This is a genomic window from Streptomyces tirandamycinicus (assembly GCF_003097515.1).
Taxonomy (GTDB): domain Bacteria; phylum Actinomycetota; class Actinomycetes; order Streptomycetales; family Streptomycetaceae; genus Streptomyces; species Streptomyces tirandamycinicus.
This window is the reverse complement of sequence record NZ_CP029188.1, coordinates 2943874-2999638: the sequence shown is the minus strand read 5'-3', so window position 1 is coordinate 2999638 and position 55765 is coordinate 2943874. Positions and strand designations below refer to the sequence as shown.

Genomic DNA, 55765 nt, shown 5'->3' with positions numbered 1-55765 from the left:
AACGGTGGCGGTGGCGGTGGCGGTGGCGGCGGTCACCCGCCCGTCCCGTGGACGCCGGGGCGTTCCCGATGAGGCGCCTAGACTGGCGCGAGCGCGGTGGTGACGATCGGACGGAACGGGAGGTGGCTGTGGCAGCGGACCGCGAGAGCTTCGATGACCCGTCCGCCGAGGTGCTGGCCGAGGCTGCCGCGGCCTTCGGGCTGCTGGCGTCGTCGGCCCGGCTGCACATCGTGTGGGCGCTGTCCCAGGGCGAGAGCGACGTGACCCGGCTCGCGGAACGCGTCGGCGGGGCGCTGCCCGCCGTCAGCCAGCACCTCACCAAGCTCAAGCTGGCCGGTCTGGTGCGGGCCCGCCGCGAAGGCCGCCGCCAGGTGTACGTCGTCGACGACCCCGACATCGTCACCGTCGTCCGGCTGATGGTGGGGCAACTCGCCGCCCGCGCCGGTGAGACCTCCGCGCCGGTGGCCCGGCTGCGCCGGACCGGCGCCTGAGCGGCGTGCGGCCCGTGCCCGAGAAGGCCGCGGCATCCCGGCACGCCCCGTCCTCCGGCGCCGGGAGCGCGGAGCCGGGCACGCCGACCGTCCTGCAGGTGCTGCGGCGGCTCGACTGCGGTACGCGCGGCCTGACCGAGCCGGAGGCCGAGGAACGCCTGGCCCGCTGGGGGCCGAACACGGTTCCCGCCCACCGCGGACCGTCCTGGCCGCGGCTCTTCGCCCGCGGCCTGCGCGACCCCTTCACCGCCGTGCTGCTGTGCGTCGGCCTGGTCTCGGCGGTCGTGGCCTCCTGGGGCACCGCCTGTGTGGTCCTCGCGCTGGTCGCCGTCAGCGGTGCGCTGCGCGCGCACGGGGAGTGCCGGGCCGACCGGTCGCTGGCGGCGCTGCGCGCCCTCGTCGTCACCACGGCCACCGTGCTGCGCCGCGCCGACGGGGAATCCGCGCCGGTGGAGCGGGAGATCCCGGTGGACGAACTGGTGCCCGGCGATGTGATCCGTCTGGGCCCCGGCGACCCGGTGCCGGCCGATGTGCGCCTGCTGAGATCGCACGGCCTCTCCGTACACCAGGCGGAGCTCACCGGCGAGTCCTCCCCGGTCCCGAAGGACGCCGCCGACTCGGCCACCCCGGAGGGCGGCGGACCGTTCGACCGTCCGCAGCTGTGCTTCCAGGGCAGCGGTGTCGCGTCCGGCAGCGGCACCGCCGTGGTGGTCGAGACCGGCGAGCGGACCCGGTTCGCCGCCGCGCGCGCTCTGGCCGCCGCCCGGCGCGGGCCGAGCGCCTTCGACACCTGTGTGCACGGCGTCTCCTGGGCTCTGGTCCGCTTCATGCTGCTCGTGCCGCCGCTGGTGCTGCTCGCCGACGCGGCGCTGCGCGGACCCGGCCTGGCGACGGTGCCGTTCGCCGTCGCGGTGGCCGTGGCCGTGGTCCCGGAGATGCTCCCGGTCGTCGTCACCACCTGCCTGGCGCGAGGTGCCTCGGCGCTGGCCCGTACCCGCGGGGTGCTGGTACGGCGGCTGCCGGCGCTGCACGACCTCGGCGCCGTCGACGTGCTGTGCCTGGACAAGACCGGCACCCTCACGCAGGACCGGCCCACCGTCGACGGCGCCCTGGACGCGGAGGGCCGCCACGACCCGGAGGTGCTGCACTGGGCCGCGGTGAACGCCTGGTGGACCCTCCAGCTCGCCGACCTGCCCGCCCCGGACGCCCTCGACGAGGCGGTCCTGGACGCGGCGGACGCGGGCGGTGTGTACGAGGGCGACTCCGCGCCGGGCGTGGGCGGGGCGGTCCTGGGCGCGGCGTACGAGTGCGACCTTGAGGCGTACGAGGGCCTGGCCCCCGAGGCTTACGAGTGCGACCTCGCGGCGTACGAGGGCCGGGCGGCGTACGAGCGCGACCCCGAGGCGGTCGAGGGCCTGGCCCCCGAGGCGTACGAGGGCGTGGCGGCGCAGCCGTTCGACCCGGTGCGGCGCCTGGCCGTCGCCGTCGTCCGCACCCCGGGGCGGATCGGCACGCACACCGTGGTCGTCAAGGGCGCCCCCGAGGCGGTCCTCGAGCGCTGCGCGACCACCGGGCCGGAGCGCCGACGGCTGCTCGCGCTCGGCGCACGCCAGGCGGAGCGGGGCCTGCGCGTCCTGGCGGTGGCCACCGCCGAACGACCCGCCCGCCTGTCCCGGGCGCTCGCGCCCGGCGACCCGCGCGGCCTGACCTTCCGCGGCTTCGTCACCCTGCGGGACGCCGTGGCCCCCACCGCCGCAGGTGCCCTGGCGGCACTCGCCGACCGGGGCGTCGCCGTCAAGATCCTCACCGGCGACCATCCGGGCACCGCGCTGCGCGCCTGCCGCGACCTGGGGATGCCGGTGGACGCCGACCGCGTGCTCACGGCCGACCACGTGGACGGGCTCGGCGACCGCGAACTCGCCGAGGCGGCCGGCCGCACCACCGTCTTCGCCAGGTGCGCCCCCGAGCACAAGGCGCGGATCGCCGCCGCCCTGCGCACCGGCGGGCACACCGTCGGATTCCTCGGCGACGGCGTCAACGACCTGCCGGCGCTGCGCGTCGCCGACGTCGGGATCTCCCCGCGCGACGCCGTGCCCGCGGTCCGGGAGACGGCGGACGTGGTGCTCGCCGACAGGGACCTCGGCAACCTCGGCCACGCCGTCGACGCGGGGCGGCGTTCCAGCGCCAACGTCACCACGTATCTGCGCGTCAGCCTGTCCGCGAACCTCGGCAACGCGGTCGCGGTGCTCGTGGTCGGCCTGCTCACCTCCTTCCCGCCCATGCTTCCGGCCCTGGTGCTGGTGCAGAACCTGTGCTTCGACGCGGCTCAGGTGTCCTTCGCGAGCGACCGTCCGCACCCGGCGGTACTGCGCCGCCCCGCCGCACCGGACGCGCGCGCACTGCTGCGGTTCGTCACGGGCTTCGGCGCCCTCAACGCGGCTGCCGACCTCGCCACCCTCGCCGTTCTCGCCCTCGCCCCGCACGGCCCGGGCGGCACCGCCGCGTTCCACTCCGGCTGGTTCACCGAGAACCTGCTGACCCAGGCGCTGGTGATGGTGCTGCTGCGCACCGGCCGCCGCACCGCCCGGGGCCGCACGCCCGGCCCGGTCGGCTGGGCGGCGCTCGCCCTGGCCGCGACCGGGGTGGTGCTGCCGCTCACGCCGCTCGGACCGCCGCTCGCCCTGACGGCCCTGCCGGTCCACTGCTATCTGCTGCTCGGCGCGGTGCTCGCCGGGTACGCGGCGGTGCTGACCGTCCTGCGGGGACGCGGCGCGGCGGGGGCGGGGACGCCGCCCGACGGCGCGGGTGGCGGAGGCCGTGCGGGGCGCCGGCGGGGTGCGGCCGTGTGAGGCCGGCGCCTGCCCCCGCAGGGCCGGCCCTTCTCCCCCGCAGGGCAGGCACCGGTCACCCGTAGGAGAGGCCCGAGCACAGGTCGTCGTCGGCGGAGCGGGAGCCGTCCGCCGCACCCTTCGGGAGCGCAGGCTTCGACGCTCCGGCGTCCGGTCGGGCCTTCTCGGCGGAGGGCGACGGGCCGCCGTCGCGGACGGCACCGCCATCGAGGGCCCGGTCGTCCTTGACGGCGCGCCACAGGGCGTCGGCGTCCGGCTGGACGAGGGCGACGCGCTGCCCCTCGTACCGCCAGGGGACGGTGACGAAGCGGATGTCGGACAGGTCCACGTCCTTCAGCGACATCGCGAACCCGACCAGCTTGTCGGGGGACCCGAGTCCCGGGTCGACGGTCATCGACTTCGACGCCGCCTCCGCGAGCGGCAGCAGCTTCGACGGGGTCAGCCCCTCGCTCTTCACCTGCCGGACCAGGCTTGCCGCGAAAGCCTGCTGCCGCCTGATGCGGCCGATGTCCGAGCCGTCGCCGATGCCGTGCCGGACGCGCACGTAGTCGAGTGCCGTGCGCCCGGAGACGGTCTGCTTTCCCTTGTGCAGCAGCAGCTTGCCGCGGGTGGCGCGCGTCGGGTCGAGGTCCTTCTCGTAGACGTCGCCGGGCAGGCACACCGGCACCCCTCCCACGACGTCGGTGAGGGTCGCGAAGCCCTTGAAGTCGACGACGACGGTGTGGTCGACGCGCAGCCCGGTCAGCTTCTCCACCGTGTTCTGCGTGCAGGCGGGGTTGCCCTCGGGTGTCTGCCCGACCGAGTAGGCCTCGTTGAACATCACGTTCCTGCGCGTTCCCGTCCAGCTTCCGTCCGGGAGCCGGCAGGGCGGGATGTCGACCAGGGTGTCGCGGGGGATCGACACGGCCAGGGCGTGCCGGTGGTCGGCGTAGACGTGGAGCAGGAACGCGGTGTCCGAGCGCCCCGCGTCGTCCTTGGCGCCCCCGCCCAGCGCGGCGTTGCCCGAGACGCGTGCGTCGGAGCCGATGACGAGGACGTTCATCGCCCCGGACGAGCCCTGCTCGGGACGGTCGTGGGCGACGCCGTCCGCGCCGAAGGTGGCGATGCTGCCGTCCAGCCTGAGGTACGCCCAGCCGACGCCGGCGACGACCAGTGCGAGCACGGCCGCCGGGACGGCCAGCAGCACCGCGGTGCGCCGGCGGCCCTGCCCTCGGGTCCGGCCGCGCCGCCTCGGTGCCGTCCTCCGGTGGCGCGGGCTCCTCCTGTGGCCGGTCGTCGTCGGGCGGGTTCGCGTCTTGCTGCGACTCATGTCTGAGAGGACGACCGATCGCGGCAATTGGTTGTACGGTTGCGCAATATGGCAATAATCGTGGCGGGTCCGGTCCCGGATGCCCGCCGCCCCGCACGGAGAGGAAGTGGGCCATGTTCCGCAACGCGTTGGAGCCCTGGCACCTGGTGATCCTGGTGGCCGTCGCCTTCGCGCTGTTCGGCGCCAAGCGGCTGCCGGACACCGCACGCGCCCTGGGCAAGTCCCTGCGGATCCTCAAGAGCGAGGCCAGGGCGATGAAGGACGACGGCGCCGAGACGGCCCGGCCGCCGGCGTCCGGAACCGCACCCCGGCTCTCCGCTTCGGACGGCGTCGGCGTCCGCGCCGCGCCCGGCGATCCGCCCCCCGCGGGTCCGGCCGCCGCGCGCCCGGCCACCGGGGAGGAGGGCGCCCACTGAGCCGTGCGCGGTGCGTACGCCGAGCTCCGCAGGGCGGGCGCGGGTGGCGGCCCGGTCCGGCGGCGGTCCGGGCCCGCGCGTCCGGGCCCGCGTCGTCCGGGCCCGCGGCGTCCGGTCCGGCGCGTCCGGGTCGGCCGGCGCCGAAGGTCAGGTGGCTTCGGGGTCGAACGGCGATGGCTGTGGCGGTGACGCGGGCGCCCCGGCTGCCCGGTCCCTCACCGGGGGCCCGGCCGGGCGGTCCCTCGCCAAGGACCCCGCCGGGCGGTCCCTCCCCAGCGGGTGGTCGTGTGCCGCAGGCCGGGCCGCGGCGCCGCCCGCCGCCTCGCGTGTCGCGGCTGCGGCATGTGCCATGTCCGTCCTCGGGTCGAGAGCGGTACGGATCTCGTCGAGCCCGAGGGGGTCGCCGGACTGCAGGTGCCGGCGCAGCAGCGTCCTCGGGTCCATGTCCCGGAACTCGAAGTCCGCGAACTCCGGTCCCCACTCGGACCGGATCCGCTCCTGCGTGCTGCCGGAGAACTCCCGTACCGCGCGGAGGAGGGCCAGCCCGTTCCGGACGGCTCCCGGCAGCTTCTCGGGGCCGAACAGGAGGAAGCCGAGGGCGGCCAGAACGATCAGCTTCAGCGGACTCACATCGGCGAACATCCGTCACCCCTCACGTCCGGACGGTGCCCTCGGCATCCTCGACGCCGACAGGCTCAATACGTGCAGTATTGCGCAATCGATGAAATCACACACGATGTCATCGGGCATCGCCGGGCATCGCCGGGCGCCGCAGGGGGCCGCCGGGCGCCGTCGGGGGCTGTCGGGGCGCCGTCGGGTGTCAGCGAGCGGCGCGCCAGGCCGGTTCGAGGCAGTCGAGGAGATCGTGGTAGGCCGCCGTGGCGTCGTCCCAGCGGCCGTTGGTGAGCGGAGCCAGCAGCAGGCCGAAGATGGCGCCGACCAGCAGGGTGGCGTGGCTCCGCGCGCGGTCTTCCGGTACGCCGGTGCCCAGGAGGGCGGAAGTGAGCAGGTCCGTCCACTGGGCGACGATGTCCTTCAGGACCGGCCCGTACCGTTCGGGGTGGAGCAGGCTGTCGGACATCACCTCGAGGTGCAGCGGGAAGGACGCCCGGAGGTCGGGGTCGGTGAAGAGCTGCCACACCTCCTCCATCAGGCGCCGCATGCCGGCGGCGTCCTCCGGTGGCCCCGCGGTCTTCAGCCGGTCGCGGACGCGCGGCATGGGGCGCCGGTCGTCCATCGCGAGGACTTCCGCGATCAGCCGCTCCTTGGTGCCGAAGTAGTAGAGCAGCATGCGGTCGCTCGTCCCCAGCTCCTCGGCGAGGGGGCGGAGGGATAGCCCGGAGAGACCGTTGCGGACGACGTAGTCGTAGATCCGCTCGAGCAGTTCACGGCGTTTGGCCAGATCGGGCGGGCGCGGCATCGGGGCTCCTCGGCTCGCGGGCGCGCGGTCACCGAGGGGGCCGCATGTCCGGAATTCCTATTTTGCCCCCACTTTAATGTAGTGCGCACTACAGTTGTCTGAGCAGCGCGGCCGCGTAGCGCGCTCCCCCGCTCGATTTCCCCGTCCCCACGCTTTTCCCGTATCCCGTATCCCGTATCCCGTATCCCGCTTCCCCGCCGCATCGAGTGCGGTCGGCCGTCAGGAAAGGACTGGTCCCCATGGTTGCTCGCGCCATCGGCTGCCTCGTGTCATCCCCTACGGGGCTCCGCGCCCGGCTGTGCCGTCGTCGAAGCGCGTGGTGGTCGAGGCGGGTTGCGGCCTGCGACGGCGAACCACCGGATCTCTCCCTGTCCTTCCGTGCCCGTCAGGCGGTGCTCTGGTCCCGTATGACGCAGCCCCTGCGGCCACTGGACTTCCCTCGCGCCCGGGCCACCGACCGGGAGGCCTCCTGGCCCCTGCGGCGCGAGCCGGCCTCGGTCCGCCGGGCACGGCACCTGGCGGTCGCGCAGCTCGACGCCTGGGGGCTGCGGGGGTTGCCCGATCTGGAGGAGACCGTCGAACTCCTGGTCAGCGAGCTGGTCACCAACTCCGTGCGCCACACCCGCGGCCCCCTGCGGCTCAACCTGCGGGTTCGCGACGGCCGCCTGTGCTGCGAGGTGGAGGACACCACCAGCAACGGCCCGGCGGGCGGTTCGGCCGACTGCTGGGCCGAGGGGGGCCGGGGCGTCGGACTCCTCGACGCGCTCGCCGACGCCTGGGGCAGCTGCCGCACCGCCACCGGCAAGACGACATGGTTCGAACTCAACGCGAGCGTGCCGGCGATCGCCTGACACCCCGGCAGGCGCGCCCGGCCGCCTGCCCGGCTCGGCTGCACGCACCGGCGCGCCCGGCCGCCTGCCCGGCTCGGCTGCACGCACCGGCGTGCGGGGTTGCCTGCCCGGCGCGGCTGCGAGGGTCGGCTGCGGGCGCCCTCCCGGCGCAGTCGCGCCGGTGTCACTTCGACAGTGCTTTGGCTATCTTCCGTGCGTCCAGGGCGATTTCGCGGAGCATCCCGCTGATCGGGTTCGTGAAGCCGGTGAAGTACAGGCCCGGGGTCTCGCGCGGGGTCCGTCCGCCGTGCACGACCGGCCGGCCGCGTTCGTCCAGCACGCCGAGATGCCCCACGAGCGGCTCCAACGCCCGGTGGTAGCCGGTGGCCGCGATGACCGTGTCCGGGGATATGCGGGAGCCGTCCGCCAGGACCACCTTGGCGTCGTCGAACGACTCGACGGCGGCGACCGGCTCCACCCTCCCCGTGCGGACCGCGTCGATCAGGCCCACGTCCTGGACGGGGATGGCGCCCTGCCGGACCCGTGTGTAGAGGCCCGCGTCGGGGCGCGGCAGCCCCCGGGCCGACAGATCGGGCACGGCGATCCGGGCCAGCAGCCGGCCGGCGGCGTCCACCAGCCGCACGGGCAGCCGCCGGACGAGTATCCCCGTGCGCTGCGCGGGCCAGCCCGCGGTCGAGCGGCGGACGATGTGCGGGGCGGTCCGCACGGCCAGGCGCACCCGCGCGGCTCCCGCCCCGGCCAGGTCCGCCGCTATCTCCGCGCCGGTGTTGCCGACCCCGACCACCAGCACGTCCCTGCCCTCGTACGGCGCGGGGTTGCGGTACGCGGAGGCGTGCAGCAGCTCGCCCGCGAACGCGTCGCGCCCGGGCCAGTCCGGCATACGGGGGGTGTGGTTGAAGCCGGTGGCCACGACGACGGCCCGCCCGGTCAGCCGGCGGCCGCCGGTCGCGTGGAGCACCCAGTCGGAGCCGTCGGGCTCGATCCTGGACACCTCCACGCCCGTCACCAGCTCCAGCTCGTGGAACTCGGCGTACTTCTCCAGGTACCTGACCACGTCGTCGCGGGCGACCCACCTGCCGAACCTGCGCGGTATGGGCAGCCCCGGGAGTCCGGACAGCCGGCGGGTGGTGTGCAGGTGCAGCCGGTCGTAGTGCCCGCGCCAGGAGGCGCCGACGGAATCGGACTTCTCCAGGACCACCGCCCGTACGCCCCGTTCCCGGAGGGCGGCGGCGACGGCGAGGCCGCCTGGTCCGGCGCCGATGACGTACACCGGGCGGTCGTTCGTGCGGTCGAGGTCTCTGAGGTCGGGCATGAATGCTGACTGTAGTGGCACGCGGTTGCGAAACGGTCACGGCCGGCAACCTCTTGCGCGCGCGGGCCCGCTTCCGGTGAACTGACGTACCGTCAGAATTGGTTGGGAGGGGTACCGGGCATGCAGACCTTCTGGCTCACCGGCGCCGAGTGGCTCGCCGTCCTCCGTATCGGACTCGGACTGTGGTGGCTGGAGAGCTGGCGCCACAAGGACAGGAAGGGCTGGTTCGAACGCGGCACCGGCATCGCCTGGGCCGCCGACGTCGCCGCGAAGCACCGCTGGACGGCGGTCAGGTCCGGCTTCGACCGGGTCGTGGCCCCGCGCCCCAGGGTGATGGCGTATGTCGTCGTCTACGCGGAACTCGCCCTCGGGCTGGGCCTGGTCACCGGATTCCTCACGCCGGTCGCGCTCGTCGGCGGCCTCGTCCTCAACCTGCTCTACCTGGTCCTGATGATCCACGACTGGGCCGAGCAGGGCCAGAACGCGATGATGGCCCTGATCTCGCTGGTCGCCCTGTTCGCCGTGTCCTGGCAGACCTGGTCCCTGGACAGCGCGCTGGGGCTCTTCCGGTGAGCGGGCGGGGGGACGGCGGCGGGAGCACCGGCCGGACGGGCGCCGCATCCGGCCGGATGGGCGTCGCATCCGGCGGGACGGGCGCCACCCCCGGCCGGGCCGCGTCCCCCGCGGGCCGGACCGCCGCGACCCCCGACATCGACGACTTCACCCGCCCCTGGTGGGACGCCGCCGCCGAGGGCCGTCTGCTGATCCGCCGCTGCGCCGCGTGCCGACGGGCCCACCACTACCCGCGCGAGTTCTGCCCGCACTGCTGGAGCGAGGAGGTCCGCTGGGAGCGGGCGAGCGGCCGGGCGACCCTCTACACCTGGTCCGTCGTCCACCGCAACGACCTCCCGCCCTTCGGCGCCCGCACCCCCTACGCCGCCGCCGTGGTCGATCTCGCTGAGGGCCCGCGGATGATGACCGAGATCGTCGAGTGCGCGGAGGAGGACCTGCGGATCGGGATGGAACTGGAGGTGGCCTTCCGGGAGGAGGGCGGGGGAGTGGTGGTCCCGGTGTTCCGGCCGGTGCCGGAGGCAGACCGTCCGGCCCGGCCGCCCGGCGCATGACGAGGGCGGGGAGCGCGATCCCCGCTCACCCCCTCGTCATGCGCCGTGATCCCCCGGCTCAGCCGTCCGGCGGCAGGCACAACTGGGCGGTGACCACCGCGAACAGCAGAGCCGGGTCCACGAACTCGCCGACGCCCGGCGGCCCCGCACGCCACGACAGCGGGTAGGTGTTGCCGTCGGCGGCCGGGATGCCGACGTACTGGTCCCGGGCGCACGGGCCGAAGCAGGCGGCACCGGGCGGCCAGGGGTGCTCCTTGCTGCTGCCGGGCGGGACGAGGAAGTACGTCCACCGCCCGCGCCACAACTCCCCTACGACGGGGCCGGGATGCCCACCGGTGGCCCGGACGAGGTGGTGCAGCACCGCCTCGCCGCGGACCCCGCGGACGCGTACGGCGTCGAAGTGGACCCCCGCGAGGCGCAGTCGCACCCCGGACGCCGGAACCCAATCGGGGAGTTTCTCGCTGGTCATGCCCCCGAGGATCGCCCCGGTTGCGTAGCGTGACCAGAGGGACACGGTCCACATCGGGCCGATGTGGGAAGGGCGGTGGGGCGGTGGGAGCTGTGGGATCGGGCAGGGAGCCTTCGCCCGCGCGTAGGCACGTGGGCGAACTGGTCAAGCTGTTCCGGGGTCTGGCGGACCTGACGCAGCGGGACCTGGCGGAACGGCTGCTGATGTCGGAGTCGCTGGTGGGCGCGTACGAGCGGGCCGAGCGGATCCCGACGACGGCGTTCCTGGTGGAGGCGGACGCGGCACTCGGCGCGAAGGGGGTGCTGGCGTCGTGCGTGGCGATGATGGAGGAGGAGAAGTACTCGCCGAAGTTCCTCAACTGGAAGCGCACCGAGGCCGAAGCGGCCAGCATCAGCGCCTACGAGACCATGCTGGTCCCCGGGTTGCTCCAGACACCGGCCTATGTGCGGGCGCTGTACGAGGTGCGGGTGCCGATGTACGAGCCGGAGGAGATCGACCGGCATGTCGAGGCGCGGCTGGAACGGCGGGACGTGCTCGACCGCAGGCCGAGACCGATCGTCTCCTATGTCATCGAGGAGTCGGTGCTGCACCGGCCGATCGGCGGCACGGCGGTGCTCAAGGAGCAGTTGGCCCATGTGCTGGAGTCGGTGCGGACCAGGAACCATCTGACGGTGCAGGTGATGCCGACGGAGCGGGCGGTGCACGCCGGGCTCAGTGGGCCACTGAAACTACTGAGCACCCGGGAAGGGCGGAATCTGGGGTATGCCGAGGGTCAGGGCGGGGCTACCTTGTTCTCCAGGCCCGAGGAGGCGAACCGGCTGATCGACCGCTTCGGTGCCTTGCGGGCCCAGGCCCTCACCCCCTGGGAGTCCGTGGCACTGATCGAGAGGATGGCGGCGAGACCGTGAACCCCGACCTGGTCTGGTTCAAGAGCAGCTACAGCGACAACGAGGGCGGCGAGTGCGTCGAAGTCGCCTACGACTGGCGTACCTCCAGCTACAGCGGCAACGAGGGCGGCGAGTGCGTCGAGGTCGCCGCCTGCCCCCACACCGTTCATGTCCGCGACTCCAAGGTGCCCGGCGGCCCCGTGCTCGACGTCGCCCCGGGCGCCTGGGCCGCGTTCGTCGCCACGACCGCCGCCCCGCGCGGCGCAGGGTAGTCCTCCTGGGCTGGCGGCGGCACGCGCCCCCGCGGTGAGCGCGGGGAGCGTGGGGGACATCGGGCGCGTCGCGGACGCGTCCGGGCCTCTCGTACCGCAAGGCCCGGACGTGCCCGTGGGGCCTCCCGTGCCGGAAGGCCCCACGTCACCCGCCCAGGAGTTCGGTGCCGGTGCAGGCGCAGGTGCCGGTGGAGATGCCGGTACCGGAGCCGTGCGTCAGAACCGGTCGTGCGCCCCGGTCATCCCCGGGATTCCGGGAGGCGTCGGCAGCGGAAGCCGCAGCCGGTCGTTGCGCTGTGCTGACGTGTTGCGGCAGGTCAGGTCCTTCGCGGGGAGCTTGCCCGTCGTCAGATAGGCGGTCGCCGTCTTGTCGGCGCAGGACTTGGAGCCGTAGATGCCGTGGCCCTCGCCGCCGAGGACGGTGACCATCCGGGAGCCCTTCATCGCCCGGCGCAGTCCCTGACCGCTGGCCAGCGGAGTCTGGGAGTCCCACTCGTTCTGCAGGACGAGCGCGCCGACCTTGTTGTCGATCCTGGTGGCCTGCTCGGGCCCCTGCTTCCAGAACGCGCACGGCTTGATGTTGGACGCGAAGTCGCCGTACAGCGGGTACCTGGCCTTGTCGCGGATCGCGTCGCGGCGGTACTGCTCGGGGTCGCGCGGCCAGGAGCGGGTGTCGGCGCACACGACGGCCCAGAAGCTCGCGTCGCCGTTGTCCGAGGGCACGGCGCGGGCGAACGACGGCGGGACGGGGCTCGGCGACGCGCTGCGCCCGCCGGACGGCGCCGGCTTCCTGCCCGCCGCGGCCTTCTTCAGCTCGGCCACCGCCTCCGCGGCGTTGACCGGGTCGAAGAACATCGCCCGCCCGGAGCGGATGTCGTCGCCGGTCACCGGTGTGCCGTCGAGGTCGATGGGCTTGCGGTCGGCACGGGCGACCAGGTCCCAGAAGGTCGTGCGCACCTTGGCGGGGGTGTCACCCAGCTTGTACGTGGTGTGGCGCTTGGCGGTCCACTCGGTCCAGCGGGTGAACGCGGGCTCGGCGCCCTCGGCCCACACCTGGATCATGCCCCGCCAGATCCGCTGCGGGTCGACGGCGCTGTCCAGCACGAACCGGTCGGTCCGCTTGGGGTACATCTGCGTGTAGACGGCGCCGAGGTAGGTGCCGTAGGAGTACCCCAGGTAGGAGATCTTCTTCTCGCCCAGCACCGCGCGGACGACGTCCATGTCGCGGGCGGTGTTGCGGGTGGTGAACTGCACGAGCGCGTCACCGCCCTTGGCCCGGCACTTCTCGGCGACCGTGCGGGCCCACTTCACGTCCTTGTCGAACGTCGCCGCCTTGTACGGCCGTTCCCAGTTCCGCTCGCTGTTCTTCAGTCCGCAGCTGACGGGGGAGCTCCGGCCGACGCCCCGCGGGTCGAACCCGATCAGGTCGTACCGCTTCTTCACCGACGCGGGCAGTTCGCTCGCCAGGAACAGCGGCATGTCCAGGCCCTCACCGCCGGGGCCACCGGGGTTGAGGAGCAGCACTCCGCGCCGCTCCTTGGTGCCGGTCGCCTTCATCCGCGACACCGCGATGTCGATCTTCTTGCCGCCGGGCCGCGCGTAGTCGAGTGGCACCTTGACCGTCGCGCACTGGAAGCCCGCCGGAGTCCTGGCGCCGCAGCGCTTCCAGCGCGGCTTCTGCTGCGTGTACTGCTTCAGGGGGTCCACTGCGGTGGTCGCCTTGGGTGCAGCGGCGGCCGAGGCGGTGGCGGGGGTGAGCGCGGGGACGAGGGCCGCGACGGCGCTGACGGCCAGAACAGGGGCTATGCGTCTGCTTCGCACAATGATGCAGGTCCTTGTGAAGGGGGTGGTCGATTCCCATCCACCCTTCCGCAGAACGCAGTTCGGCGAATCCGCCGCCGGGCGCGACGCCGGTCCGACCGCAGGAGGAGTGTGCGTCGCGACGAATGGTCCCCCGGGCTGAGAACGGAGCCCGCCCATTTGCCGTCCGGGATGTGCCGTCCGGGCCTTGCGGCGGCCGTCGGCCCTGAGCGGAGCACCGCTCAGGGCCGACGACCGTGCGACCGGCTGTGCGACCGTCCGTGCGACGCCCGCTTCCCCGGCCGGAACCCCGGCCGGAACCCCGGCCGGGATGCCGGCCCATGAGTCCGGTCGGGGAGCCGGTCTGGGCAGGGAGCCGCCGGTGCTGGCTCCGGCGCTCCGGCACTCAGGCGGCGGGGACGGTGAAGGAGTACGACTTCTTGGCGGGGGCGCTCACGGCGTTGGGCGTGGTCGTGACCTCGACGTCGAAGTTCGCCCCGTAGGTGGCGGTGTAGGTGCCCTCGCCCTTGAAGCTGAGGGTCTTCTTCGTGGTGTTCAGGCTGAAGCCGTCGGGGAGCGCGGGGGTGGACTTTCCGTCCCAGTTCGTACCGCTCTTCTGGACCTGACTGATCGTGTCGTACAGCGGCTCGTAGCCGGAGACGCACGCGCCGCCGCTGCACTGCCATCCGTCGAACTTGCCGCCGAGTTCGGTGGACAGTTGGACCTTGCCCGTGGCGGTCGCCTGCTGGAGGCGGACGGTGACCGTGGCGGTGGAGTGGGCCGGGACGGTGATGTCCTGCGAGGGGGCCGTGTAGCTGACGCTCTGGGACTGCGAGGTGCTGTTCTCCTCGCTGAAGGTCCAGGTCGTGGTCAGGGTGGTGCCCATCTTGACCGCCTTGCCCAGGTCAATGTCGGCCGAGACCTCGTTGGCGACGTCCACGCCCTTGGTGACGGTCTTCGACACGGTGTCGTCGAAGGTCTTGGTGAAGCTCTCGCTGGTCAGGGTGAGGGAGTCGTCGGTGTTGTTCTTCAGGGTCGACGTTCCCACGAACCAGAGTTCACCCAGGCTGACTTCGGGATCACCCACCGTGGTCACGGATGTACTGCTGTTCGTGACCTTGTCCGTATCCACGCGTGTGAAGGCGCCCACCTGGTCCTTGATCACGCTTGACAGGCTGGTGATACCGAGGGTGTCCGCCTGCGCGGGTGTCGCCACTATGAGGCCCATGGCGACCGCCGATGCCGTCAGAGGGTATATGAGGGTGCGTGCGCGGCGCTTCATTGTGTCGGTTCCTATCGTTCGATCGATTCATTCGGCTTGCCCCGCGCACGCTTCACCGGAGGGTTGACCGGAACCGGCGACGGCACGCTGTTCGCTGCTCGTCTGGGGAATCACGGGAGCACGCGGGACTCTCAGTGCGACGTCCGAATGCTCATCCCACCCGAGAATTGAAGGAATCCTAGCCAGGGGGGTCAGATGGAAGGTAAAACCGCGGCATCCGCCCGGTCATGTTTGATCCGCGGTTTCCCAGGCGCGTGTGAATTCACCCAAGGAGAGGTCAAGGTCGAGGCGGTCGTGCCGCCCGTAGCTCGCCGATGGGACGCTGCCGTCCGTGACGTGCCGTCGCTTATCCCGTGGATGTCCGTGGGTGCCGGCCGGTGGGCCGGCAGAACCACCGGGCAATCGTCATGGGGAAGTCGGCGCGGCTCGCTCTGGCAATTCGGAGGCTATTCCCTGTGAGTTTCCTGTGAATGTCTTTCCGGGGCGGGAGAAAGGCGCTCGTCGCCCTGGCGTCCGGGCTTCAGCGGGCCGGAAGATCGCCGGGCGTCAGGGCCACAGCAACTCCCGGACCCATGAGTCCGCCCCGTCCGCCCGCCGGTAGCGCAGCCGGATGTGCCGGCGGCGGGCGTCCCCCTGGAAGAACTCGACCTCGGATGGCACGAGTACGTACACCGTCCAGGTCTCCGCCATCGCCTCCGGACGGGCTTCCGCGCGATCCCACGCGGCCGCGCTCGCCCGCAGCAACTCCTCCTGCGAGCCCAGGACCTCGCTCTGCCGGCCGACGAGCGCCGCCGCCAGCGCCCCGGTGGACCGGACGTGCAGATCCGTGTACGCCTCCTCCGGGGTGCCCGGTACGACCCGGCCGCGGACGCGTACCTGCCGGCCGTGCACGGGCCAGTAGAAGCCGAGCGCGGCCTCCGGACGGGCCGCGAGCTGGCGGCCCTTGGCGCTGGTCGCGTGCGAGGCGAAGTGCCAGCCGCGGGCGTCCGCGTCGTGCAGGATCAGCGTCCGCAGGTCGGGACGGGAGTCCCCGTCCACGGTCGCGAGGGTCATGGTGTGCGGTTCGGGCTGCCCGGCGGACGCCGCCTCCACGAACCAGCGGTGGAACAGCGGCAGCGGACCGGCCGGGGCGGCGTCCGGGTCGAAGGACGGCAGGTCCGTGTCCCACACCTTGAGCGATCTGAGCAGGTCGCGGAAGTGCTGTGCGGTGGCGTCGCCGCCGGGCTCGTGCGTCATGGGCCGATCATCACACCCGGCCCAGGTCGGACGACAGCCACCGCTGCGGCCGCATCCGCAGCACGACCGTCTCACCGTGGTCCTTCAGGGCGAACTCGACGTAGCCGTCCACCTTGTCCGGCGGAAGGTAGCGCCCGGCGAGTTCCCGCAGCGCCGCTTCGGTGCCGGGCTCCGTCGACGTGACGGGCCCCTCGACCTGGACGTAGCGGACCGTGGGCTCCAGCCGGTCGACCATCAGCGAGAACCGCCCCGCCGCGTCGATCAGCCGGTGCTTGCGCGAGTCGCGCCCGGTCAGGATCCAGAGGTCCCCGCCGGGCTCGTACTGGTACCAGATCGGCACGCTCAGCGGCGCACGGTTCTCCTCACCGGAGTCGATCGCGATCGCCGCCACATGGGGCTCTGCCAGGAACTGCTCACGCTCTTCGCGACTGAGGGCCACCGGGTCTCCTTGTGAGCTAGTGAACGGTCTGCGGGAGTGGGCGCCCTGCCACTGTGCCGCACCGGCCGCCGCACCCCGCCCCGGACGCGCGGGAACCGGACACGGTCCGCGGCCGGACCGCCGATTCCGGGGTGAGCGAGGTGTGCGGGAGGCCGGTACTCCGGTCCGACGGGACGGCCGCGCCGTGGAGCGCGCCCGAGTCCGGGATCTGGACCGCCGCGCGGGCCCCTGCCGGTCGACGTGCCGGTCAACGGCCCAGCACCACCGTGCCCGAGGAGCAGAACCAGCCGCCGGTGCCCGAGGCCACCGCCAGTTCCGGGACGCTGCCGTCAGGTCGCCGCACCTGGTGTCCCCCCGCCTCGCCGCGCAGCTGGCGCACCGCCTCGACCAGCAGGAACAGACCCCGCATGCCCGGATGGCAGGCGGAGAGCCCGCCGCCGTCGGTGTTCACGGGCAGGGCCCCGTCCAGGCGCAGCCGGCCCTTCTCCACGAACGCCCCGCCCTCTCCCTTCGGGCAGAACCCCAGGTCCTCCAGGGTCACCAGCGTCATATAGGTGAAGGCGTCGTAGACCTCGGCGATGTCGATGTCCCCGGGCCCCACACCCGCCCGCTCGAACGCCAGCCGCCCGCTCACCGCGGCCGGGGAGACCGTGAAGTCGTCCCACTCCGACATCGTCGTGTGGGACACGTGCTCTCCGGTGCCGAGGACCCACACCGGCGCCTTGGCGGTGTCCGGTACGTACTCCTCCGCCACGAGCAGCACCGCGCAGCCGCCGTCGCTGCGGACGCAGCAGTGCAGCCTGGTGAACGGGTCGGCGATGACCGGCCCGGACAGCACGTCGTCCACGGTGATCGGGTCGCGGAACATCGCGTCCGGGTTGCGGGAGGCGTTCGCCCGCGCCTGCACGGCGACTTCGGCCAACTGCTCCGCCGTCGTCCCGTACTCGTGCATATGGCGCCGGGCGGCCATCGCGTACTTGGCGATCAGCGTGTGCCCGTACGGCACCTCGAACTGCAACGGCCCGCGGCTGCCGAAGGAGAGGTCGGAGGTGCGGCGGCCCGCGCGGATGTCGGCGCGTGCCGTCGAACCGTAGACGAGGAGCACCGCGTTCGCGTGCCCGGCCGTGATGGCGTCCGCGGCGTGCGCGGCCATGACCTCCCAGGTGGCACCGCCGACGGCGGTGGAGTCCACCCAGCGCGGCCGCAGCCCGAGGTACTCGGCGACCTCGGCGGGGGCGAGGGTGCCCAGTCCGGCGGACGCCACGCCGTCCACCACGTCCCGGCCGAGACCGGAATCGGCGAGCGCGCGGCGGGCCGCCTGGGCGTGCAGGGCGTACGGAGTGGGGCCGTCGACGCGACCGCAGTCCGAGAGGGATATGCCGACGACGGCGACCTTGCGCGGGTGGCGCTGACTCAGTGGCATACATCTGACGGTACATCAGATGTGGCTCGCCCCGGTTCTCCGGGGCGGCCGCGCTCTGGGCTTCTGCCGTCCCCTCCCCTAATATGACGCCCCGTCAGAGGTCGAGGGGAGCCCCGATGGACGCCGCCTTCACCACGGAGCAGTCCGAGATCCGCCGCACCCTGCGCGGCCTGCTCTCCAAGGGCGTGCCGGCAGGACCGCCGGGGCGCGGCGGCAGCGACTCCACCACGGACGCCGGGCCCGGATACGACCCCGCCCTGTGGGCACGGCTGGCGGGCGGTCCGGGATTGCCCGGACTGGCCCTCGACGAGAAGTACGGCGGCGCCGGCTGCGGCACCACGGAACTCGCCCTCGCCTTCGAGGAGATCGGCCGCGCACTCGTACCGCTTCCGCTGTTCGCGACATCCGGACTGGCCGCACCCCTGATCACCGCGCTCGGCACCGAACGGCAGCGCTCCGCACTCCTGCCCGGCATCGCCGACGGCTCCCTCACCGCCGCCCTCTGCCTACCCGGCGCGGCACTCGCCACCGCCCTCGACCTCACCCGCAGCGACCCGGACGGCACCTGGGCGGGCGGCGGCCGCGCCGGTGGCATCCAGGCCGCACCCGACGGCACCGGCTGCTGGCGGCTCTACGGGGAGGCCGCGCAGGTCCTGGACGGACACAGCGCCAAGCTCCTCCTCGTCGCCGCGCACACCGGCGGATTCACCCGGAGCCGCACCCTCCTCTTCCTCGTCCGCGGCCGGGACTCCCGCAGCCGGGACTCCCGAGGCCCGGACTCCCGAGGTCAGGAGTCCCGAGGTCAGGAGTCGCGAGGTCAGGAGTCGCGAGGTCAGGGCGCCCGAGGCCGGGACTCCCGAGGCCAGGGCGCCGGCGGTCTGCGCCGCACCCGGTGGACCGCGCTCGACGACACCCGGCCGCAGGCCCGCGTCCAGCTCCGCGACACCCCGGCCGAGCTGCTCGGCGACGACCCCGGCGCGGACGTGCCCGGCGCGCTCGCCGCCACCGGCCGCACCGCCGCGGCACTGCTCGCGGCCGAGGCCGTCGGGGCGGCCTCGGCCGCGCTGGACCGCACCGTGGAGCATGTGAAGGGCCGCGAGCAGTTCGGCCGGCCGATCGGCTCCTTCCAGGCGGTCAAGCACCGTCTCGCCGACCTGTATGTGCGGGTGCAGGCGGCCCGGTCCGCCGCGTACTACGCCGCCTGGGACCCGCGCGAGGGCGTCCTCGCACTCGCCCAGTGCCTGGAGGCGCTGCGGACCGTCACCGGCGAGGCGATCCAGCTGCACGGCGGCATCGGCTTCACCTGGGAGCACGACGCCCACCTGTACTTCAAACGCGCCGCCTCCGACGAACTGCTCTTCGGGCCCGTCCACCGGCTGCGCGCACACGCGGCGGAGGCGGCCGGCCTGCTCGCCCCCGCCGGCCGTGCCGGTTCCGTCGCCCCCGCCGGCGGCTCCCGGAGTGGCCCAGGGCCGGCGCCCGGCTCGCGAGACGCGGCGGAGGTCTGATGCGCACCGGGGTCCGCACGGTCCGGAAGATCTCCTCCACCCGCGTCTTCGCACGCATCGCCCCACATGTCGTCCCCGCCGTGGACCGGGCCGTCCACCGGCTCACCCGGGGCAGAGTGCTGCTCAGTGCGCAGCTGCTGCCGGGGCTGGTGCTGACCGCGCGCGGTGCGAGGACGGGGCTCGCGCGCCGTACGCCGCTCGCGTGCATACCGGAGGAGGCCACCGGCACCTGGGTCCTCGTCGGTTCCAACTTCGGCCGGCCCGGTCATCCGGCCTGGACGGGCAATCTGCTCGCCCACCCGGAGGCGGAGATCAGCTGGCGGGGCGCGGACGTGCCGGTGCGGGCCGAACTGCTCACCGGCGAGGAACGTGCGGCGGCCTGGGAGGCCGCGCTCGCGTTCTGGCCGCCGTACGCGACGTACCAGGCGAGGGTGGAACGCGAGATCCGGCTGTTCCGGCTGGCGCGGCGGACCACCGCCCCGGACTGATCCGATACGGCGGGACGGACGGGCCGCGCGGCCGGCCGGCGCGCGGAAGCCGCGACGGTGTCCGGACGTGCGTGGGGCGCGCGGGCGGCGGATGTGCCGGTGCCGCGTGTGACCGGGGACGGTGTGCCGGTGGTGCGGCGCGCGACGGAGCGCGGGCGCGCCGGAGGCGGGCGGGGCCGGCGGCGAACGTGCCGGTGGGGGTGCGGCGGCGAGTGGACGTGCCGGAGTCGGGCGGGACCGGCGGCGGGTGGACGTGCCGGAGGCGGGGCGCGCGAGGACGGCCGATGCGACGGCGCCGGGGGTACCGGTGCGTACGTGCCGGTGCGGTGCGTTATCGGGGACGAACGGGCGGGTCTGTGACAGGACTTGGCGCGAGCGCACCCGTCATCGTCGGCCCGTCCGCTACTTCGTCGGCTTCCTGCCCGTGATGCCCAGGTGCACCAACAGCGCCAGGTTCGGCCTCAGCTCCGCCTGTTTGACGCCCCAGGTCTGGAAGCCCCTCTGGTGCGAGGCGACCGACGCCAGCATGGCGACCAGCGAACCCGACACCGCCATGGGGCTGACGTCCTTGTCGACCTTGCCCCTCGACTGGAGCTCCTTCACCGCGTCCGCGAGGGAGTTGGTGACCGAGTTGAGGATCTTCATGCGGATCTTGTAGAACCGCTTGTCGCCCTCGGCGGCACCCAGGTCCACCACGCGGAGGATCGCGTCGTGTTTGCGCCAGAAGTCGAGGAATCCCTCGACGAGTTGCTCCGAGGTCTGCCAGGCGGCCTTGCCGACCCAGGAGCGTCCCGCGACGAGCTCCGTCAACGCCGCACCCTCCGTGGCCATTTCCTCCGCGAGCTCGAGGACCGCGCCCTCGACGTCCGGGAAGTACTGGTAGAAGGTCGCGGGCGAGGTCCCCGCTCTCCGGGCCACATCGATGACCTTGACGTCCCGGTACGGCGAGGAGCTGAGCATCTCGCTGAGACAGTCGAGCAGCTTCTGCCGCGTCGCCTGTCCGCGACGGCCGGCGACGCGGCCGTCGACAGTGCGTACTTGTCCTGTCATGCCGTCAGCTTACCGAGGGGTGATCGGCGCGCGATTCGGCCGACTGCAAATGGGGTGCTCCCGCACCGTCCCCCGGGTAGGCCAATAGTGTTATCAACAGCCTGTGGATAATTTCGGTGGACAACTCAACGAACGGTCCGCCTCTGCGTGCGGCGCACGTCACAGTCCGATTGACTGTGAGTGACGTCACATCGTGTGCCGAGGGGTCCGCGCCGGGCACTCCGGATCCGGCACTCCGGATCCGGCACTCCGGATCCGGGACTCCGCACCGGGAACCCGTCCCGCGGGCCCCGCGCCGAGGAAGGGGCCGCACCATGGCCGCATTCACCGAGGGCACCCCGTGCTGGGTGGACGCCCAGCTGCCCGACCTGGAAGCGGGCAAGCGCTTCTACGGCGAACTGTTCGGTTGGACCTACAGCGGGAAAAGCGCAGATCACGGCCCATATCCGCACTACACCGACGCCCTGCGCGACGGAAAGCCCGTCGCCGCCCTCGCCGCCAAGAGCGACGGCCGGATGCCCACCACCTGGGGCGTGTACTTCGCCACCGGCGACGCCACCGACACCGCCCGGAGGATCAGGGACGCCGGTGGCCAGGTGATCACCACCCCCACGCCCGTCGACGGCCTCGGCACCACCGTCCTCGCCGCCGACCCCGCGGGAGCCGTGTTCGGCCTCTGGCAGAAGGGCGAACGCGACGGCTTCGCGCTCCGCGGCGCGCCCGGCTCGTTCTGCTGGACCGAGGTCTACACCCGGGACAAGGACGCCGTCGACGCCTTCTACCAGCGAGTATTCGGATTCCAGGGCACCCCGCTGCCCGATGACGCCGTCGACTACCTGATGTGGTCGCCCGCGGGGACCGAACCCGGCGAGGACACCGCGATCGCCGGCCGCAGCGTCATCACCGAGGCGTTCCCCGTCGAGATGCCCGGCCACTTCCTCGTGTACTTCGCCGTCGACGACACCGACGCCAGCGTCGAACGCGCCACCCGGCTCGGCGGCCGCGTCACCGCACCGCCGTTCGACATCCCCTACGGACGCATGGCCGTCCTCACCGACGACCAGGGAGCCGCCTTCGCCGTCCTGGCCGAACCCGCGCCCGGCCGGACACCCGGACACGCCCCCGAGCAGCAGCCCGAACACCCGGAGGAACCCTCCGGCGCCGACCCGGCCGCTCCTTAGGCGTCGCCCCGGCCGAACCCTCCGGCCTACGGCATCGACCCGGCCGAACGCTAGGCGCCCGACCCGGCCGGACCGGGGCCCGCCCGCACGAACCGGCCCCTGCAGGCCGCACCGCCGAACATCCGGCCGACCCACCCCGCGGGCCCGCCGGCCGACCCCGCGGCGCTGCCTCGCCGAAATCGCCCGCGGCCCCCTGCAGGCGGGCAAAATAGCCCGAGACACCCCGATACCGCCCCGGGTTCGCAACCGTGCCCTCCGGCAGGAACAATCAGGTGGCGACGGGGCCGTACCTACACGGCCCCTACGGGGAGGTGGCAGGCGAAGTGGAGCAGCTGACGCAGCACGACCCGAGGCGGATCGGCCCCTTCGAGGTGCTGGGACGGCTCGGAGCCGGCGGCATGGGGCTGGTCTATCTCGCACGGTCGGCGTCCGGCCGGCGCGTGGCGATCAAGACGGTGCGTACCGAGCTCGCCGAAGACCAGCTGTTCCGCGTCCGCTTCACCCGCGAGGTGGAAGCGGCACGGGCGGTCTCCGGCTTCTACACCGCGGCCGTCGTGGACGCCGATCCACGCGCCGCCGTGCCCTGGCTCGCCACCGCCTACGTGCCCGCCCCCTCCCTCGAGGAAATAGTGAACGAGTGCGGGCCCCTGCCGGCCCAGGCGGTCCGCTGGCTGGCGGCCGGCATCGCCGAAGCCCTCCAGTCCATCCACGGCGCGGGCCTGGTCCACCGCGACCTCAAGCCGTCCAACGTCCTCGTCGTCGAGGACGGCCCCCGTGTGATCGACTTCGGCATCGCCTCGGGTGTCTCCAACACCCGCCTCACCATGACCAACGTCGCCGTCGGCACCCCCGCGTACATGTCGCCGGAACAAGCCCGCGACTCCCGCAGCGTCACCGGTGCCAGCGACGTCTTCTCCCTCGGCTCCACCCTCGTCTTCGCCGCCACCGGACACGCCCCCTTCCACGGCGCCAACCCGGTGGAGACCGTCTTCATGCTCCTGCGCGAAGGCCCCGACCTGGCCGGCCTCCCCGACGAACTGCGCCCCCTCATCGAATCCTGTATGCAGCCGGACGCCGCACGCCGGCCCAGCCCCGAGGACCTCCAGGCGCAGCTCGCCCCCCACCTGTTCGCCTCCGGCGGGGACGACAGCGGAACCGCGTCCGCCTGGCTGCCCGGCCGTGCCGTCTCCCTCATCGAGGAACGCCGCGGCGGACGGCTCCCCGGCACCGGCGCACCCCTCGGCCGGCCCCGCCCCCACACACCCCCCGCGCCCCCCAGACCCGCCCACGCGCCCGCCGCGGCCCGGCACCCCGGCGGACCCGACCCCCGCGACACCGGCCCCCTCCGCCCCCGGCACGCCCCACCGGGTGACCTCGCACCCGTGCGACTGCCCGGCGCGAGAATCCCCATCGGGCCGGGCCCCCGCGCCGCGGCCGACGCCCGCCCCGTCGCCGTCGACGCCGGCCCGGCCACCGGCTGGGTCCGCCCGCCCGGGGGCGAGACCGCCCCCCACGCCGCCACCGCGGCCCCGCCGGTACCCGCTCCCACCACACCCCCGGACAGCGGCCCCACCCGCTGGCGCCCCTGGCGCTTCCGCATGTCCAACGACGTCTGGGGCACCCCCGTCGTCGACGGCGGCCTCGTCTACGTCACCTCCTTCGAGATCCACGCCCTCGACGTCGCCAGCGGCCGCCGCCAGTTCAAGACCCGCGACGTCGCCTGGGCCATGAGCGTCGCCGACGGACGCATCCACGCCTCCGACGGCCCCACCCTCTACACCCTCGACGCCGGCAACGGCGGCGAACGGTGGCGCACCATGACCGACGCCTGGGTCTACTCCGTCGAAGCAGCCCGCGGCACCGTCGTCACCGCCACCCGCGGCGGCGGCGTACAGGGCTGGGAAGCCGCCGGCGGCGAGAAGCTCTGGGAGATCACCGGAGCCCAGACCGACTTCGAAACCCCCGGGGCCGGTCCCGCGCTGCACGACGACACCGTCTACGTGTGCCGGGGCGGCCGCCTCCAGGCCCTCGACGCCCGCACCGGCACCGAACGCTGGTCCTACCCCGTCGGCGACGCCGCCTCCTGCGGCGGCGCACCGGCGCGCGTCACCCAGGCCGCCGACGGCTGCACCTACCTCGCCGCCGGCACCCGGGTCCTGTGCATCGACACCGTCACCGGCCATGTGCGCTGGCACTTCGAAGCCCCGGCCGTCTTCCTCTCCCCGCCCGTACTCGCCCCCGGCCCCGCCGTCACCGGCGGCGGGATCTACCTCGCCGACTACCTCGGCACCGTCTACGCCCTCGACGCCGCCACCGGAAAGGACCGCTGGCGCATCGCCACCGAGGCCCGCCAGTCCGTCGAACCGGTCCTCGTCGCCGACGGCAGCATCCACGTCGGCAGCGGCAGCGCGCTCTACACCCTGGACGCCGTCACCGGCACCCCCAAGTGGCGCTTCGCCGCGGGAGGCGAGGTCACCGGCAGCCCCGTCGTCGCCGACGGCCGGATCCACTTCGGCTCCGCCGACCACGTGCTCTACACCCTCGACGCCGCCGGCGGACAGCTCCGCTGGAAACTCGCCACCGGCGGCGAGATCACCGGCTCGCCCGTCGCCCGCGACGGCGTCGTCTACGCCTGCTCCAAGGACCGCTGCGTGTACGCCCTCGACGCCGCCAAGGGAACCGCCACCGGACGCAGCACCGCACCCCGCTGAACCGGTCCGCCGGACGGCGGCGCGATCCCGCCGGGGGCCCGGCCGCCTGGGCGTTCGCACCGGGACGGTCCGCCGGGAGGGACGCTTCGGAGCGGTCGCGCCGGGACGGTCCGCCGGGGCGGTCCGCTGGGAGGGTCCCGCTGGGAGGGGCGCGCCGGGGCGGACGCGCCGGGAGGGTCCCGCTGGGAGGGGCGCGCCGGGACGGACGCGCCGGGAGGGGCGCGGGCCCTACGGCCCGTGCCAGTCGTCACGGAAAGGATCCCGCCCCGGGCCTGCACCGTACGGGTCGGGCCTCGGCTGACGCGGCCCCGAACCGTACGCCGGAGGCGGCGGGGCGGTCGGCAGCCGCTGCGTGTCGTCCGGCTCCGGCGCCCATGCGTACGGCCCCTCCGCCGGCGGGTACCCGGCCGGACGCTCCGGCGGATACCAGTCCGGGCCGTCCGGCGGGCCGTCGTAGCCCGGCTCCTCGAACCCCACGACCCTCGGCGCCCGCCCCCGCATCACCACCGCGGCCAGCAGCAGCAGGACACCGCCGCCCAGCGCCGCAGCGACGCCCTCACCCAGCCCGGGAATGCCGCCCCCCACCGCCAGATATCCCGTCGCCTGCCCCTGGCGCACCATCCACAGGACGGTGAAGCCCAGAACCACCAGACCCGCCGACGCCACCAGCAACCGCGACCGCAGCATCACCCCGAACAGCGTGACCAGCGCGGCGAACGCGTACGGCAGCACGATCGACGACACGACCTCCGTCTGTGCGTCGGTGATACCGCCGAACAGGTCCTGGATCCGGTAGTCGCGGCCCTGACGGCCGTCGTACCAGGCGCGGAAGGGGCTGCATACGGCGGCCGCCGCTCCGGCGAGAGCCAGGACCGACCCGATGACATTGCGGACCATGGCCGGACTCCTCTCCGCAGCACGACGCTACGCCCGTGGTATCCCGGCCGCGACCCCTGAACCGGCCCCGCCCCGTGCGTCTCCCGGAGAAGACGCGCGGACCACGGTGCACGGCCGCCGCGCGGCCCGTCGCCCTTCATACGGCCGGCCGGCGGCCACCTACTCAGCACCGGCCGCCGGGCGTACCCCCACCCGTGGGCCGGCCACCCCCGAACCGCCCCGGCGCACCCCGAACGCCCGAACGCCCGAAGGCCCGAACGCCCGACGCCCCGACGACCCCTTGAACCCAAGCAGGACCCGGGGGACCCCATGACGCCCCGTGCCCCGCGCGCCTCAGCGCAGCCGGAACCCCGGCCGGCGCGCGGCGAACAGTTCCGCCTGCCGTTCCGGCGGGAGATTCCCCAGCGTCACCAGATGCGGGGCTTGCGCCAGCGCCACCGCACGGACGGCCTCCTTCGCCGACCACACCGCACGGACCGTCCCCTGCACCGCCTCCGTCGGGTGGGAGGCGATCACCTCGGCGCAGCGCACCGCGGCCGGTACCTCCTCGCCGGGCGGGGTCACCTCGCTGACCAGCCCGGTCTCGTACGCCCGGCGGGCCGAGAGCCGCTCAGCCGAGCCCATCAGCGCCGTCCTGGCCACCTCCCCGAACGGCATCCGCATCGCCATGTGCACCGACTCGTACGCGCTGACCATGCCGTAGGTGGTGTGCGGGTCGAAGAAGACGGCGTCCTCGGCCGCGATCAGGAACTCCGCCTCGCCGAGCAGATAGAACGCGCCGCCGCACGCCAGCCCGCGCACGGCCGCGATCACCGGCTTCCACAGGTCGTTCGCCTTCGGCCCGATCCGCAGCAGCGGATCGTCCATCGAGTAGGGCGACGTGGGCTGGGGCACGACGGCGGACCGGTCGACACCGGTGCAGAACGCCTTCCCGCCGGCGCCGGCGATCACCACCGCGCGAACGCCGTCGTCGAACCGGAACCGCCGCCAGACGGCTGCCAGTTCCTCCGCCATGGCGAGGTCGATCGCGTTGTGCCGGGCGGGCCGGTCGAGGGTCACGACGGCGACCCCGGTCCGCCCGTCCCGCTCGGCGCGCACTCCGGACCCGGGCATCAGCGCTCCAGCAGCCAGCGCGGCACGGTCACTCCGCCGCTCGCCGCGGTGAACGCCACCCGTACCGGCGCCCCGACGCTCAGCAGTTCCGGGTCGACCGAGTTCAGCGGGGCGTCCGCGGCGGCCACGACGTTGCCGACCAGCCGGATGCGGGGGGCGTCCGCGAGCTCGACGACGACCGCGTTGTAGGGGGCCTGCTCGGCGTAGCCGGGGAGCAGCGGAGGATGCGGCAGCACATACGACCAGATCCGTCCGCGCCCGCTCATGCGCCGCCAGGTGCTGTCGAACGACCGGCAGTGAGGGCAGCAGGGGCGGGGCGGGAAGCGCAGCTCGTCGCAGGAGGCGCAGGCCTGGATGCGAAGCTGCCCGCGGGCGGCGTACTGCCAGAAGGGCGCCCCGTCTTCGTCGATGACAGGCGTCAGATAGCCGATGTCAGAATCTGTCATCTGTCAGCTCAACTCCTCAGAAGCAACGCCGAAGTCGGGACGCCCTCGCCCGCCGTCACCAGGCAGGTCGATGCTCCCGGTACCTGCGCCGTCGAAACACCGCGCAGCTGCTTCACACCCTCGTTGATCAGGTTGAAACCATGGACGTACGCCTCGCTGAGCCCGCCGCCGGTGTTGAGCGGCAGCCGGCCGCCGATCTCCAGGGCGCCCCCCTCGGTGAACGGCCCGCCCTCCCCGCGCCCGCAGAAGCCGTAGCCCTCCAGTGACAGCGGCACCAGCGGGGTGAACGCGTCGTAGATCTGGGCGACGTCGACGTCCTGCGGCCCGAGGTCGGCGGTCTTCCACAGCCGGCGGGCCGCGGTCCAGGCGGGCCCGGCGAGCGGATCGTCGTTCCAGTAGTTGACCATGCCGTGGTGCTGGGCGGGCAGGCCCTGGGCGACGGAGTGCACGTACACGGGCCGGTGGCGGCAGTCGCGGGCGCGCCCGGCGCCGACGACGACGCAGGCCAGTGCCCCGTCCGTCTCCAGGCAGTTGTCGAAGAGGCACAGGGGTTCGCTGATCCAGCGTGACGTCATGTACGTCTCGCGGGTCAGCGGGCGCTCGTACATGATCGCCGCCGGGTTCTGGTTGGCGCGGTTGCGGCAGGCGAGGGCCACGTTGAAGAGGTGGTCGCGGGTGGCGCCGTACTCGTGCATATAGCGCCGGGTGAGCATGCCGATCTCGTCGGCGGGCCGCAGCAGTCCGAACGGGCGGGTCCACTGCCCCGGGGTGGGCAGCTGTGCGGTGGTGTTCTTCCAGGGGCGCGGCCCGGAGCCGCGCTTGCGGGAGCGCCAGGCGACGCCGACGTTCGCCTGCCCGGTGGCGACGGCCGCGGCGAGGTGGGCGACGGTGGCACAGGAGCCGCCGCCGCCGTAGCCGACCTTGCTGAAGAAGGTGACGTCTCCCGCGCCGATCGCCTTGGCGATCTCCACCTCGTCGGTCTCCTCCATCGTGTAGGAGGCGAAGGCGTCGACCTCGGCGGGATCCAGCCCGGCGTCGTCGAGGGCCGCGAGGATCGCCCGGCAGGCCAGGGTCTTCTCGGATTCGGGGAGGTGCTTCGCGAAGGCGGTCTGACCGATCCCGGCTATCGCGGTCGCGTCCTTCAGGGTCGCCATGCGGGCGAGCGTACCGCTAATCTGACGGGTAGTCAGCTAAGTAGTCAGCTAAGTCGGCTGTGCGGACGCGACGGCGGGAGGTCGGGCTATGCGCGGCGATCTGGAGTGGGGCTCCATCCCGAGGCTGGTACGGAGTGCCGCGGAACGCCACGGCGACCGGGAGGCCGTGGTCGAGGGCCGCACCCGGGTGAGCTACGCCGAGCTGGGCGAACGCGTCGACCGTGCGGCCGCCGCCTGTATCGCCGCGGGCGCGGAGCCGGGAGACCGGGTCGCCGTCTGGGCGCCGAACACCCTCGACTGGATCGTCTCGGCACTGGGCGCGGTGTCGGCCGGCGCGGTGCTCGTGCCCCTCAACACCCGCTTCAAGGGCACGGAGGCCGCCTACGTCCTGGCCCGCTCCCGGGCGAGGCTGCTGTTCGTCACCGGCACGTTCCTGGGCACCTCCTACGTCGCCTCCCTGCGGCGCGCCGAGGCCGAACTCCCGCATCTGGAACAGGTGGTGGTGCTCGCGGACGCCGCGCCCGAGGACTACCGGACATGGCGGGACTTCCTCGCCGGCGGGGACGCGGTGCCGGCGTCCCGGGTGCGTGCCCGGGCGGACGCGGTGGAGCCGTCGGCCCCCTCCGACATCGTCTTCACCTCGGGTACCACCGGCACCCCGAAGGGCGCGGTGATCACCCACGCGCAGACGCTGCGCTGCTATGGGATCTGGGCCGAGCTGGCGGGGCTGCGCGCGGAGGACCGCTATCTGATCGTGAACCCGTTCTTCCACACCTTCGGCTACAAGGCGGGGATCGTCGCGTCGCTGATGACCGGCGCGACGATGGTGCCGCAGCCGGTGTTCAGCGCGGACACGGTGCTGGCGAACATCGCGTCCGAGCGGATCTCCGTCCTGCCGGGCCCGCCCACGCTCCACCAGGCCCTGCTGGACCACCCGGCCCGGGATGCGCACGACCTGTCCGCGCTGCGGCTGGTGGTCACGGGCGCGGCCGTGGTGCCGCTGCGTCTGGTCGAGCGGCTGCGCGAGGAGTTGCGCATCGGGACGGTGCTCACCGCCTACGGGCTGTCGGAGGCGTCCGGCATCGTGACGATGTGCCGCCGCGGCGACGATCCGGCCACGATCGCGGAGACGTCGGGGCGGGCCATTCCGGGCACCGAGGTGCGGGTGCGGGCCGCACCGGGGGAGCCCGGGGAGATCCTGGTGCGCGGCCACAACGTGATGCGGGGGTACTTCGAGGACCCCGTGGGCACGGCGGAGGCGGTCGACGCCGAAGGCTGGCTGCACACGGGCGACGTGGGCGTCCTCGACGCGGCGGGGAACCTGCGGATCACCGACCGGATCAAGGACATGTTCGTCGTGGGCGGCTTCAACGCGTATCCGGCGGAGATCGAGCAGCACCTGGGCCTGCATCCGGACGTCGCGGACGTGGCGGTGGTCGGCGTGCCGGACGGGCGGCTGGGCGAGGTGGGCAAGGCGTACGCGGTGCGCCGGCCGGGTTCCACGCTGACGGCGGACGACCTGATCGCCTGGTCCCGCCGGGAGATGGCCAACTACAAGGTGCCGAGGTCGGTGGAGTTCGTGACGGCGCTGCCCAGGAACGCCAGCGGGAAGGTGCTGAAGACGGAACTGCGGGCGCGCGCCGTGGCGCACGCCCGCTGAACGCACCGCGGCCGCGGCGGCTCCCCCTCCGCGCCGCCGCGGCCGCGCCCCGTCGGGTGCGGTCTCAGGGCCTGGGCGGGGCGGGCAGGTGGTTGTCCATGGTGGTGATGCCGCCGTCCGTCGGTGGGGCGGGCGGACGGTTGTCCAGGGGCGTCAGCGTGCCGTCCTCCGGCGTGGCGGGCATGCCGTCCTTCGGAGGTCCGGGCAGGTGATTGTCCTGGGTGGTGATGCCGCCGTCCTTCGGCGGGGCGGGCAGGTGGTTGTCCAGCGCGACGATCTCTTCGATCTTCTTCTCGGTGCTCATGCGCGTGTGATTCTCCCCGTTGGATGGATCAGGTGCGACACCCGCTCGGCGACTCCCCCGTGGGCCGCCGAACGGGTGTTTCGGACCGCTCACCTTAGTGGTGAGCCCTCGTGGCCTGTGTGCCCCCCGACACGACTGACCGTTGTGGAAGAGACTGCCGTACCGACATAAACGAATGCTGAACGAGCGGGGCCGGGCAGGTCAGGCGGCTGCGGCGGGTGACAGGAGGGCTCGCAGCCGTTCGGCTTCGCGGGAGCCGGTCTGCTCGTGGTGGGCGAGTGCCTCGCGCCAGCAGGCGCGTGCGCGGTCGCTCTGACCCAGGTCGGCGAGAGCTTCTCCGAGAGTGGTGAGGATGCCGGCGCGCATGCGGTCACCGCCCATGTAGCCGCTGGCGAGGGCTTGTTCGGCGTGCTGTGCCGCCTGGGTCGGCCGGCGGACCTTGAGATGGGCCTGGGCGATGCGGAAGTGTGTCGTCCCTTCCCATAGCCGCTGGCGGTCCTGGGTGAAGATGCGGAGGGCCGCCTTGAGCTGTTCCAGGGCCTCGGTGGTGCGGCCGGCTTCGGTGAGGGCGACGCCGAGGGCGTACCGTCCGTTGGCGAGCCGTACGGTGAGTCCGAGTCTGTCGTAGATCGCCACGCCCTGTCGGGCCAGGTCGATGGCCTCGTTGGTGCGTCCGAGGAAGAGGTGGACACGGGAGAGGTTGCACAAAGCGCTTGCCGCGCCGGGGAGGTGGCCGTCGAGGCGGGCCCGTGCTGCCGCGTTGACGAGGTGCTGTTCCGCTTCGTCGTAGCGGCCGGTCGCGGCGGCGGCGATCCCCTGGTCGTTGTCGGCCCAGTAGAGGGGGGCCGGGTCGTGGGCCCGGGTGGCGAGTTCGCGGGCGCTGCGGGCCTCCTCGTCGGCCTGCTCGTACCGCCCGGCGACGAGGTGGACGTTGGTCAGGGCGGTGCGCACGCGTCCCGCGGCGTGGGCGTCGCCCGCGGCACGGGCGGCGTCGCGTGCGGCGAGGGCCGCGGATTCGTACTGCCTGCTGTTGGCGCCGGACTCGGCGAGGTCCTTGGCCGCCCACAGGAGGTCCACCGCCCGGCGCAGCCGGGTGCCGACGAAGGACTGGCGGGCGCATGCCAGCAGGCTGTTGGCCTCGCGGTAGAGCCAGTCGAGGGCCTCGTGCCGGTCGGTGAACGCCAGCCCCTGGTAGACGGTGGAGGCGAGGTGGTCGACGAGGCGGTCGCCGGGGCGTTCGAGGGCGAACACGCGGGCGGTGGTGGCGAGGTAGAAGTCCAGCAGGCGGGAGAGGGCCGCCTCGCGTTCCGCCGGGGGCTGCTCGTCGCGTTCGGCGCAGGCACGCGCGTAGAGGCGGACCAGGTCGTGGAAGCGGTAGCGGCCGGGGGCGGCGGATTCGAGGAGCGAGGTGTCCACGAGGGCTTCGAGGAGGTCCTCGGCGTCGTGTTCGGGGAGTCCGAGGGCGGCCGCGGCGGCGGTGAGGGAGATGTCGGGGCCGTCGGCGAGTCCGAGCAGGCGGAAGGCGCGGGCCTGGGCGGGTTCGAGCTGGCCGTAGCCGAGTTCGAAGGTGGCCTTGACGGCGAGGTCGCCGGCCTGGAGTTCGTCGAGGCGCCGGCGTTCGTCGGCGAGTTTGGCGGCGAGGACGGAGACGGTCCAGGTGCGGCGTGCGGCGAGGCGGGACGCGGCGATGCGGATGGCGAGGGGCAGGAAGCCGCAGGCGGCGACGACGTCGAGGGCCGCTTCGCGTTCGGCGGTGACGCGTTCGTCGCCGACGATGCGGGTGAAGAGCTGAAGGGCTTCGTCGGGTGACATCACGTCGAGGTCGACCAGGTGGGCTCCGGCGAGGTCGACCATGCGGACGCGGCTGGTGACCAGGGCGGCGCAGCCGGCGGTGCCGGGCAGCAGGGGCCGGATCTGTGCGGCGTCGCGGGCGTTGTCGAGGAGGACGAGGACGCGGCGGCCGTCGAGGAGGGAGCGGAAGAGGGCGGCGCGTTCGTCGAGGGTGTCGGGGATGGCGGTGTCGGCGGTGCCGAGGGCGCGGAGGAAGGCGCCGAGGACGGTTTCGGGTTCGGCGGCGCGGGCGCCGGCGCCCTGGAGGTCGACGTAGAGCTGGCCGTCGGGGAAGTGGGGCTTGGCCTCGTGTGCGACGTGGACGGCGAGGGTGGTCTTGCCGACGCCGCCGATGCCGGCGAGGGCGGAGACGGCCATGACGGTGCCTTCGGCGGAGGCGAGGCGGTGGCCGAGTTCGCGGACGAAGGAGGCGCGGCCGGTGAAGTCGGGCACGGTGGCGGGGAGCTGGGCGGGCCGTGCGGGCTGGGGCGCGGTGGGTGCGGCCGGTTCTGCGGGGCGGGCGAGTTCGGTGTCGGCCCGCAGGATGCGCTGCTGGAGGGCGGAGAGTTCGGGGCGGGGGTCGACGCCGAGTTCGTCGGCGAGGAGCCGCCGGGTGTCGGCGTAGACGGCGAGTGCCTCGGCCTGGCGGCCGCTGCGGTAGAGGGCGAGCATGAGGAGTTCGCGCAGGCGCTCGCGCAGGGGGTGGGCGGCGGTGAGGGCGGTGAGTTCGGAGACGGCTTCGGCGTGGCAGCCGAGGTCGAGGTCGAGTTCGAGGCGGGTCTCGAGGAGCTGGAGGCGCCATTCCTCCAGGCGGGTGCGCTCGGTCTCGGCGTAGGGGCCGGGGACGGAGGCGAGGGGTTCGCCGTCCCAGAGGCCGAGGGAGGTGCCGACCAGGGCGCGGGCCTGGCGCCGGTCGCCGCCGGCGCGGGCCTTGTCGGCTTCCGACACGAGGTCCCGGGCGACGCGGAGGTCGAGGGCCTCGGCGGGGATGCGGACGGCGTAGCCGCCGGACTCGCTGATCAGGACGCCGGGTTCGAGGATCTTGCGCAGCCGCGAGGCGTAGGTGCGTACGGCGGCGAGGGCCTGGGAGGGCGGGTCCTCGCCCCAGATGGCGTCGATGAGTTCGGCGGAGGTGGCGGTGCGGCCCTCGCGGAGGAGGAGCGCGGCCAGGAGGGCGCGCTGCTGGGGTGAGCCGGTGGGCAGGGCCTGTCCGCGGTGCCAGGCGCGGACGGGGCCGAGCACGCTGAAGCGGAGCTGCCCGTCGTTGTCCGCCGGGCCCGGAGTCCGCGGCTCCGGAATGTCTGGCTGTGCGGAGGGCTCGTCCTCGCGGTGCATCGCTACCCCCTGCCGGTACCGCCTTCGTCCCGCGTCGTCGCGTTCGTGTCGCGGGTCCGCCCCGGACAGTCTGCCCGGACAGTCTGCCTTGTGGGGGCCTGGTGCGTCAGCAAGGGGTGATGCTCTGCACAGGATCTGCCGGTTCGCCTGCGACGCGTAGCTGACGGTTCGTCAGATCGGCGCTACCGTGGGAGGCATGGAGACCTTCCCGGAGATCATCTCGGTGGACGACCACACGGTGGAGCCCCCCGGCGTCTGGCGGGACCGGCTCCCGTCGAAGTACCGGGACAGCGGCCCCCGCGTCGTCCGTGCGCCGCTGAAGGAAATGACCTTCCTCGGCGGCAGGTTCGCACCCGTCATGGGCGCGCCGGGCGACGAGGGGCCGGTCGGGGACTGGTGGGTGTACGGGGACCTGCACCGTCCGCTGACCCGGCTCGACACCGCCGTCGGCTACGACCGCGACGAGATCAGGCTCGAGGTCATCACGTACGAGCAGATGCGGCCCGGCTCGTACGGAGTGGCGGACCGGCTGGCGGACATGGACGTCAACCACGTCCAGTCCGCGCTGTGCTTCCCCACGTTCCCGCGGTTCTGCGGACAGACGTTCACCGAGGCGAAGGACCGTGAGCTCGGGCTGCTCTGCGTGCGCGCCTACAACGACTGGATGGTGGAGGAGTGGTGCGGGCCCGAGGCGCGTGGCCGGCTGATCCCGCTCACCCTGATCCCGCTGTGGGACGCCGAGCTCGCCGCCGCCGAGGTGCGGCGGAACGCGGCCCGCGGGGTCCGGGCGGTGGCGTTCTCGGAGATACCCCCGCACCTCGGCCTGCCGTCCGTCCACACCGGCGCGTGGGACCCGTTCCTGGCGGCGTGCGACGAGACCGGGACGGTCGTGGCGATGCACATCGGCTCCTCCTCCCGGATGCCGTCGACGTCCGCCGACGCCCCGCCCGCCGTCGGCTCCACCATCACCTTCGCCAACTGCTGCTTCTCGATGGTCGACTGGCTGATGAGCGGCAAGTTCGAGCGCTTCCCGAACCTCCGGGTGATGTACGCCGAAGGCCAGATCGGCTGGATCCCCTACATCCTGGAGCGCGCGGACGTGGTGTGGGAGGAGAACCGCGGCTGGGGCGGCGTCGCGGACAAGGTGCGGCGGCCGCCGTCGGAGCTGTTCGCCGAGCACGTCCACGGCTGCTTCTTCGACGACGCCTTCGGCCTGCGGAACCTGGACGCGATCGGCGTCGGGAACGTCCTGTACGAGACGGACTACCCGCACTCGGACTCCACCTGGCCCAGGTCCCGCGAGGTGGGCGAGGCGCAGATGGGGCACCTGCCCGCCGACGTGGTGGAGCGGATCGTGCGCGGGAACGCGATCGAACTGCTGGGGCTGACGGAGGACGGGCTCTGGGCCGGGCCGTGAGCCGCCCCCGCCGGACGGCCGGCGGTCCTCGCGGCCGGTGTCGTGGACATCCGCCCGTGACCGCCGTCACCATCGGCACATGACGCTCACTCCGGCCGAAGCCGACAAGATCCTCGCCGACAACTTCGCACCCTGGGTGCTCGACCTCGGTCTGACCGTCGTCGAGACGGGCGGGCTGCACGCCGTGCTCCGCCTGCCGTGGACCGGCCGGCTCGCCCGGGAGGGTGGAGCCCTGTCCGGCCAGGCGCTGATGGCGGCGGCCGACACGGCCACCGTGATCGCCGTGTCCGCGGCCCGGGGCGGCTTCGTCCCCATGACGACGGTCCAGCAGTCGACGGCCTTCCAGCGGGCGGTGACCGGCGCGGACGTACTCGTCGACGCCCGGATCTCCAAGCTGGGCAGGCGGATGGCTTTCGCCGACATCACGATGACGGCACACGGCGCCGACGAGCCCGCCGCCCGCGCCTCGACCGTCTACGCGCTGCTCGGCTAGCCGCGGCAGGCAGGGTTTGCCTGACGCGGCACCGGAGCCCCCGGTCGTCCGCCGCGCTCTCCCGCGCCGGGGGCCTGCGCGCGCCCGCGCTCCCCGGGGGCACCGCAGCGTCCCGGGGGCGCGCACCCCGTGCACGCACCCGTGCACGCACCCCTCGCGCCCACGCCCCCCCGCGGCCTCCGGCTGCCCGTGGACGGCCCCCCGCCCCTACAGCCCCGCCCCGGCCGCCCCGAGCGGCGCTCCCGCACACCCCCTTGCCCGATCAGGCCCCAGCCAAGAACATGAAGAACCACTTGACATGACGAACCGTCAGATCAGTTGGCGAAGGGACCGGAACATGGTGGTGTACGGGATGCAGCTCCCGGTTCAGTCGCAGAGCACCGTCTTCGCCGAGTGCTGGGAGGCCGCCGCGGGCCCGGACGATCTGCTGGCGATCGCCCGCACCGCCGACCGGGCCGGCTTCGCCTACATCGCCGTCTGCGACCACGTCGCGATCCCGCAGCGCCTAGCCGGGGCCATGTCCACCGTCTGGTACGACCCCGTCGCCACGCTGTCCTTCCTGGCCGCGGCGACCGAGCGGGTGCGGCTGCTCAGCCATGTCGCGGTCGTCGGGCTGCGCCATCCGCTGGTAACCGCCAAGCAGTACGCGACCCTCGACCACCTGTCCGGTGGGCGGCTGGTCCTCGGGGTCGGCGCGGGGCATGTGCGCGAGGAGTTCGAGGCGCTCGGCGCCGACTTCGCGTCGCGCGGCGCCCTGCTCGACGAGACCATCGACGCGCTCAGGGTGGCGCTCGGACCGGAGGAGTTCCCGAGTTTCGCCGGGAAGCGGTTCGCCTTCGAGGGGCTCGGGCAGAGACCGCGGCCCGTCCAGGCCCGGGTGCCGGTGTGGGTCGGCGGTTCCTCGCCGGCCGCCGTGCGCCGGGCCGCCCTCAAAGGGGACGGCTGGCTGCCGCAGGGCGATCCACGCGACCGTCTGCCCCGGCAGATCGCCCGGCTGCGCACGCTGCGCGAGAAGGCCGGGGTCGAGGACCCGCTCGTGGTGGGGGCGATCACCGAGCCCCTGTACGTCGGCCGCGCCGGCTGGGACACCGGCCGGCGCACGCTGACCGGTGAGCCCGAGGTGCTCGCAGAGTCGCTGCGCGAGTACGGCGCCATGGGCGTGGACCAGATCCAGGTGCGGTTCCGCAGCCGGAGCCGCAGTGAACTCACCGACCAGATGGCGGCCTTCGCCGCCGAGGTGGCTCCGCGACTCGGATGTGAGGGGTAGGGCATGGGGAAGCTGGACGGGCGCGTCATCATCGTCACGGGTGCGGCCCGGGGGCAGGGCGAGGCGGCGGCGCGGCTCTTCGGCGCGGAGGGTGCCCGGGTCGTCCTCGCGGACGTCCTCGACGACCGCGGCGAGGCGGTCGCCGAGGAGGTCGGGGGTCTGTACGTCCATCTCGACGTCGGCGACGAGGACGAGTGGGCCGCCGCCGTCGCGGCCGCCAGGGACGCCTTCGGCCGTGTCGACGGCCTGGTCAACAACGCGGGCATCCTGCGCTTCAACGAACTGGTCAGCACGCCCCTGGAGGAGTTCCAGCAGATCGTCCGAGTCAACCAGGTCGGCGTGTTCCTGGGGATCAAGACCGTCGCGCCGGAGATCGCGGCCGCGGGCGGCGGCACGATCGTCAACACCGCCTCGTACACGGCGCTCACGGGCATGTCGCACGTGGGCGCGTACGCCGCGACCAAGCACGCGATCCTCGGTCTGACCCGGGTGGCCGCCATCGAGCTCGCCGCGCGGCGGATCCGGGTCAACGCGGTGTGCCCGGGCGCGGTGGACACCCCGATGAGCAACCCGGACGGCGCGGACCCGGAGGCGCTGGACGGTCTGTACCGGCGGCTCGTGCCACTCGGGAGGGTCGGGCGGCCGGAGGAGGTCGCGCGGCTGGCGCTGTTCCTGTCCTGCGACGACTCCTCGTACATCTCCGGCCAGCCCTTCGTCGTCGACGGCGGCTGGCTGGCCGGTGTGAACGTCTCCTGGCACCTCATCTGACGCAGTGTCAGATGAGGTGCCGCCGCTCTCTTGACGCCCCGGACGCGCGGTGGAACAGTCGGCCTCAACGAATCTGACGGTGTGTCAGAAAAGCAGGAACGGGACGGTGAACCCCCGTGGAATTCGGCCTCTTTGTTCAGGGTTACGTCGGCAAGCGCGCCGAGACCGACCCGCTCGCCGAGCACCGGGCGCTGATGGAGGAGACCGAGTACGTCATCCAGGCGGACAAGTCCGGCTTCAAGTACGCCTGGGCCTCGGAGCACCACTTCCTCGAGGAGTACTCGCACCTCTCCGCCAACGACGTCTTCCTCGGCTACCTCGCCCACGCCACCGAGCGCATCCATCTCGGCTCGGGCATCTTCAACCCGCTGGCCCAGGTCAACCACCCCGTCAAGGTCGCCGAGAAGGTCGCCATGCTCGACCACCTCAGCGAGGGCCGCCATGAGTTCGGCTCCGGGCGCGGGGCCGGCTCGCACGAGATCCTCGGCTTCCTCCCGGGCATCACCGACATGAACCACACCAAGGAGATATGGGAGGAGACCATCGCCGAGTTCCCCAAGATGTGGCTCCAGGAGGAGTACCAGGGCTTCCGGGGCAAGCACTGGTCCCTGCCCCCGCGCAAGGTGCTGCCCAAGCCCTACGGGAAGTCCCACCCGCCCATGTGGTACGCGGCCGGATCCCCGCCCTCCTACGCCATGGCGGCCCGCAAGGGGCTCGGGGTGCTGGGCTTCAGCGTCCAGAAGGTCTCCGACATGGAGTGGGTACTGGAGCAGTACAAGACCGCGATCCGCGAGGCCGAGCCCATCGGCGACTACGTCAACGACAACGTGATGGTGACCTCCACCGCCGTCTGCGCCCCCACCCACGCGGAGGCGGTGCGCACGGCGGCGGCCGGCGGTCTGCACTACCTGCAGTCACTGGTCTTCCGCTACCACGACACCTTCCCGCGGCCCGAGGGCTTCCCGGTGTGGCCCGAGACCCTGCCGGAGTACGACGAGGAACTCATCGAACTCCTCATCCGGGAGGAGCTGCTGATCTGCGGCGACCCGGACGAGGTGCTGGCGCAGTGCAAGCGGTGGGAGCAGGCGGGCGCGGACCAGTTGTCGTTCGGCCTGCCCATCGGGATCTCCAGGGAGGACACCCTCCGGACGATCCGCCTGGTCGGCGAACACGTCATCCCGAAGATCGACACCGATCCCATCCACCGTACGACGCGCTTCCGCGAGGCCGCGTGACCGGAGACCGAGGCCCGGCCGGCCCTCTCCCCGGCCGGGTCCCGGACCGGGTCCGGCCAGGGCCGGCCAGGGTCCGCGCCGGACCCGGGCGGGCCGGGGCAGGCGCGGGACCGCGGGCGGTGGCATCCCGGGCCGCCTCCCGCATCCGGCCCGGTCGGAGGGTTGCGCGGCCGCGGCCGGCCGCAGCACCCCCGATCGGGCCCCACCCGTTCCCGTACCGCTCCCCGCTCCCTTGACCGTCTCCGTACCCGTACCCGTACCCATTCTCGTCCCCGGTCCGTCCGCTCCCGTCCCCGGTCCGTCCGCTCCTGTCCCCGTCCCCGTCCCGCTCCCTTGACCGTCTCCGTCTCCGTACCCGTACCCGTACTGCTCCGCCCCCGGCGCCCCGCCCGTCCGTCCACCCGGCGCAACCCCCGGCACCCGCACGCGAAGGGACGACCATGCTCGACCACCTCATCACGCGCGCGACGCTCGTCGACGGCACCGGCGCCCCCGCCCGCACCGCCGACGTCGGCATCCGCGACGGCCGCGTCGCCGTCGTCGCCGGACCCGGCACCGTCACCGAGGGTGCCCGTACCACCGAGGACGCGACCGGACTGGTCCTCGCCCCCGGTTTCGTCGACCCGCACACGCACTACGACGCCCAGCTGTTCTGGGACCCGTACGCCACCCCGTCCCTGAACCACGGCGTGACCACGGTCGCCGGCGGCAACTGCGGGTTCACCCTCGCGCCGCTCAACCCCGACCGTCCCGAGGACGCCGACTACACGCGGCGGATGATGTCCAAGGTCGAGGGCATGTCCCTGGTCGCCCTCGAGGAGGGTGCGCCCTGGGACTGGCACACCTTCGGGGAGTACCTGGACGCGCTCGACGGCCGTATCGCCGTCAACGCCGGCTTCATGGTGGGCCACTGCGCCCTGCGCCGGCACGTCATGGGCCCGGCCGCGACCGGCGGCCGGCCCACCGGGGAGCAGCTCCGTCAGATGACCGCGCTCCTGCGGGACGCCATGGACGCCGGTGCCTGGGGACTGTCCACCACCCAGTCGTCCACCCACACCGACGGCGACGGCGACCCGGTCGCCTCCCGGCACGCGGAGCCCGCCGAACTCGTCGCGCTCTCCCGCGCCGTCGGCGAGCACGAGGGCACCCAGCTCGAGGCCATCGTCGCCGGGTGCCTCGACCGGTTCGCCGACGAGGAGATCGACCTGCTCGTCGAGATGAGCGCCGCCGCGGGCCGGCCGCTCAACTGGAACGTGCTCACCGTCGACGCCGCCGTCCCCGAGCGCGTCCCCCGCCAGCTCGTGCCGAGCGAACGGGCCCGCCGGGCCGGTGGCCGGATCGTCGCCCTCACCATGCCCATCCTCACCCCGATGAACATGTCCCTGGGCACCTTCTGCGCCCTCAACCTCATCCCCGGCTGGGGCGCCGTCCTCGGTCTGCCCGTCCCGGAGCGGATCGCCGAGCTCCGCGACCCGGACGTCCGCGCGGAGATGCTGCGCCGCGCCCGGTCACCGGAGGCGGGCGTCTTCCGCAGGCTCGCCGACTTCGACCGGTACGTCATCGGCGACACCTACTCCGCCGCGAACGACGGCCTCACCGGACGTGTCGTGGCCGACATCGCCGCGGAGCGCGGCGAGGGCGCCTTCCAGTGCCTGGTGGAGATCTGCGCCAACGACTCCCTTCGCACGGTCCTGTGGCCGATGCCCGCCGACAACGACCCGGCCAGCTGGGCGCTGCGGGCGGAGACCTGGCGGCACGAGGACGTCCTGCTCGGCGGCTCCGACGCGGGCGCGCACCTGGACCGGATGTGCGGGGCGCCGTACACGACCAGGTTCCTCGGCGACTGCCTGCGCGGCCGGAAGCTCGTGCCGCTGGAGGAGGCGGTGCGGATGCTGACCGACGATCCGGCGCGGCTGTTCGGGCTGCGCGAGCGGGGCCGGGTCGCCGAGGGCCACCACGCGGACCTGGTCCTGTTCGACCCGGAGCGGATCGACGCCGGACCGGCGACCCTCGTCCACGACCTGCCCGGCGAAAGCCCGCGGCTCGACTCGCGCGCGGAGGGAGTGGTGTCCGTGCGGGTCAACGGGGTCGAGGTCATCCGCGAGGACCGGGTGACCGGCGCCCTGCCGGGCCGGGTGCTGCGCTCGGGCCGCGACACCAGGACGGTGAGCACCAAGTGACGCGCCAGCCGGCCACGTCGCGAGGATCCGCCGTGCCTCAGCGGTCCGCCACGCCGAGTCGGTCCACGTCACGCCGGTCCGGGCCCCGGCGGCTTGCCGCACAGCGGCTGTTCATCGGAGGGGAGTGGGTCGAGCCGGACCGCGGCCACTACGAGGTGGTGAACCCGGCCACGGAGGAGGTCGTCGGTCTCGCCCCCGAGGCGAGCCGGGACCAGGTGTACGAGGCGGCCGCGGAGGCGCGGGACGCGTTCGAGGCGTGGTCGCGCACGGCCCCCGAGGAGCGGGCGGCGATCCTGGACCGGGCCGCCGCCGTCATCCGCCGGGAGTTCGAGGCGTACGCGGAACTCGCCCGGGCCGAGACCGGCGCCACCGCCGGTACCGCGCGGGCCATGCAGGTCGGGGTGGGGGTGTCCCGGTTCCGCAGGTATGCCAGGGGCGCGCTGGAGCCGGTCGAGCGGGGCCTGCCGCCGCAGGTCGTCGAGGCCGGGCCGATGGGCCGGGCGGGTGTCTTCGGCGCGCTCGCCGCGCGCCGCCCGGTCGGCGTGGTCACCTGCGTCACCTCGTACAACAACCCCTGGGCGAACCCGGCGGGCAAGGTCGCCCCGGCCCTCGCGATGGGCAACACAGTCGTGGTGAAGCCCGCGCCGCAGGACCCCCTGTCGGTGTACCGGATGGCGGAGGCGCTCGCGGAGGCCGGCGCCCCGCCGGGAGTCGTCAACGTGGTGAGCGGCTCCCGGGCGGAGGTGGGGGAGGCGGCCGTGGACTCGCCCGACGTCGACATGGTCAGCTTCACCGGTTCCACGGCCGTGGGGCAGCGCATCGGAGAGGTGTGCGGGCGGAGCGTGAAGCGGCAGTTGATGGAGCTGGGCGGCAAGGGCGCCGCGCTGGTCTTCGACGACGCCGACCTGGACTCCGCGGTGCTGGGCATCGGTACCACGTTCGCCTTCTACAGCGGCCAGATCTGCACCGCGCCGACCCGGGTGCTGGCCCAGCGCGGGGTGTACGACCGGCTGGTCGAGCGGCTCGGCGCGTTCGCGGCCGGGCTGAAGGTCGGCGACCCGGCGGATCGGGAGACCGTGGTCGGCCCGGTGATCTCCGCCGCCCACCGGGATCGCGTCGAGGCGTACATCGAGCTGGGCAGGAAGGAGGGCGCGCGCCTGGTGACCGGCGGGGAGCGGCCCGGCATGGCGCGCGGCTTCTATGTCGCCCCGGCGCTGCTCGCGGACTGCGGCAACGGCATGCGGGTCGTCCGGGAGGAGATCTTCGGTCCCGTGGTGGTCGTGGTGCCGTTCGACGACGAGGAGGAGGGGGTGGCGCTGGCCAACGACAGCGACTACGGCCTGATCGACTACGTCTGGTCGGGTGACGTGGCCCGGGCGTTCCGGGTCGCGCGGCGGCTGCGGGCGGGCGGGGTCGGCGTCAACACGGTGGGCCGGAACATGGAGGCGCCGTTCGGCGGTTTCAGGAAGAGCGGAGTGGGGCGGGACGTGGGCTCCTACGCGCTGCACGCGTACAGCGAACTGCAGGCGATCGTGTGGCCGGGCGGGTGAGCGGCCCGGTGGGTGAGCGGCGGACGGCCCAGCAGGCGAGCGGCGGGCGAACGGCGGACGGGACGGCAGGCGAACGGGCCGCGGCGGGGGCGGGCCGCGGCTGAGCGGCCCGGCAGGTGAGCGGCCCGGCAGGTGAGCCGGCCGGTTGGGGGAGACGTAGGTCACGGGAAATTTTGGAAACGGGCAAAACGGGCACAGCTGCGGTTTTCGCAATCCGGAACCCGGTATGTGGTGCCTGCGGATTCATGCGGTGTTTGCCGATCTGACCTTTCAATCGGTGGCGTCCTGCGTCCCAGTGCATGACTATCCAAGGTCGCGTATGCGAACCCGCAACCTCCGGATACGGGAACCGCAGCACTTAACGTCCTCCTCATGACTCAGCTGGAGACGCGGCCCCAGGTCGGGGACACGGTACGGGGACGCTCCGAAGGGGGCGTCCGGGCCAAGGGGCTGGAGAAGAACTCCGTCGGCCTCCTCGGCAGTGCCGTCATCGGCATTTCGACGGTCGCCCCCGTGTACTGCCTGACCTCGACCCTCGGCTCCACGGCCGGCGAGGTCGGCCTGCAGATGCCCGCCGTGTTCCTGGCGGGCTTCCTGCCGATGCTGCTCGTCGCCTTCGCCTACCGCGAGCTGAACCGGGTGATGCCGGACTCCGGCACCTCCTTCACCTGGACGGTCAAGGCCTTCGGCCCGCGCGTGGGCTGGATGTGCGGCTGGGGCCTGGTGATCGCGACGATCATCGTGCTCTCCAACCTCGCCGGCGTCGCGACCTCGTACTTCTGGCTGCTCGCGGGTGAGGTCACCGGCAGCGACGCGATCGCGGCCCTCGACGGCAACAAGGCCGTCCACATCCTCACCTGTCTCCTGCTGATCGCCGTCGCCACCGCGATCAGCTACCGCGGCATGACCGCCACCAAGCGCGTGCAGTACGCCCTGGTCGGCCTCCAGCTCGTGGTCCTGGCCGTGTTCGTCACGATGGCCCTGCAGAAGGCCGGGGCGGGCGCCTTCGACACCGGCGTCGACTTCTCCTGGTCCTGGATGAACCCCTTCGCGGTCCAGTCCTTCGCGGCCTTCACCGCCGGCCTGTCCCTGTCGATCTTCATGTACTGGGGCTGGGACGCCTGCCTGTCCACCAACGAGGAGACCACCGGCTCCGACCGGACCCCCGGCCGCGGCGCCCTCATCGCGATGGTCGTCCTCGTCGGCTCGTACCTCGCCACCGGCATCGCCGCCCAGATGGCCGTCGGTTCGGGCGACAAGGGCCTCGGCCTCGCCAACCCGGACACCTCCGACAACGTCTTCGCCGCGCTCGCCGGCCCCGTCATGGGCCCGGTCCTCGGTGTGGCCCTCTTCATCGCCGTGCTCGCCTCGGCCGCGGCGAGCCTCCAGACCACGTTCATCCCGGTCGCCCGCACCGTGCTCGCCATGTCCTCGTACGAGGCCCTGCCCGGGTCCTTCTCCAAGGTCCACCCGCGCTTCAAGGTCCCCGGCCGCGCCACGGTCGTCGCGGGCATCGCGACCGGCGCGTTCTACACCGTGATGACGCTCGTCAGCGAGCACGTCCTGATCGACACGATCTACGCGCTCGGCCTGATGATCTGCTTCTACTACGCGCTGACCGCCTTCGCCTGCGCCTGGTACTTCCGCGCCGAGCTCTTCCGCTCGGGCCGCGACTTCGCCTTCAAGGGCCTCTTCCCGGTCCTCGGCGGCGTGCTGCTCTCGGCGGTGTTCGGCAAGACGCTCTTCGACATGTGGGACCCGGCGTACGGTTCCGGCTCCTCGGTCCTCGGCGTCGGGTCGGTCTTCGTGATCGGCGTCGGCCTGCTGCTCCTCGGTGGAGTGATCATGACGGTGATGCGGCGGCGCAGCCCGGCGTTCTTCCGCGGCGAGGTCCTGACGAAGGACACCCCGTCACTGGTGGTCCAGGACTGACGACCGCGGCACCCGCGAGGGGCCGGGCCCCGGGGGAGCGGGGCCCGCAGTCACGGGGGCGGGGCCCGCAGTCATGGGGGAGCGGGGCCCGGGCTCCGGGGGAGCGGGGCCCGGAGTCACGGCCGCCCGGGCCCGCCCGGAAGCGCCCGCAGCCAGTCGACCAGCAGGCTGCCGACCTCGTCCGGCCGCTCCTGCTGGACCCAGTGGCCGCAGCCGTCCAGGATGTGGCAGGACACCAGGCGGGGAAGCGTGGTCGGGTAGGCCTTGATGGCGTCCGCCATCCACACGGTGGGCCCGTCGTGCTCCCCGCCGATGAACAGCGACGGCTGGGTGATCGACGCCCCGTCCCAGGCCGCGAGATCGGCCCAGTCGCGGTCGATGTTGCGGTAGCGGTTGAGCGGGCCGGTCAGCCCGCCGCGCTCGAACTCGCCCGCGTAGAAGTCCAGGTCCTCCTCGCTCAGCCAGGGGGGCAGCGGGCCGCGCGGGAACCGGTCGCAGAGCCTCCCTCCCGGCGGGACGAAGAAGCGTGGGCCGTCGGCGGACGGCTTCGCGTCGCCCGAGGCCCCGGCGTAGAACCCCGCCAGCCAGGACCTGACGTCCGGCTCGATCTCGGCCTCCGCCCGGCCGGGCTGCTGGAAGTAGTGGATGTAGAACTCGTCCCCACCGCCGCCGCCCGCGAAGGAGTCGGTGGGGCGGGCCGCGCCCCGGGGCGAGTAGGGCACGCTGAGCAGCGCCACGGCGGTGAAGAGATCCGGGCGCAGCAGGGCGGTGTTCGCGGCGATGGGGGAGCCCCAGTCGTGCCCCACGACCACCGCCGACTCGGCGCCGAGGGCCTTCACCACCGCGACGTTGTCGGCGACGTGGCCGAGCATCCCGTACGCCTCCTGCGCGGTGGGCTTGGACGACCGTCCGTAGCCGCGGACGTCGATCGCGACCGCGTGGTAGCCGGCCGCGGCGATCACCGGGAGCTGGTGCCGCCAGGAGTACCAGGACTCGGGGAACCCGTGGACCATCAGGACCAGCGGCCCGGTGCCCTGCTCCACCAGATGGATGCGCCCGCCCGGCGTGTCCACCATGCGGTGCCGCTGCGGCTGCCCGGACGCGGCGGAAGAGCCGGCGGTTGAGCCGGCGGACGAGCTGACGGACTGCGACATCCTGCCTCCTGGTGTGTCCCCGGGCTCCGGCGAGGTGCCGGACGGCGGCCCCTGCGCAAGATCATCGGTAACACGCGCAAAGCCGTCGGTCACACTCAGGCATACCGCTCGCCCGCGCTCCTCGCATGTGCCGCCGGACGGCCGGGTGAACCCCCGGGAGGTGCCGGGCCGCCGTGCCGCGCGCCCGCGTCGGGCGTCCTGCTTCCGGTGCCCGATGTCCAGCGCGTCCCGATCAGGAGTCCTTGTGCGCCTTGAGCTTGCGCCAGACCGCGCCCAGGGCCTCCATGTCCTCCCGGTCCAGGACGTCGGTGAAGACCGGGGCCAGGCAGGCGCGCCGTGTGGCGTCCGCCTCCTCGAACACCGCGCGCCCCTCCGGGGTGAGCGCGACCTCGACGGACCGGGCGTCCCTGGCCGACGGCGTGCGCGAGACCAGTCCGCGGGCCTGCAGCGCGTCCAGGACGCGGGAGACCTGGCTGCGGCTCAGCATGGTGCTGTTGCCGAGCACGGAGGCGGCGACGGGCTCGTCGCGGCCGGCGAGCCAGAGCATCACCTCGAACCAGGAGACGGGCAGGTCGTGGGCCTTGGTCAGCGCGCGGTCGACGCGCTCGATGAGCACGGTCCCGGCCCAGACCAGGCCGTAGAAGGCGTGGTCCGCCTCGGACATCTCCGCCGGGGTGAGCTTCCTGGTCGCCATGCCTCCGATCATACCGGCTTGCGTGTGTGTGCACGCAATGCTTAAGGTGTGTGCACACACAAAAGCATGTTCCGTGTGCCTCCCCCTTCCCGACCCCAAGGAACCCCCATGTCCTCCACCACCGCCTCCACCTCCACCACCCCCAAGGTCGTCCTGATCACCGGCACCTCCTCCGGCATCGGCCTTGCCGCAGCGGTCGCCGCCGCCCGGGCCGGCTGGCGCACCGTCGCGACCCTCCGCGACCCGCGCCGCGCCGACGCGCTCCGCAAGGCCGCCGCCGAGGCCGGGGTCGAACTCGACATCCGGCAGCTCGACGTCGTCGACGAGGCGTCCGTCGCCGCCGCGGTCGACGGGGTGATCGCCGACCACGGACGGCTCGACGCCGTGATCAACAACGCGGGTGCCGGTCACCTCGGAACCCTGGAGAACGAGACCGTCGCCGACGTCCGCCAGGTCATGGAGGTCAACTTCTTCGGCGTCCTCAACGTCTCCAAGGCCGCCCTCCCCCACCTGCGGGCGGCCGGCGGCCGCCTGATCACCGTCACCAGCGTCGGCGGGGTCGTCGGCCAGCCCTTCAACGAGGCCTACTGCGCCGCGAAGTTCGCCGTCGAGGGCTACATGGAGAGCCTGGCGCCGGTCGCCGCGTCCGTCGGCGTGAGCGTGTCCGTCGTGGAACCGGGCGCCGTGGCGACCGAGTTCGTCAACAACGTCGGCCTCGACCTGACGGCGGAGATCGCGGCGGCGGGCCCGTACGCCCCGGCCCTCGACGCCTATGTCACCCGCACGGTCGCGCAGTTCCTCAACGGCGCCCAGACCCAGGACGAGGCGGCCGCGGCCGTACTGGAGGCGCTGACCGCGGACCGCCCCCCGTTCCGCCTCCAGACCTCCGACTGGGCGCGCGACTTCACCGGCATGAAGCTGAACGACCTCGACGGCTCCGCGGTGCTGGCGACCACGGGCGCCTGGGTGGCCTGAGTCCGCGTCCGGGGCGGGCGGTCGGCACCCGGTCCGGAGCCCGGCGTACGGGGGACGGGAGTCCGGAGCCGGGGGTGCGGAGCCGGGGGTCCGGAGCCGGGAATCCGGAGCCGGGCGTACGGGACGGGGTGAGACCCGGTCGCCGACGGGTCCGGCGTTCGGGGCGGGTGGGACCGTCCCGGCTCCGGCCGGGGAGCACGGTCGTCACCCCGGGTGCCCCAGGAACACCGGGTTCGTGAACGCAGCCAGCGGCCCCGGGAAGCCCGGTACCGGCACGACGGCCGGGTGCCGCACCTCCGCGCGCACGTACGCCGCGTACGCCGCCGTCGTACGCCACTCCACCGTGCCCGTGCCCTCCGCCGGGAGCGTCGCCGTGTGCAGCACCCCCTGGTCGGTGACGATCCGGGCGGTTCGCCCCGGGGCGCCGGTGACCTCCAGACGGACCGTCACCGGGGTGTCCGCGCCGACCCGGAGCCGCTCGCCGATGCCGGCCCGCCGGCCCCGGCCCCCGTACGCGGCGAACGACAGCGACACGGCGGACGATTCGGCGACGTACGAGCGGCCCGCCCGCAGGCCGTCCAGGACCGCCTCGCGCGTCAGGTCGTCGGCGAGGACCACGGTCTGCGGGGCGCCCACCGCGTCCGGGTCCCGGTGCGCGTCGCTGCTGCCCATCGCGGGGGTCCAGCGGCCGCCCGAGCGGACGGAGGCGACCAGGGTGCCGTCCCAGTCCGCCAGGGACACGTCGTCGTCCGGGGTGTACGGCCCGTTCCACACCTCCACCGCGTCCGCCTCGCCGAAGCCGAACTTCCAGCCGCAGCCGATGCAGGTGGCGTGCGGATGGGCGGGCACCACGAGGCCGCCGGCGCGGCGGATCGCCCGGGCGTAGTGGCCGAAACGGTTGTCCCGGGCCCGGTAGCGCCAGTCGACGAACGTCCCCGGGTCGGTACCGACCGCCACCACATGGCCGTTGCGGGTGGTGACCTCCTCGCCGAGGAGCACCAGCAGGTCGTCCCCGGCGGCGTCCGCCCACGCCCCGTGCGCCGCGTGCGTGTTGTGCTCGCTGCTGTTGACGAAGTCCAGCCCGGCCGCGCGGGCCAGCGCCGCGATCTCGCCGGGGGTGCGGCGCCCGTCCGAGTACCAGGAGTGCAAATGGCAGTCGCCCCGGTACCAGGCGCGGCCCCGGCCCTTCGCCCGCTCCGGCGGGTACACCGGCTTCGGCGTCGGCGCGGGCCTGCCGTACCCGAGCGTGACGGTCACGGTGTACGCGAGGCCCTGCGGCGCGATCGTGTACGGGCCGAGCGCGATGTGCCAGGTGCCCGCCCGGACCGGCCCGGGGAGGTAGCCGGGCGTCGCCTCGTCGCCCCGGATGAAGAACTCGCCGCGCGCCCCGCCCGACCAGCCGCGGAAGCCCTCGCCGCCGAGCGCGGTGCCCCGCTCGTCGAAGATCCCGATGTCGAGGGCGTTCCCCTGCGTTCCGGCCGGGACCTGCGGCCTGTCGTAGGTGTACGACACCCGGATCTCGGCCACCCCGCGCGGCACCTCGACCGGCAGGTACACGAAGTCGGGGGAGCCGGGCGGCAGGGTGCCGCGCACGACCTCGGTGGTGTGCCCGTCCGCTGCGTCCGCTGTCTCGGCGAAACTCACGCCGCCCAACGTAAGTGCGGTGGCGGCTCCCGTCACGAACAGCCCGCGCCTGCTGAGGTCCGCGTCGTCCTCGTTGCCCATGCCGTCGGCTCCCGGGGTGGTGAGAGGGGCAGGTGTGGTACGCAGTGGTGGTGCGGTGCGGTGGTACGCAGTGGTGGTACGCAGTGGTGGTACGCAGTGGTGGCGCGGAGTGGTGGTGCGGAGTGGTGGCGCGGTGCTACGGGTGGTGCCGGTGCGTGAGCCCTCCAATCTCGTACCCCGCCGTGAACGCCGCGGCAAGGGGCGGCGATCGGCGGATGACCGGCCCATGGCCCGTGCCCCATGGCCCGTGGCCCTCGGCGGTCCCGCTCCCGTCGGCCGGAGGCCGTTCCCCCTCGGTGCCGTACGCCGCTCCCCGGTGCCGTACGGAGCTTCCGCCGCCCGACCGCCGCCCGCACCGTCCGCCCGCCCTCTCGGAAACCCGCGCCGCAGCGCGTAGCTTGTCCCCGCCAAGCACCCACGGCCGACGAGGCGGAGGAGCCGCTGTGCGGATCTCGACCACGATCTTCCTGACGGACGAGACGATCACCCCGGTACGGCTTGCGCGGGAACTGGAGGAACGCGGCTTCGCGGGGCTGTACCTGCCCGAGCACACCCATATCCCGGCCGAGCGGACCACCCCGTACCCGGCGGGCGGCGACCTGCCGCCGGAGTACGGCCGCACCCTCGACCCGTTCGTCGCCCTCGCGCAGGCCGCGGCGGTCACCGCCACCCTCGGTCTCGGCACCGGCATCACGCTGGTCGCCCAGCACGACCCCATCGCCCTCGCCAAGCAGATCGCCACCCTCGACCACCTCAGCGGCGGCCGGTTCACCCTCGGCGTCGGCTTCGGCTGGAACCGGGAGGAGGCGGCGGACCACGGCGTGGAGTGGTCGACCCGGCGCGACCTCGTCCGCGACCGCATGCACCTGATGCGCGCGCTGTGGGCCGCCGAACCGACCCCGTACCACGGCGACTTCGGCTCGGTCCGCGCCTCCCACGCCCACCCGAAGCCGGCGAGCGGCCCCGCGCCCCGCACCCTCGTCGGCGGCACGGCCGGCCCGGGGCTCTTCTCCCACATCGCCGACTACGCCGACGGCTGGCTGCCGATCGGCGGCCGCGGCCTCACCGAGTCCGTCCCCGCCCTGCGCGCCACCTGGCGGCGGGCGGGCCGCGACCCGGGCGCCCTCCGAATCGTCCCGTACGCGGTCCTCCCCTCGGAGGGCAAGCTCGCCCGCTACGCCGAACTGGGCTGCGAGGAGGTCGTCCTCCAACTCCCGCCGGCGGGGGAGGGGGAGGTGCTGCGGGTGCTGGACGAGTACGGGAAGTACCTGTGACCCGGGCGCCCCACCCGGCGCCGGCGGACTGATCAGGCCAGGGAACTGAGCCGCTCGGCCCCTCGGATGCGGCCGCGCGGCGCCCATCCTCGGAAGCGGGCGGGGTCGCTCCCCGGCCCGGCGGATCATGCTGTCGGGCGCCAGTCGGCCTCGGGCCGTCCGTGCTCCACGAACTCGGCGGGAACCTGCGCACAGGGGGCGTAAACGCTGACGAACAGCGTCGTCGTCGAGTCGTTCCACCGCACGTCGACCTGGTAGCCGTCGGCCGGGTCTTCGAATCGAAAGCCCAGTTGGCGGTAGGTCGCGCCGGTACGGTCGCCTTCGTGGGTGAGCTTCCACCCCTGCTGGACCAGTTGCCGGCGTACGCGCTGCTGCGCCTCGCGGGCGGTGGCTTCGGGGACGTCGGGCACGCTCCAATCGAGACCGAAGCTCCGGACGTCGCTCCGTGCCTCGTCGATGTGGGCGATGCCCCTCAGCCCGCGGTAGTAGCAGGCGCCGGTGACGACTCTGCCAGGGTCCGCGGCGTGCTTCTCCTGCAGGGCGAAGCCGTCGTACACCTCGTCGGCGCGAGCCGTGAGCCGTTGCGCGACCGCGTCGGGGTCGGCCGGGGGATACGGTGCGCCGTTCCATGCGACATTCCATGCGAAGTTCCCCGCCACCACGGCGACGACCAGCAGAGCCACTACCGCGATCCCCGTGACGGCGTACGGGACGGACTTTTCGGGGGTCACGGCTCTCCCCGGTCGGCTCTGGAACATGCTGGTGACCGTAGGCGCCGGTAGGGCGCGCCGCATGAGTAGCCGTACCTGGATCGATCCGTGTGAGAACGCGCGAGGGGGCGAGTGTCCAGTTCTTCGTCGAAGTGCCGAGCATCCCATCGATGCCGAGGGGTGTCTCGTTCGGTGCTCGAGTGATGAGTCCAGCGGCGTTTCCTCCTGGGTGACTGAGCGTTTTCCAACCTCACGCTGATGCGTGGTGAAGGACGACTACTGCCTTCACGACGTTTGTGATGCGGTTGGTGCTGCATCGGAGTTTCCGCAGGAGTCGCCATTCCGGCCAATAACCGCAAGGTGCGGGTGGACAAGTCGATAGAGGACGGATAGACAAGCACGCAAAGCTACTGCCAGACACGGGTGATCTTGGTCGAGAACCCGTCTACCAGGAGCTTCGTCGTTGCGCAGGACAGTCCAACGCCTTCAGCGCTGCCAGCTCTGAAGTGGCTCACTGGCAGGGGAGTCTTGTGGCGGAAGCAGCTTGCTAGCCAGGCGTCCCGTCGCGCTTGCTTCGTCGGGCGAGGTTTCGGGCCTGCCCTTCGTGAATGTTGCTTGCCCACTCCCAGCCGGGTTTGGGAGATACGACCCGTGGGTCGCTGGACACCCGGGCGTCACGTAGGTCCTCCACGTACGCTCGATCCAGTTTGATCCTCGCGCGTACCTCCTCATCTCTGGCGAGGGACCCATGTCCGGGGATGAGGACATCGACGTTGTCCGCTACGCCCTCGAGCAGCCCCAGCCCGACCAGGTAGTCCTCAATCGGGTCAACGGTGTCGTCGAGCATGGGAACGAAGACGTCGGAGAGCATGTCACCGGCGATGAGAACTCGGCGTTCTTCGATCAACAGGGCCGCATGGCCCGGGGCATGCGCCGGATGCTCGATGATCCGCACCTTGGGGCCGTCCCAAAGAAGCTGCGCGGTTTCAGCAGGCAGACCAGTGATCAGGCCGTACAGATCGAGCGGTGTGTCCTCGGCGATTTCCGGCGGCAGCCCCTCAGCGACGCCGGCCCTCCAGTCCGCGTTCGACAACACATCCTGCATGAAGTCCGCGCAGCGGGCTGTGCCGTAACGAGGCGCTTCGCCGAGTTCGGCGTGCCAGAGCACGTGATCCCAATCAGGATGCGTCGAGAACCCCGCCACCACGGGCCGGCCCAGCTCTCGAAGGTCGTTCGCCAGGCAGGTCATTTCGGCACCGGTAATCCCGGCGTCTACGAGTAGCACGCCGTCCCTGCCCTGCACGACAACGGTGTTGTTCTCGAGCAACTCACTCTGGTGGATCAGCACACCCCCGGCGACCTGCTTCAGCATGGGTCCCTCCCCGTTTGATGTCCGCACCCTGCCGGAGGGTCCGGCGCACATCAACACAACCGCACGGGGGCGCGTGATGGCGACTCTGCGGCAAGACCGTCCACGGAGGCTTCTTCAGGGGCCAGCCCGCGTCAGCTGAGGACCCGGAGATGGCACTTCAGGTTGGAAGAGGCTCACTGAATTGCATGATCATCCGGAAGCCGCCCGCATGAAAGATCGAATATCGGATTCAATGTACGGCGACATGTCGCTGAGTGCCGCCAGAACACCCTTGAGTTCCTGTGCGAGATGCGGCGCATGGACCCAGGTGGCTGGATCGACGGTCAATACTGCGGACAGCAGGTCGTCGTCGTAGAATCCGCCGTCTGCCTGTGCGGGGGCGGTGTCGCGGAGGATCTCCAGAGCGAGCGGCAGCAGAAAGGGCAGCCCGACGTCCTGCCCGATCAGCCGACGCAGTTCCTCGACGCCGAGAAGCCCAATCGGGCGAGCCCGAAGAGCGTGAACGGACTTGACGAGATCCGTGGCGTCGGGTGATGGCTCTGGCCATCGCCGACCCTCGAGTTCCTCGAGTGAACGTTGCCTGTCGAAAGAGCTGTTCACGAGTCCCCTTCCGCTGAAGTTCCGTTGGCGCCTTGCGCGTCTGGAATGGGCGCCCGGCCCCACAGCGTGCCGAGCGTGAGCCGTGGTCCGACCCTACGGCTCAGCGGTTGTCGTCCGGCTGTGGGAGACCTCCGCTCCGCACATTCGACAGAATCGCGCCCGTGAGATCGGCGTTGTCCGTGCGGGCGGATACCAAGGTCGCCCCGGCGAGATCGGCGCCGGTGAGGTCGGCGTGGCGGAGATCGGCGCCCACGAGATGTGCCCGACGGAGTGACGTGCCCTGCAGTCTGGCACCCCAGAGTCGGGCGCGAGCGAGCAGGGCGCCGTCGAGTGCGGCATGGGAAAGATCGCAGTGCGTGAAAATCCCCAGCCCGGCCTTGACCCCCCGTAGATCGGCGTTTCGCAGAGACGCCCCGGCGAGATCGGTGCTTGTGAGCATGGCTTCAGAGAGGTTGGCCTCGTTCAGCGTCGAGTCGCGCAGGTCTGCGTAGGCGAGGTACGCGCGTCGAAGGTCGGCGCCTCGGAGGTCTGCCCCTACGAGATGGATGCCTCCCAGGTCGTGTTCGTCGTTCCACGGCGACGCGTCCCTGGCAACGCGGCGCCAGTCGTCACCGCTCTCGAGTGCCGCACGAACGGTGTGAGCCAGCTCGGCACCCCTGGGTGAGTTCCACCTCTCCCTGAGGTGGTCTTCGTGTTGGGGCTGGGCGTTGCTCATCATCGTCCTCTTTCACCGTTCGCGTGGTGTCAGGCTCGATGGCCGATTCGACGGAGGAATCGCGAGCCGATCTGGTCGCCTCTCATGATGGGTGGTCGGCACTGTCGAACCGGCCGCGCGCTGTGGCCCTGCCCGGACGGCCTCGCGTCCTTCCTGACCTCGCGCGGCGCCGGCCTCGGCCCTGGCGTGGTCGAGGTGGTGGCCGACTGCTTCCACCCCCGGATCGCCCTCAGCGACCGCCATCCCATCGTCAAGGCCACCGGGGCCGCGCTCGAGGGGGTGCCCCGCCGTACCTCCGACGCGGCCGATGACTACATCCCCTACCTGCCGGCGCGCGAGGAACTGCCGCCGGAGTCGGCCGACGTCTGGACCGGGTTCCTGGAGCAGCTCACGGCCGAGGAACGCGAGCAGGGCCCCGGGCTCGCGGCGGCGGCACTCGCGGAGTTCACCGGACCCGTCGATGGAGACGAACCGCGTCACGAGCTTGTCGTCACCCACAACTTCCTGATCGACTGGCTCGTCCGGGCCGCCCTCGAAGCGCCGAAGTGGCGGTGGCTGGGCATCAACCACGCCAACGCGGCCCTGACCGTCATTCGCTACGCACCCGGCCGCCCCCCGGCGGTTCTCCTCTTCAACGACACCGGCCACCTCCCCGCCGAGCTCCGCTGGACCGGCTTCCCGCCGGAGCTCCGTGTCTGACGCGCGGAGACGAGACCGGCCGAGCGTCGGCACCGTGAAGGGGGTGTTGACCGAAATGGCCGGGATGACGATGCCCGTCGGGGCGGAACGCGGCGGCAACGGGGTGGACGGCAGCGGCATTCGCCGCTCGCATCGCATGACGACAGGCGTGCCAGGCGTTCAACGAATCCTGCGACACGGCGAGTCGACCATAGGGGGAATCAACCCACCAGAGGCTCAAGAGCCTCCAGCGCCTGCGACGACTGAGCGCGCAACTCCGCCCACTCTGGCGAATCTTCCAATGCATCCGATCTCCAGATCTCTGCACCCGCATTAGCCATCCTGTCGAGGATGTCGTCGATCGGCTGAGTCGCTTCGACTGCGAGCCTTGGAAGTCTTCCTTTCGTTACCTTCCCGCAAACGAGCCGGAATGCGTCATCGAATTCCAGCGCGAGCTCGTCCACGTCGACCTGGAGGGACTGCAGGTGGCTCAATTGGCGTTCTGCGGGCCAGGAGAGACGCTCGAGGGAAGCGCGCAACTGGCGAAGGCCTGCGTCCTGCGGTGCACATTCTGTCATGGGATGACTCCTCTCAGGTCTCCTTCCCGTCCCTTGACGCGCCAGTATGCAGGCGTCCGGCAGCCGGCTTCGCACGCGACCACCGGCACGGGGCTGCAGGCTCGGCCTGGTCGAACCGGCAATGTCGACCGGCCGGCGGTGGACGGACCTTCGGAACCTCGCCCGCGGCGGAGTCCGGATCTCGTGCCCGGGAATCACTCATGAGTTCGCTCCGACTCACGGCGGGGAGTTCTGGCTCGTGAGCGCCGTCGTCTCGTGCAGATGCTCCTCGACCGGACCCAGATCCCGGTCATGAGCCAGGACGATATCGTCCGCGAAGTCGAGGACGCGGATGGTGCCGTTGGGGAACTGAAAGGTGTTGCCGACGGCGTAGTCGTGGCGGCCGCTCCGATAGCGGATCTCCCGCACGGAGAGGATCCGCAGGCCGATGAAACGGGTCATGGGGAAGTCGGGCAGGTCGTCCTCGACCGTGGTGTGGCCGCATTCGCTGATGTCGTAGGGGCCGTGAGGTTCGTCGATCTCCAGGGACAGCCCGTCGTCCCGTGTGTGGAACCGGACGGGGCCGAGGCCGTCCATGTGCAGCCACATATGCAGGAGGGAGGGCTCCGTCTCCTGGTAGTGGTGCCAGGACGTCGTCACCTTCAGCAGGCGTCTGCCGATGAGGTCTTCAGCGTTGACCATTCACCGATGCTGCACGGCGTTCAACCTCTCGGCTCGCGAATTTTGCTTCGGAGCGGAACGCCCATCTGCGGATAGTCCTCCGCTTGGTCACGAGGTCGTTCTTCGGGTTGCTCTTCCACACGATCTCGACCAGGAGGAGCACCGCACGGGATTGAAGGGGTTCCAGGGCCAGGGCAGCCGCGGCCCCCGAACCCTTCCTGACCGGCGACGCTCGCCGTGGCCCCGCCCGGACGGCCTGGGCGCAGCAGGGACAGCCGAAGCGGCGGTCAGTCCCGGGGGCAGACGACCGGCGGAGCCACAGCGATCATCAGGGTCAGTCCTGGGTGAACGACACGAACGAGGCCCAGGAGGTGAGGGCGAACGTGAGCATGGGGCCGTCCGTGTTCTTGGAGTCGCGGACGTGGATGGTGGCGGCACAGGCGGCGACCTCGACGCATGCGCCGCCTTCGCCGTCACTGTGGCTGCTCTTGAACCAGCGCAGTTGCTCGGTGCTCATCGAAGTTCTCCCAG

Annotated in this window: 52 protein-coding genes and 1 pseudogene (1 of these 53 cut by a window edge); 24 read left to right on the top strand and 29 right to left on the bottom strand. The window is 72.7% G+C overall.

Annotated features, from left to right (window positions below; genetic code table 11):
- Positions 1-128: 128 nt before the first annotated feature.
- On the top strand, positions 129-491 hold the full coding sequence (locus tag DDW44_RS13215) for an ArsR/SmtB family transcription factor (protein WP_108906556.1): 363 nt from the start codon (positions 129-131) through the stop codon (positions 489-491).
- A 5-nt stretch (positions 492-496) separates the two neighbouring features.
- Complete coding sequence (locus DDW44_RS13210; RefSeq protein ID WP_108906555.1) at positions 497-3340, top strand: cation-translocating P-type ATPase; 2844 nt, start codon at positions 497-499, stop codon at positions 3338-3340.
- Between the two features lie 55 nt (positions 3341-3395).
- Here DDW44_RS13210 and DDW44_RS13205 read toward each other — a convergent pair whose 3' ends face one another.
- On the bottom strand, positions 3396-4649 hold the full coding sequence (locus DDW44_RS13205; RefSeq protein ID WP_483027309.1) for an LCP family protein: 1254 nt from the start codon (positions 4647-4649) through the stop codon (positions 3396-3398).
- 113 nt (positions 4650-4762) lie between these two features.
- Between DDW44_RS13205 and tatA the strand changes: the two genes are divergently transcribed.
- Positions 4763-5065: a Sec-independent protein translocase subunit TatA gene (gene tatA, locus DDW44_RS13200; protein ID WP_108906553.1), complete on the top strand. Its 303-nt coding sequence runs from the start codon at positions 4763-4765 to the stop codon at positions 5063-5065.
- A 147-nt stretch (positions 5066-5212) separates the two neighbouring features.
- Here tatA and DDW44_RS13195 read toward each other — a convergent pair whose 3' ends face one another.
- Together DDW44_RS13195 and DDW44_RS13190 are read right to left on the bottom strand one after the other, a co-directional pair.
- Positions 5213-5707: a twin-arginine translocase TatA/TatE family subunit gene (locus DDW44_RS13195; RefSeq protein ID WP_108906552.1), complete on the bottom strand. Its 495-nt coding sequence runs from the start codon at positions 5705-5707 to the stop codon at positions 5213-5215.
- Positions 5708-5885: 178 nt separating this feature from the next.
- Complete coding sequence (locus tag DDW44_RS13190; protein WP_108906551.1) at positions 5886-6485, bottom strand: TetR/AcrR family transcriptional regulator; 600 nt, start codon at positions 6483-6485, stop codon at positions 5886-5888.
- 239 nt (positions 6486-6724) lie between these two features.
- Here DDW44_RS13190 and DDW44_RS13185 point away from each other — a divergent pair, with 239 nt between their 5' ends.
- Positions 6725-7336: an ATP-binding protein gene (locus tag DDW44_RS13185; protein WP_346657081.1), complete on the top strand. Its 612-nt coding sequence runs from the start codon at positions 6725-6727 to the stop codon at positions 7334-7336.
- Between the two features lie 163 nt (positions 7337-7499).
- On the opposite strand, the gene DDW44_RS13180 is transcribed toward DDW44_RS13185, so the two are convergent.
- Positions 7500-8648 (bottom strand): flavin-containing monooxygenase, encoded by a 1149-nt coding sequence (locus tag DDW44_RS13180; protein ID WP_108906549.1) that lies wholly within the window; start codon positions 8646-8648, stop codon positions 7500-7502.
- 120 nt (positions 8649-8768) lie between these two features.
- Between DDW44_RS13180 and DDW44_RS13175 the strand changes: the two genes are divergently transcribed.
- Together DDW44_RS13175 and DDW44_RS13170 are read left to right on the top strand one after the other, a co-directional pair.
- A complete protein-coding gene (locus DDW44_RS13175) occupies positions 8769-9221 on the top strand; it encodes a DoxX family protein (RefSeq protein WP_108906548.1) in 453 nt (150 codons plus the stop codon).
- 56 nt (positions 9222-9277) lie between these two features.
- On the top strand, positions 9278-9772 hold the full coding sequence (locus DDW44_RS13170) for a Zn-ribbon domain-containing OB-fold protein (protein WP_244224023.1): 495 nt from the start codon (positions 9278-9280) through the stop codon (positions 9770-9772).
- A gap of 58 nt (positions 9773-9830) precedes the next feature.
- On the opposite strand, the gene DDW44_RS13165 is transcribed toward DDW44_RS13170, so the two are convergent.
- Positions 9831-10241 carry a hypothetical protein gene (locus tag DDW44_RS13165; protein WP_027732090.1) on the bottom strand — a complete coding sequence of 137 codons (411 nt, stop codon included), beginning with the start codon at positions 10239-10241 and terminating at the stop codon, positions 9831-9833.
- A gap of 131 nt (positions 10242-10372) precedes the next feature.
- Here DDW44_RS13165 and DDW44_RS13160 point away from each other — a divergent pair, with 131 nt between their 5' ends.
- Entirely contained in the window at positions 10373-11149 is a 777-nt protein-coding gene (locus DDW44_RS13160) for a helix-turn-helix domain-containing protein (protein ID WP_108906546.1), read from the top strand.
- Positions 11146-11400, top strand: a complete 255-nt coding sequence (locus tag DDW44_RS13155) for a DUF397 domain-containing protein (RefSeq protein ID WP_108906545.1) — start codon at positions 11146-11148, stop codon at positions 11398-11400. The genes DDW44_RS13160 and DDW44_RS13155 overlap by 4 nt, the downstream gene beginning before the upstream one ends.
- A 216-nt stretch (positions 11401-11616) precedes the next feature.
- Here the strand turns inward: DDW44_RS13155 and DDW44_RS13150 are convergent, their stop codons facing one another.
- The 5 genes from DDW44_RS13150 to DDW44_RS13130 all read right to left on the bottom strand — a co-directional run bounded on the left by DDW44_RS13150 (position 11617) and on the right by DDW44_RS13130 (position 17580).
- The gene (locus DDW44_RS13150; RefSeq protein ID WP_108906544.1) at positions 11617-13221 is read right to left on the bottom strand and encodes an alpha/beta hydrolase; all 1605 of its coding nucleotides are present in this window, start codon (positions 13219-13221) and stop codon (positions 11617-11619) included.
- 385 nt (positions 13222-13606) lie between these two features.
- Positions 13607-14482 carry an ETX/MTX2 family pore-forming toxin gene (locus DDW44_RS13145; RefSeq protein WP_108906543.1) on the bottom strand — a complete coding sequence of 292 codons (876 nt, stop codon included), beginning with the start codon at positions 14480-14482 and terminating at the stop codon, positions 13607-13609.
- 546 nt (positions 14483-15028) lie between these two features.
- Positions 15029-15718 carry a pyridoxine/pyridoxamine 5'-phosphate oxidase gene (locus DDW44_RS13140; protein WP_108906542.1) on the bottom strand — a complete coding sequence of 230 codons (690 nt, stop codon included), beginning with the start codon at positions 15716-15718 and terminating at the stop codon, positions 15029-15031.
- Between the two features lie 10 nt (positions 15719-15728).
- Complete coding sequence (locus tag DDW44_RS13135; protein WP_017945590.1) at positions 15729-16157, bottom strand: pyridoxamine 5'-phosphate oxidase family protein; 429 nt, start codon at positions 16155-16157, stop codon at positions 15729-15731.
- Between the two features lie 247 nt (positions 16158-16404).
- Positions 16405-17580 (bottom strand): thiolase C-terminal domain-containing protein, encoded by a 1176-nt coding sequence (locus DDW44_RS13130; RefSeq protein WP_108906541.1) that lies wholly within the window; start codon positions 17578-17580, stop codon positions 16405-16407.
- Positions 17581-17696: 116 nt separating this feature from the next.
- Here DDW44_RS13130 and DDW44_RS13125 point away from each other — a divergent pair, with 116 nt between their 5' ends.
- Positions 17697-19088 (top strand): acyl-CoA dehydrogenase family protein, encoded by a 1392-nt coding sequence (locus tag DDW44_RS13125; protein ID WP_108906540.1) that lies wholly within the window; start codon positions 17697-17699, stop codon positions 19086-19088.
- Positions 19088-19576 carry a nitroreductase/quinone reductase family protein gene (locus DDW44_RS13120; protein WP_017945593.1) on the top strand — a complete coding sequence of 163 codons (489 nt, stop codon included), beginning with the start codon at positions 19088-19090 and terminating at the stop codon, positions 19574-19576. Before DDW44_RS13125 ends, DDW44_RS13120 begins: the two co-directional genes overlap by 1 nt.
- Before the next feature lie 402 nt (positions 19577-19978).
- On the opposite strand, the gene DDW44_RS13115 is transcribed toward DDW44_RS13120, so the two are convergent.
- Entirely contained in the window at positions 19979-20626 is a 648-nt protein-coding gene (locus tag DDW44_RS13115; protein ID WP_026164914.1) for a TetR/AcrR family transcriptional regulator, read from the bottom strand.
- A 314-nt stretch (positions 20627-20940) separates the two neighbouring features.
- On the opposite strand from DDW44_RS13115, the gene kbpA reads away from it, so the two are divergent.
- Positions 20941-21807, top strand: coding sequence for an AfsK-binding protein KbpA (kbpA, locus tag DDW44_RS13110; protein WP_108906539.1), 867 nt, complete (start codon positions 20941-20943; stop codon positions 21805-21807).
- A 323-nt stretch (positions 21808-22130) separates the two neighbouring features.
- Complete coding sequence (gene afsK, locus DDW44_RS13105; RefSeq protein WP_027732099.1) at positions 22131-24518, top strand: protein serine/threonine kinase AfsK; 2388 nt, start codon at positions 22131-22133, stop codon at positions 24516-24518.
- Positions 24519-24746: 228 nt separating this feature from the next.
- On the opposite strand, the gene DDW44_RS13100 is transcribed toward afsK, so the two are convergent.
- From DDW44_RS13100 to DDW44_RS13085, 4 genes are all read right to left on the bottom strand, one after another.
- A complete protein-coding gene (locus DDW44_RS13100; RefSeq protein ID WP_018889648.1) occupies positions 24747-25415 on the bottom strand; it encodes a hypothetical protein in 669 nt (222 codons plus the stop codon).
- A gap of 333 nt (positions 25416-25748) precedes the next feature.
- The gene (locus DDW44_RS13095; protein ID WP_108906538.1) at positions 25749-26528 is read right to left on the bottom strand and encodes an enoyl-CoA hydratase/isomerase family protein; all 780 of its coding nucleotides are present in this window, start codon (positions 26526-26528) and stop codon (positions 25749-25751) included.
- Positions 26528-26974 (bottom strand): Zn-ribbon domain-containing OB-fold protein, encoded by a 447-nt coding sequence (locus DDW44_RS13090; protein WP_108906537.1) that lies wholly within the window; start codon positions 26972-26974, stop codon positions 26528-26530. Before DDW44_RS13090 ends, DDW44_RS13095 begins: the two co-directional genes overlap by 1 nt.
- A gap of 8 nt (positions 26975-26982) precedes the next feature.
- Positions 26983-28128 carry a lipid-transfer protein gene (locus DDW44_RS13085; RefSeq protein ID WP_108906536.1) on the bottom strand — a complete coding sequence of 382 codons (1146 nt, stop codon included), beginning with the start codon at positions 28126-28128 and terminating at the stop codon, positions 26983-26985.
- 88 nt (positions 28129-28216) lie between these two features.
- Here DDW44_RS13085 and DDW44_RS13080 point away from each other — a divergent pair, with 88 nt between their 5' ends.
- Positions 28217-29788 carry a FadD3 family acyl-CoA ligase gene (locus DDW44_RS13080; RefSeq protein WP_108906535.1) on the top strand — a complete coding sequence of 524 codons (1572 nt, stop codon included), beginning with the start codon at positions 28217-28219 and terminating at the stop codon, positions 29786-29788.
- Positions 29789-29852: 64 nt separating this feature from the next.
- On the opposite strand, the gene DDW44_RS13075 is transcribed toward DDW44_RS13080, so the two are convergent.
- On the bottom strand, positions 29853-30092 hold the full coding sequence (locus DDW44_RS13075; protein ID WP_018889652.1) for a hypothetical protein: 240 nt from the start codon (positions 30090-30092) through the stop codon (positions 29853-29855).
- A gap of 201 nt (positions 30093-30293) precedes the next feature.
- Positions 30294-33257, bottom strand: coding sequence for an SARP-family global regulator AfsR (gene afsR / locus DDW44_RS13070; protein ID WP_108906534.1), 2964 nt, complete (start codon positions 33255-33257; stop codon positions 30294-30296).
- A gap of 196 nt (positions 33258-33453) precedes the next feature.
- Between afsR and DDW44_RS13065 the strand changes: the two genes are divergently transcribed.
- From DDW44_RS13065 to DDW44_RS13030, 8 genes are all read left to right on the top strand, one after another.
- Positions 33454-34674 carry an amidohydrolase family protein gene (locus tag DDW44_RS13065; protein WP_018889654.1) on the top strand — a complete coding sequence of 407 codons (1221 nt, stop codon included), beginning with the start codon at positions 33454-33456 and terminating at the stop codon, positions 34672-34674.
- Between the two features lie 79 nt (positions 34675-34753).
- Positions 34754-35167, top strand: coding sequence for a PaaI family thioesterase (locus DDW44_RS13060; protein WP_017945605.1), 414 nt, complete (start codon positions 34754-34756; stop codon positions 35165-35167).
- Between the two features lie 337 nt (positions 35168-35504).
- Positions 35505-36434 (top strand): LLM class F420-dependent oxidoreductase, encoded by a 930-nt coding sequence (locus DDW44_RS13055; RefSeq protein ID WP_108906533.1) that lies wholly within the window; start codon positions 35505-35507, stop codon positions 36432-36434.
- A gap of 3 nt (positions 36435-36437) precedes the next feature.
- Positions 36438-37202 (top strand): SDR family NAD(P)-dependent oxidoreductase, encoded by a 765-nt coding sequence (locus tag DDW44_RS13050; protein ID WP_108906532.1) that lies wholly within the window; start codon positions 36438-36440, stop codon positions 37200-37202.
- Between the two features lie 116 nt (positions 37203-37318).
- Entirely contained in the window at positions 37319-38437 is a 1119-nt protein-coding gene (locus DDW44_RS13045; protein ID WP_108906531.1) for an LLM class flavin-dependent oxidoreductase, read from the top strand.
- A gap of 440 nt (positions 38438-38877) precedes the next feature.
- On the top strand, positions 38878-40617 hold the full coding sequence (locus DDW44_RS13040; RefSeq protein WP_027732108.1) for an N-acyl-D-amino-acid deacylase family protein: 1740 nt from the start codon (positions 38878-38880) through the stop codon (positions 40615-40617).
- A 107-nt stretch (positions 40618-40724) separates the two neighbouring features.
- Entirely contained in the window at positions 40725-42167 is a 1443-nt protein-coding gene (locus DDW44_RS13035) for an aldehyde dehydrogenase family protein (protein ID WP_108908825.1), read from the top strand.
- Between the two features lie 372 nt (positions 42168-42539).
- Complete coding sequence (locus DDW44_RS13030; protein WP_108906530.1) at positions 42540-44099, top strand: APC family permease; 1560 nt, start codon at positions 42540-42542, stop codon at positions 44097-44099.
- 116 nt (positions 44100-44215) lie between these two features.
- Here DDW44_RS13030 and DDW44_RS13025 read toward each other — a convergent pair whose 3' ends face one another.
- Both DDW44_RS13025 and DDW44_RS13020 read right to left on the bottom strand, forming a co-directional pair.
- A complete protein-coding gene (locus DDW44_RS13025) occupies positions 44216-45253 on the bottom strand; it encodes an alpha/beta fold hydrolase (RefSeq protein ID WP_108906529.1) in 1038 nt (345 codons plus the stop codon).
- Positions 45254-45485: 232 nt separating this feature from the next.
- Positions 45486-45947, bottom strand: coding sequence for a MarR family winged helix-turn-helix transcriptional regulator (locus tag DDW44_RS13020; protein WP_017945613.1), 462 nt, complete (start codon positions 45945-45947; stop codon positions 45486-45488).
- 108 nt (positions 45948-46055) lie between these two features.
- Here DDW44_RS13020 and DDW44_RS13015 point away from each other — a divergent pair, with 108 nt between their 5' ends.
- On the top strand, positions 46056-46922 hold the full coding sequence (locus DDW44_RS13015; RefSeq protein WP_108906528.1) for an SDR family NAD(P)-dependent oxidoreductase: 867 nt from the start codon (positions 46056-46058) through the stop codon (positions 46920-46922).
- 204 nt (positions 46923-47126) lie between these two features.
- On the opposite strand, the gene DDW44_RS13010 is transcribed toward DDW44_RS13015, so the two are convergent.
- Positions 47127-48647 carry a CehA/McbA family metallohydrolase gene (locus DDW44_RS13010; RefSeq protein WP_108906527.1) on the bottom strand — a complete coding sequence of 507 codons (1521 nt, stop codon included), beginning with the start codon at positions 48645-48647 and terminating at the stop codon, positions 47127-47129.
- A 443-nt stretch (positions 48648-49090) separates the two neighbouring features.
- Here DDW44_RS13010 and DDW44_RS13005 point away from each other — a divergent pair, with 443 nt between their 5' ends.
- Positions 49091-49921, top strand: a complete 831-nt coding sequence (locus tag DDW44_RS13005; RefSeq protein WP_108906526.1) for a TIGR03619 family F420-dependent LLM class oxidoreductase — start codon at positions 49091-49093, stop codon at positions 49919-49921.
- A 125-nt stretch (positions 49922-50046) separates the two neighbouring features.
- Here DDW44_RS13005 and DDW44_RS13000 read toward each other — a convergent pair whose 3' ends face one another.
- The 5 genes and pseudogenes from DDW44_RS13000 to DDW44_RS12980 form a co-directional block, all read right to left on the bottom strand.
- Complete coding sequence (locus DDW44_RS13000; RefSeq protein ID WP_108906525.1) at positions 50047-50652, bottom strand: hypothetical protein; 606 nt, start codon at positions 50650-50652, stop codon at positions 50047-50049.
- A 229-nt stretch (positions 50653-50881) separates the two neighbouring features.
- Positions 50882-50971, bottom strand: a pseudogene (locus DDW44_RS12995) (IS5/IS1182 family transposase); the annotation flags it as partial.
- 207 nt (positions 50972-51178) lie between these two features.
- Positions 51179-52003 carry an MBL fold metallo-hydrolase gene (locus tag DDW44_RS12990; RefSeq protein WP_108906524.1) on the bottom strand — a complete coding sequence of 275 codons (825 nt, stop codon included), beginning with the start codon at positions 52001-52003 and terminating at the stop codon, positions 51179-51181.
- Positions 52004-52192: 189 nt separating this feature from the next.
- Positions 52193-52603, bottom strand: coding sequence for a contact-dependent growth inhibition system immunity protein (locus DDW44_RS12985; RefSeq protein WP_108906523.1), 411 nt, complete (start codon positions 52601-52603; stop codon positions 52193-52195).
- 100 nt (positions 52604-52703) lie between these two features.
- Complete coding sequence (locus DDW44_RS12980; protein WP_244224022.1) at positions 52704-53321, bottom strand: pentapeptide repeat-containing protein; 618 nt, start codon at positions 53319-53321, stop codon at positions 52704-52706.
- Between the two features lie 81 nt (positions 53322-53402).
- On the opposite strand from DDW44_RS12980, the gene DDW44_RS12975 reads away from it, so the two are divergent.
- Positions 53403-54017 (top strand): histidine phosphatase family protein, encoded by a 615-nt coding sequence (locus DDW44_RS12975; protein WP_244224021.1) that lies wholly within the window; start codon positions 53403-53405, stop codon positions 54015-54017.
- 200 nt (positions 54018-54217) lie between these two features.
- Here the strand turns inward: DDW44_RS12975 and DDW44_RS12965 are convergent, their stop codons facing one another.
- The 4 genes from DDW44_RS12965 to DDW44_RS12950 all read right to left on the bottom strand — a co-directional run.
- Positions 54218-54574: a hypothetical protein gene (locus DDW44_RS12965; RefSeq protein ID WP_108906522.1), complete on the bottom strand. Its 357-nt coding sequence runs from the start codon at positions 54572-54574 to the stop codon at positions 54218-54220.
- A gap of 216 nt (positions 54575-54790) precedes the next feature.
- Entirely contained in the window at positions 54791-55255 is a 465-nt protein-coding gene (locus DDW44_RS12960) for a hypothetical protein (RefSeq protein WP_108906521.1), read from the bottom strand.
- Between the two features lie 313 nt (positions 55256-55568).
- Positions 55569-55751 carry a DUF397 domain-containing protein gene (locus DDW44_RS12955; protein ID WP_108906520.1) on the bottom strand — a complete coding sequence of 61 codons (183 nt, stop codon included), beginning with the start codon at positions 55749-55751 and terminating at the stop codon, positions 55569-55571.
- On the bottom strand, positions 55748-55765 hold the 3' end of the coding sequence (locus DDW44_RS12950) for a helix-turn-helix domain-containing protein (RefSeq protein WP_108906519.1). Its footprint extends 852 nt past the window's final position; only the last 18 of its 870 coding nucleotides appear in the window; its start codon lies off the right edge, out of view; its stop codon occupies positions 55748-55750. The genes DDW44_RS12955 and DDW44_RS12950 overlap by 4 nt, the downstream gene beginning before the upstream one ends.

Bases quoted from the DNA above. Each gene is read 5' to 3' on its own strand.
- DDW44_RS13090 (WP_108906537.1), bottom strand. From the start codon at position 26,974: ATGACAGATTCTGACATCGGCTATCTGACGCCTGTCATCGACGAAGAC.
- DDW44_RS13165 (WP_027732090.1), bottom strand. From the start codon at position 10,241: ATGACCAGCGAGAAACTCCCCGATTGGGTTCCGGCGTCCGGGGTGCGA.
- DDW44_RS13095 (WP_108906538.1), bottom strand. From the start codon at position 26,528: ATGCCCGGGTCCGGAGTGCGCGCCGAGCGGGACGGGCGGACCGGGGTC.
- DDW44_RS13050 (WP_108906532.1), top strand. From the start codon at position 36,438: ATGGGGAAGCTGGACGGGCGCGTCATCATCGTCACGGGTGCGGCCCGG.
- DDW44_RS13055 (WP_108906533.1), top strand. From the start codon at position 35,505: ATGGTGGTGTACGGGATGCAGCTCCCGGTTCAGTCGCAGAGCACCGTC.
- DDW44_RS13015 (WP_108906528.1), top strand. From the start codon at position 46,056: ATGTCCTCCACCACCGCCTCCACCTCCACCACCCCCAAGGTCGTCCTG.
- DDW44_RS13065 (WP_018889654.1), top strand. From the start codon at position 33,454: ATGGAGACCTTCCCGGAGATCATCTCGGTGGACGACCACACGGTGGAG.
- DDW44_RS13145 (WP_108906543.1), bottom strand. From the start codon at position 14,482: ATGAAGCGCCGCGCACGCACCCTCATATACCCTCTGACGGCATCGGCG.
- DDW44_RS13040 (WP_027732108.1), top strand. From the start codon at position 38,878: ATGCTCGACCACCTCATCACGCGCGCGACGCTCGTCGACGGCACCGGC.
- DDW44_RS13085 (WP_108906536.1), bottom strand. From the start codon at position 28,128: ATGGCGACCCTGAAGGACGCGACCGCGATAGCCGGGATCGGTCAGACC.
- DDW44_RS12980 (WP_244224022.1), bottom strand. From the start codon at position 53,321: ATGATGAGCAACGCCCAGCCCCAACACGAAGACCACCTCAGGGAGAGG.
- DDW44_RS13195 (WP_108906552.1), bottom strand. From the start codon at position 5,707: ATGTTCGCCGATGTGAGTCCGCTGAAGCTGATCGTTCTGGCCGCCCTC.
- DDW44_RS12960 (WP_108906521.1), bottom strand. From the start codon at position 55,255: ATGGTCAACGCTGAAGACCTCATCGGCAGACGCCTGCTGAAGGTGACG.
- DDW44_RS12955 (WP_108906520.1), bottom strand. From the start codon at position 55,751: ATGAGCACCGAGCAACTGCGCTGGTTCAAGAGCAGCCACAGTGACGGC.
- kbpA (WP_108906539.1), top strand. From the start codon at position 20,941: ATGGCCGCATTCACCGAGGGCACCCCGTGCTGGGTGGACGCCCAGCTG.
- DDW44_RS13025 (WP_108906529.1), bottom strand. From the start codon at position 45,253: ATGTCGCAGTCCGTCAGCTCGTCCGCCGGCTCAACCGCCGGCTCTTCC.
- DDW44_RS12990 (WP_108906524.1), bottom strand. From the start codon at position 52,003: ATGCTGAAGCAGGTCGCCGGGGGTGTGCTGATCCACCAGAGTGAGTTG.
- DDW44_RS13100 (WP_018889648.1), bottom strand. From the start codon at position 25,415: ATGGTCCGCAATGTCATCGGGTCGGTCCTGGCTCTCGCCGGAGCGGCG.
- DDW44_RS13205 (WP_483027309.1), bottom strand. From the start codon at position 4,649: ATGAGTCGCAGCAAGACGCGAACCCGCCCGACGACGACCGGCCACAGG.
- DDW44_RS13125 (WP_108906540.1), top strand. From the start codon at position 17,697: ATGGACGCCGCCTTCACCACGGAGCAGTCCGAGATCCGCCGCACCCTG.
- DDW44_RS13060 (WP_017945605.1), top strand. From the start codon at position 34,754: ATGACGCTCACTCCGGCCGAAGCCGACAAGATCCTCGCCGACAACTTC.
- tatA (WP_108906553.1), top strand. From the start codon at position 4,763: ATGTTCCGCAACGCGTTGGAGCCCTGGCACCTGGTGATCCTGGTGGCC.
- DDW44_RS13140 (WP_108906542.1), bottom strand. From the start codon at position 15,718: ATGACGCACGAGCCCGGCGGCGACGCCACCGCACAGCACTTCCGCGAC.
- DDW44_RS13075 (WP_018889652.1), bottom strand. From the start codon at position 30,092: ATGAGCACCGAGAAGAAGATCGAAGAGATCGTCGCGCTGGACAACCAC.
- DDW44_RS13030 (WP_108906530.1), top strand. From the start codon at position 42,540: ATGACTCAGCTGGAGACGCGGCCCCAGGTCGGGGACACGGTACGGGGA.
- DDW44_RS13120 (WP_017945593.1), top strand. From the start codon at position 19,088: ATGCGCACCGGGGTCCGCACGGTCCGGAAGATCTCCTCCACCCGCGTC.
- DDW44_RS13180 (WP_108906549.1), bottom strand. From the start codon at position 8,648: ATGCCCGACCTCAGAGACCTCGACCGCACGAACGACCGCCCGGTGTAC.
- DDW44_RS13190 (WP_108906551.1), bottom strand. From the start codon at position 6,485: ATGCCGCGCCCGCCCGATCTGGCCAAACGCCGTGAACTGCTCGAGCGG.
- afsR (WP_108906534.1), bottom strand. From the start codon at position 33,257: ATGCACCGCGAGGACGAGCCCTCCGCACAGCCAGACATTCCGGAGCCG.
- DDW44_RS13115 (WP_026164914.1), bottom strand. From the start codon at position 20,626: ATGACAGGACAAGTACGCACTGTCGACGGCCGCGTCGCCGGCCGTCGC.
- DDW44_RS13080 (WP_108906535.1), top strand. From the start codon at position 28,217: ATGCGCGGCGATCTGGAGTGGGGCTCCATCCCGAGGCTGGTACGGAGT.
- DDW44_RS12975 (WP_244224021.1), top strand. From the start codon at position 53,403: ATGATGGGTGGTCGGCACTGTCGAACCGGCCGCGCGCTGTGGCCCTGC.
- DDW44_RS13185 (WP_346657081.1), top strand. From the start codon at position 6,725: ATGGTTGCTCGCGCCATCGGCTGCCTCGTGTCATCCCCTACGGGGCTC.
- DDW44_RS13175 (WP_108906548.1), top strand. From the start codon at position 8,769: ATGCAGACCTTCTGGCTCACCGGCGCCGAGTGGCTCGCCGTCCTCCGT.
- DDW44_RS13130 (WP_108906541.1), bottom strand. From the start codon at position 17,580: ATGCCACTGAGTCAGCGCCACCCGCGCAAGGTCGCCGTCGTCGGCATA.
- DDW44_RS13010 (WP_108906527.1), bottom strand. From the start codon at position 48,647: ATGGGCAACGAGGACGACGCGGACCTCAGCAGGCGCGGGCTGTTCGTG.
- DDW44_RS13170 (WP_244224023.1), top strand. From the start codon at position 9,278: ATGGGCGTCGCATCCGGCGGGACGGGCGCCACCCCCGGCCGGGCCGCG.
- DDW44_RS13020 (WP_017945613.1), bottom strand. From the start codon at position 45,947: ATGGCGACCAGGAAGCTCACCCCGGCGGAGATGTCCGAGGCGGACCAC.
- DDW44_RS12965 (WP_108906522.1), bottom strand. From the start codon at position 54,574: ATGACAGAATGTGCACCGCAGGACGCAGGCCTTCGCCAGTTGCGCGCT.